A 57,671-nucleotide genomic window follows, 5' to 3' on the forward strand; every position below is an offset into this window, starting at 1 on the left:
TAAAATTGCATGGCGAAAAAGGGGGTGATCATCTGCCACATGAAAATGATACATGGAATTTACGTGCTCCTAAGATTATTACCGGCGTACCCCTTGCCAAAGGATTATTAAAGCTGTCTCTTCGTGTAACTGCAATTAGACCAAGGGCTAAATGTTATTCGACTTTAGTAGAACATAGACTAATCGCTAATTGCTTAACTTCATCATAGCGTTGACTCTCTGCAAGATAATAACAGGAGGGTCGATCTATGAAAGCAATAACGAAAGCTGTACTAACATCAGGTTTAGCCGCTGCTTCACTGTGTGCCGCCACTGGCACCCAGGCCATTGAGCTTGGCACCTACGATAATACAACCGTCAAACTCGGAGGCTATATCAAGCTGGACGCTATCAGTAGTACTTATAGTGATGGCACGTTGGCGGCCGGTAATCTGGGGCGCGATTTTTATGTCCCATCGCTCACACCCGTTGGCGGTGAAAGTGCAAATAGCACCATGGATATTCACGCTAAGCAATCTCGATTCAATATTGGCACAACAACATCACTGGATGGGCACACGCTGAAAACCTTCGTAGAGATGGATTTTCATGCCACACCGAACGGTAACGAGCGCGTATCCAATTCCTATACACCGCGCATGCGCCACGCCTTTTTAACCTACGACAACTGGCTGTTTGGGCAAACCTGGTCCACATTTCAGAACGTTGGTGCATTGCCAGAAACGGTGGATTTTATCGGAAATACCGATTTCGGTATTTTTGTACGTCAGGCTCAGGTTCGCTATACCGCAGGGAATTTCCAATTTTCCGTGGAAAACCCGGAAACGACGATAACCCCCTTTGGTGGCGGTACCCGTATAGTCACGGATCAAAACGCCCTGCCAGATTTTGTCGGTCGATATAATTATTCTTCTGACAACCTGGCGTTCTCAGCCGCCGTGCTCGCGCGTCAACTCGCCTACAATGATACCGTCAACGACAGTAGCACCAGCTCTCTCGGTTTAAGCCTTTCAGGTAAATATAAGATTGGTAAAGATGATATTCGCTTCGGGCTAAATAGCGGCTCCGGTATGGGTCGTTATATAGGTCTTAATGTTGCCAATGGCGCCGTTATGACGGCCAGCGGTGATTTAGAAACTATAGATTCAACAGCTTACTATCTTGCGTATCGTCACCTGTGGAACGAGAAATGGCGCAGTAATATCAGCTATTCTGCCATCACCGTGGATAACGATACCGACCTTACGGGCACCGCTGTTACCGATTCCACCGATAGTTTACGCGTAAACCTTTTTCACAGCCCAGTGCCGAACCTATCTCTGGGGGGCGAACTGGCCTTTGCCAATCGTGAACTTGAATCTGGTGTGGACGGAAGTATGACCCGGGTGCAGTTTTCCGCCAAATTAGCCTTTTAAGAGAACCAGGGCGCAGGCCTGCGGGCTGCGCCCTAATACGCTCGTTTTTTCTCCAGAAATACCCTCTGCGTCGGCAGTTGCTCTAGTATTTCGTTTTGTGGGTGTGGACGATCCGCCCGCAAGACGGTGACATGTTTTAGCTAAGCCTGCACCTTACTGACCGGCAAAAACACCTTCATAGCCTCGCCGCTGTAGATAACCTTCCGCAAACTACACCTTGTACTCTACGCGATTTCGCCCTTTTGCTTTGGCTCCATAAAGCGCTTCGTCCGCACGGTTAAATACATCATCAAAGTCTTCGTCAGAGTGCATAGAGCTCATTCCAATGCTTACGCTTATCTTCAAATCAAGATCCTCAGAAAAGCATGTTTGCGCAATGGTTTCTCTTAATTTCTCCGCCAAATTGAACAAAGCACTAATATTGTTGCTCTTACAAATCACGACAAATTCTTCTCCGCCCCAACGAGCAAAGAAGTCGTCTTGTCTAAGCGTATCGGCAATAACCGTGGCGAATACTTTTAGTACCGTATCGCCAACATCATGGCCGTAGGTATCATTCACATTTTTAAAGCGGTCCAGGTCTAACAACAACACGCCATATTCCGCCACACTGGCACGATCACAGAACAATCCCTTAACGTGGGACTCTAAGGCCTGGCGACTAAAAATGCCGGTTAAGGGATCATGATCAACAATATCTTTTAAGCTAACTTTTTCCTCTTCTAGATTTAACTGCTTAAGTTGAAGTTCAGTGATTAACCTGTTCTCATTAATCGATTTAATATACAGCTGGTAAAAGCGAACAACACCTTCCAAAAGAAAAACACTCATCCAAAAGGCCAAAACAAGTAGTATCAACGCCTCGGTTTTAATCCACTTACCCAATAGTACGATACTGTCTACACGGGTAAAGTGTGCCCCTTTCTCAACAAAGTCGACGCCTATCTTGGTGATATTTTCAAATTCCGGACGCGACCATTGCCGAGGAATCTCTCGCTCGCGCAGCCACCAGCTGGCGACATTGAATTCATTTAGATGGATAATGACGGGCTTATCTGCCTCGTCGGTACGAAAAGTCATAGACAGCATTTTATTCGATAGGCTGTCCTTTTCTTTGGCATAAGCACTATTATAGTTGCGCATATACACCCGAACACGGGAAGCGGAGCCTTCATAGTGGATGTTCAACTCAATCGATTCGTAAACGGAAAGATCAATGCCCTTAGTATAATTTTCATCCCAATATACATCCCAGCCACAGCCATAAACATGCTCTTGCTTATAGAGACAGGCCCATTCGTTGACGGACTCATTTACCCAATAAGCCGATTCACCGGATTGCGGATCTGCGTATCCATAAAGCTGCGGGTGGCTTGTTGCGAGAGGATGGATGGATACACGCTTCTGCGGCAAAAAGTAGTGCCCAACAAAGATCAGTATCGTCAATATCAATCCGATAATTCTCAGGTATTTGTAGTGTACCGTCGTCATACCGATCCGTTAAACCTCGAAGCCATCATCAAACGTAACACTATTACGTGTTTTCTTCGCTTGATAAAGCGCAATATCTGCTCGCTTGAATACTTCCTCGAATTTCTCATTTTTCGAAACGATGGAAACTCCAATACTGATGGTAACGTTAATTTCCTTGGCAGTACCAAAGCGATGATGCTCTACCTCTGCCCTCAGTTTCTCACCCAGTTCAATTAGATTGTTTGGTGGGGTATGGGGGCACACTAGAACAAATTCTTCGCCTCCCCAACGCCCAAAAATATCATCCTTGCGCGTACTACTGCTAATAAGTTTGGTAAAAGTTTTAAGTATTTGATCGCCAACGACATGGCCGTAGGTATCATTAATTTTTTTAAAATTATCTATATCCAATACCATAAGCCCAAAATCGATATGCGCTTCGCTATACAACCTCTGCTGCTGTTGAACCAGGCCTGCGCGATTAAAAATACCCGTTAAAGCATCCGTCACTGATCGCGTTGTTAATTCAAATTTTTCTGCTTCCAGCTGGGCAGCTCTGTTGGCCAAATGATAAATTTGTCGCTCCCGTATACGCGTTGAGGTATACAACTGGTAGTAACGAGTACTGGCCTCCATAAACAGGTAGGCGACCCAAAATAGGAGGAGCGCCATAAGGAAGCTTTCAGAGCTAATACGTGCACCCTCCAATTCAACTCTTTCGACTCGAACCTTATGGAGGCCCTCAACCATAACATCGACACCAATACCAATGACATTATCAAACTCCGGCGCTGCCAGTTCCCGCGACGCATTGATTCCTGTTACCCACCACTCGGCCACACTGAATTCCGAAAGACTGACAAATACTGATCCCGAATTCAAATCGTTGGTACGCACATACGCAGACATAAACTTAGAGGCATAGACGTCACTCTTCTGAGAATAGGAAGAGTTATGATTGCGTAAGTGTATGCGCAGATGCCGTGCAGGCCCCTCATAACGAATGCGGACTCTAAGCCCATCATACAATCCGAAATCCAGCCCTGATACGGCCTTATTTTCGATGGATTTATCCGATGTAGTTTTAACAATGAGACAGCTCTGGTTATTCTCCCAACCCCAACCGTCGCCATCCGGATCAGAGGCCGCACTCACGCAATAGGGTGGTTTTTCCTCATCCTTTGTCGAGGCAGCCACTTCTTTTGGCACGGTGCAACTTTGCTCATTCTCCCAGCCCCAACCATCACCATCGGGATCCGAAGCCGCGCTTTTACACAGCGGTGGCCCCTCGCGAATGCTGGTATTTGGGTCAGAAGGCTGAACCATCACTCTACAACTCTGGTCATTCTCCCAGCCCCAACCGTCACCATCGGAGTCAGAGTCATCCCGCTTGCATATCAGACTGTTTTCCTGGCTATCATCGCTATTATCCGTGACTGCATCCGCATCCCAGCTTAGGGTATAACCACAGGAGCCGGACCCAACAAGCCTGCTGAAATCACAACGCCATTCGTTATTAACCTGATTGATCCACGCCACAGAACTGCTACCATCTAGATGATTGGGCCCATAAATACCAGGAGAGGTCGCAATTTTGGGATGGATGAGTAGTGTCTTGGGCGGGATATAAGGATGCCAAGCAATAGCCAGTACCGTGAGTAATGCCGCGACAAACCGAACAACTGTAAATGGATTTGATTTCATATTCCGCGCCAAAACTGACGTTTTAATAATCTGGAAAGCTTTACGCGCATAGGTGCAGAGCTGCAGTGGTTGGGAAGTATTTACCTTATCTATACAAGTATAGAGCAAGATTAAAAGTCATCGCCAAAGAAGCGAGCAACCAACGCTACAATCCAATGGCGGGGCATTCACTCCTACAGATCCGAACGCTTACTGAAGGACTATCTTTTATACGCAATCTAAATCGTTAGCATTAACTATATCACTGAAAAATAAAGATATTTTTGATTTTATGGTGTTATGCATTAGACTTATGCAACCTCGTATCTGTATAGATTCAGATGCCTACCCATTCCATACATAGTGCAAAAGGTGAACAGGATGAAATCTAGCACTCAAGTGCTCTCCACATTGAACGATGTGCTGAGTACAGAACTGACCTCTATTAATCGTTATTTTTTACACGCGCGCATGTACAAAAACTGGGGCTTCGATAACCTCAATCAAATGAGCTATAAGAAGTCCATCAAGGATATGAAACAGTCCGACGAGCTTATAGAACGCATTCTGATGCTCGAAGGCTTACCCAATCTGCAAAAGCTGAAATCTTTACAGATAGGTGAACATACGGAAGAAATGCTCGCTTGTGATTTAAAATTTCAGCAGGGCGCTATTGAGCAATTGAAGCAAGCGATTGCTACCTGCGAGCAGGAACAGGATTACGTAAGTCGCAATATTCTGAACGATATTCTGGATGGAGAAGAAAGCCACTTGGACTGGCTGGAAACTCAACAGCATCAGATTGGCGCTATGGGCACAGAAAATTATCTGCAGGCACAACTGTAAAGAGGCAAACACATTATGAAAGGCAGCGAAAATATCATCAAAACCCTTAACGGTCTGCTCGCTTACGAACTGGCCGCAATGGATCAGTACTTTGTCCATTCAGAAATGTATGCCGACTGGGGTCTTACTAAATTACACGAGCGCATCGCTCATGAATTTGAAGACGAGAAAGGGCACGCGAAAAAATTGATCGAGCGTATTTTGTTTCTGGAAGGCACCCCTGACCTAGTCACACGTGACGGTTTAAATATCGGTACAGATGTTCCCTCCATGATCCAGGGCGATTTAAACGTGGAGTACGCCGTAGCCAAAGGCTTAAAACTCGCTATTAAATTGTGCGAAGATGAAGGTGATTATGTTACGCGTGAAATGCTGGAGGTATTGCTGGATGATACAGAACGCGATCACGCCTATTGGCTGGAGCAGCAGCTGGGCTTAATCAAGCGCATTGGCCTGGAAAATTATTTACAGTCTCAGATGTAAAAAACAGCAGCAGGTTGATTTTTCCTTCAAATCAATCTGCTGCTTGTACTCTCGCTTTTTTCATTTAGCTTTTGCCAAAGCGTTACCAGCCAATAAATAAGCTTATCTATGATATCGCCTTTTAATAGAAAACCGGCGGACTCATCAATATTCGCATTAAAGCAATAGCCGAGATAGCGCAGATCAAACTCAGGATGACCAAGTCCCGAGTATTCCCAGTCCAATAGAAATAGGCCATTGTCAGTTTCCAGAATATTTTCGGGAATTAGATCATGATGGCACAATACGGGCTGCCAGCTCCCTTCCATAAATTCTTCCAACTGCTGGAGAAACTCATTAAAGGCGAGCTGCTTTTCTTTGGCAAGCTGAATATGGCGCTTTTCCAACTCTAACGCATAACCCGTCAAATGCTTTAAATAGTTGAATCGAGACGCTTCAACACGAATATGTTGAATTCTATTAACAACTTCTTTCAGACGCTCACGCTGACTGAGGCGAGTCAGGTCGTGGCGACTCCATACCCGACCTTCCACATAACTAAAAACACAAAAATTTAGATTCCGATCATCGTGCAATAATTTTGGGCTGATATTCAGCGGTGCAAGAGCTCGCAACAATTCCAGCTCCCAGTCTCGATCTATCCCCAACTCCTTAGACTGGTTTGAATTTATTCGAACACCAAAACGTTCAACAGCAAGGCCGCAGGCTGAACGCTTTAACGAACGAGGGGATCTTACTTCTACAAGATAGCTGTTGTTGGTTGTCCCTTTGTTTAACGGCTTTACCAATTTAGGCGGGCCGACCAAATTAATCGGCCATTTTTGCCAGGTATCGAGCGCGTAGTCCAAGCGTTTACGTTCATCTGTCGCAAGCAGTGGACTCATACGTTTACGCCTTCTGGTAGGTTGTTTCTTGAGAGTTGTCTCGACCAGGCATAAATGCCTATGACGACTAAAACCAGGTACACCATCATTAACAGGGCTGTAGGATAAAGACCTCGGTCCCAATAGAGAAATAGGGCGACAGAATCAATCACTAGCCAGTAAATCCAGTTTTCAAATATCTTTCTCGCAACCATAAAGGTCGTTACCACTGCTCCCCAGGTCGTAAATGAATCCAGGTAAGGCCATGCCGCAGCCGTATGCCGGGACAGAAAATAACCAGAAACAAATGTCAGGCCGGCAACAATGGTAAGGGCATATAAATGCTGTGAGGAACTCCAAAAATTGATGGCTAAGGTTGTTTTATTTCCCTTACCCGTGCGCCAGCACCAATAGCCGTAAACCGCCATGAGCATATAGTACACATTCAACAGCGATTCCATTATCAATGATACGTCAAAAAACACCCAGGTAAAAATAGCCGTACTGATAAAAGCACAGGGCCAACACCAACTGTTTTGGCGCATAGCTAAAACTAAATACGCAATACCCAACGCTACAGCAAGTAACTCTAAAGCCGACTGCTGAAAAAATCCGGCCATACCTTGCTGAAAAACATCCAACATCTATCTTGCCTCGTAGCCGGGTAAAAATTTGGCCACAAATACGCACTTGCCAAAATTGTTAAAGCTCCAGGCTACCACCTCGTTTACCACAGCCATCACTTTATCGTAATCACCTATCAAAATCGTGGCGGTAGGAAAAGTTGAAATATCGATATCGGAGTAGGTGTTTAATTTATCGATAGTTTGTTTGATTATATTCAAGTATTCATCCTGAAGAGGGTACAGGGTTAATTCTACGCTAAGCTTCATAAAGACCTTCGATGCCTGTTAGCTACGTGGATTGGGGTTGCGCGGGTACCCCAGATTAATTAGAAACCGGCCTGCATTAATCTCGTTGCTGTTATTTCAGCATAGTCGCTCTGGGTTCCCGCGCCACCCCAGCCGTACTATTTAAAATGAATGGCTAACACTAACACCAAAGGTTAACGGTGTACCTTTTTGGCTATAGGGCTCTGGATCATAGAATTTACGTGGGTCATTGCCGAAGTCATGGCTAAAGTAAAACCCGCGCGTCTCAATTGTTTCATCCGTTAAATTTTTCGCCCAAAGGGCAAAAGAAGTACTGTTTAAATCATAACCCAAACGTGCATTTAGCAAACTATAACTTTCGCTTTTCTCATTATGGCTTTCGGAGAAATAGAAGCTATCTTTACCTTCCAGCTCAACACGCATATACAGGTTTGATTCAAAATCGTATTGTGCTGCAACAAAGTATTGATAACCCGGCGCATGAGCCTGCGCTCTGTCGCTCATATCGTAACCTTCACCGGTTACTTTGTCGCGGTCAACATGGCTGCGATTTTCAAAGTCTTCGTAGCCTGTTTCCAGAATCGCTATGGACGAGAATAACGTTAAGTTATCACTTACCCGCCAGTTTACCTCGGTTTCCAAGCCGTAGTTGTAACCTTCAGCAGCATTTGTAAGAAAATCGATAAATTCAAACCCTTCATCCAACGGGAGGGCGCGGGATTGCTTTGCCTGAATATCATTGCGCTGCTGGTAAAAGCCGGCGACCTGAAGATCTAGAGTATTATTGAGAAGAGAGCTCTTTAAGCCCAACTCGTAGTTAAGCATCGTTTCCGTGTCAAAGGTTTTCTGTTGCTCTGCCAACGATGGCTCCGGGTTAAAGCTACCAACCTTGTAACCACGGGAAATTAAGCCGTAAACAAGTGCATTGCTTTCCGTTTTGTATTCCAGTGAAATTTTTCCACCCCACAGGCTTTCGCTTGGCTCAAACTGCGAATTATTACTATCCGAATAATCCGCCTCAAAATCTTCAGCACGGAAACCAGTAACCAAATTGAGACGATCGCTCAACGCGATATCCAGCTGTCCGTATAGGGCAGCATTGCGAGTACCGAAGTCACTGTTATAGTCGGCATCATAAGTATAGGTACGTATCAGCTCTACATCTTGATCGCGATAATACGCACCAACCACCCAATTCACCGCTGTTTCCTGCGATTTTGAAGCCAGACGTAAGTCTACAGAAAAATTATTGTTATCCCTCTGATAGTTATCCGTCGAGGAATATTCCCAACCAGCGCACGCGGAATCAGCAGGGCAGATATCTAAAAAGGACCAGTCTTCATCGTAACCGTATTCCACCTCTGAATCAGCGTAACTTAAAACCACATTCAAATCGGCAAAGCCAAAACCAGTAAAACGGGTTTTTAATGCATGCGCAAACGTTTTTTGTCGGTCGTGGCCTGGCTCATCAGACAGGGTATGGCGGTTATTATCCAGGCTAAAAGCATCGTAGCCATTATCGACATCGACAAAATAGCTGATTAAATCAACGTGTAATTCCTTGGAAACGTCAAAAGACAAGTGGTTGCGTAGACTTAGTTCATCAATATTGTTGGTATCGTCGCGATCCAGATAATCATTTTTAATATAGCCGTCACTGACATTCTTTTGCATCGCCAGGCGCCAACCAACGGTTTCGGATAAAGGCGTGGTCACCGTGCCAGCCAAATCATAGCTACCATAGTTACCGATTCCCGCCGACACCTTACCGCCGGCAGCCTCTGCCGGCGCATTACCTACCACGTTAATCATTCCAGCCAACGCATTAGCGCCGTACAGCGTTCCTTGCGGGCCGCGAAAAACCTCCACCTGTGATGCATCCAAACCGCTGACACCTGTTGCCAGACCAGTGAAATCGATGCCATCGACAATCACGCCCACAGACGGGTTAATCGGTGCAACAAATTCGCTGCGTTCACCAATACCACGAATCTGAATAAAACGGCCGCGGGAAGCGCCCGCAGAAAAATTCACGTTGGGGATAAGGCCAAGTATATCCTCCAGGTTCTTAGCGTTGCGCGACTCGATAAGCTCTTCGCTAATCACAGAGACACTATTTGCCAAGTCCAACTGCTCGATGTTGCGTAGCTCACCGGTAACCACTATTTCTTCCTGCTCATTTTGGGCAAAAGCTGTGCTACTGATAGCAAAGGAAACCAGTGAATACAGTGCTAGGGGTGGGTAAAAACGTTTGGTCATATCAGGCCTTCTATGAATTAAATAGGAGACCCGGTGTGCAGGCTGGGAAAGGTGGAACGGGGACTTGCGCCCCCCTAGTTGTTCGAAAATTAAACGAACGTCCTATTCCTACGCCGGTACTAGCCGGATCAGGTTCAAAGGGACTATCTCAGGCTATACAAGCGTACAGCCACCCCTCAGGAGAGCGTGCATTCTAGCGCAGAAAGGAAGTGTTTTCAGTAGAAGGTAAGGATAACCGGGCTCCGTTAAGGTAACGGAGCCCGGATTTTAAGAAATGAAAACTTAATTACAGGAGTTGCTGATATCGTTCAAGAAGCCGCGATCCACACCTGAGCGAGCGGTAATCTCGGCAGGACAAGCCACCTCATGCCACTTCAGGCTGGGGTTATCAGCCGCTTCGAACCATTCGGCATACCAGTTACAACCCTGCTGCAGCTCGGTTAAACCACGAGTACCGAATACATTATCGCAACGCTGAGACAGGCAACTTTTGTACTGCTCTCTGCTTGCATTCCAACCCAGCTCATCTTTACACGCGGCCAGTAAACCACCGTATTGAGCACCCAACTCATCGTTAGACACTCCCCATTGATCGGAACAGGCGTTAAATGCGCCTACGCCACCACCGGGAACCAAAATGTCAAACTGACCACCGCCAACATCATAGCCGATGTTAGTGGCCTGAACGATCATACGCTTTCCAGCCAGAGCCGCAGAACCGGGATCGTCACCACCATTGTAAGAAGCGCCCGTGAACTGGATTTCATAACAACGACCACAAACATCACCACTAGAAGTTGCCGCATAACCATAAGACAACGTAGTGCTGACGGCCCAAGGCGTTAAGCTGTGACACATATGGGCGTCGCCGCCGTCACAGGCACTGGAAGCATCGACATCATTCAACGGAGAGTCATTGGTCGTACAGGCGCCCAGAGTTTCTACACCGCTGGGTACATTTCCGCTCCAGCTACAGTGAGCTTTACAGCAATCCCAATAGCGGGTGGCATAGCCATCACAACCCTGAGGGTTAACCACAGATGAGCTGGAAGAGCTGCTAGAGCTGCTGGAACTGCTAGAGCTACTAGAAGAACTGGAAGAGGAGGTGCTAGACGAAGAAGTACTGCAACTGCTAACAACGCCACCACTACCACTTTGGCTTTCACAGGTTGTGCGACCAATACAGCTTTGTGAGTTTTCCCAGCCCCAGCCAGAATCCTGATTCACACACAGCGGACGGGGATCATCCTGGTACCACTGACACATTTCCTGGCAGTCAGTGTTGTTACTGCTGGAACTGCTACTTGAAGAGACTACACTTGAGCTGCTGCTTGAAGAGGAAGAGCTGGAACTACTTGAGCTTGAAGAGCTGCTGGAAATGGAAGAACTGCTGCTTGAAGAGACAACACTCGAGCTACTGGAGCTACTGGTATTTCCACCACCAGAAACACTTAAGGTCGCGACACTGGGCGTACCCGAGCCGTTTGCACAAAAGCCAAAATTTACGCTGGAACCAGCAGCAATACTGCCGTTGTGAGCCGCAGGAGTCACAGTGCTACCGCTCACGCTTCCGTTCCACAAATTGCCGATACTCGTACCGGCCAAGTCTAAGCCAACAGCCCAGTCAGTAATACTGGAACTGCCATTATTGGAGATAGTAACATCGGCACAATAACCGCTACCCCAACTGTTTTGAATAGTAAGCACAGCTTCCCCCGCACCGGAAACCAGTGCATGAGATGCTTGTGCGAGCAGTATGGTACAACCTGCCAGCAATAGTTTAAATTTTGAGTGTTTCATGGCGCCCTCATAGATCATTAAAGTTATTTTGTAAATGAGACAGCTACGCTAACGGATCGACCCCAGGGGAGTGGATAAGCGAAATCATTACCTTGAAAAATGCAATTTGGCCTTTTTTATTGTTATAGCCAGAGCCCGTAAGCGGCTCGTGAAGACAGTTTAAAGCTTACCAGCACAATGCACAAAAATAGTTTTACAGTAAAAACAGCTTTGCAAAAAAGCTAACGAAATATCAAAATGCAAAGCATGTATAAATGCAAACGCTACTCATAGGGCTGTGAACTATTTCGTTACAAACTGTGCGCTCCCTCACAGGCCTCAGGAACCATTCATAGCAATAAATTTATCTGCACGGATCATATAGATAATCACTTGAGCTCAGCGCCACAAAATAGTAAAAGAGATCGGAAAATCGGGAACTCATCGTCACGAAAATCATCATAGAGTCGTGCAGTTACAAGGACATCAGTATGCGAAACGATATTGAAAAATTAGGTGACCTCAATCTCGAAGACACCAAAGAAACGCTGGTGCCTGCACCCGCCAAAGTAAAACCGCTTTTACTCGCGCTGCTGATCATTGCGTTAATACTAGGTGGCGGCCTTTATTATTTTTATGGCAATACCAAACCCCAACCACAAACCGCAACGGCAAGCAGCCCCCCTCAACCTGTCGCCACACCACACCCTTTACCAACACCAAGGCCCGAAGCTGACCCCCTGGCAAACCCGCCGGAACCCGTTGTCACAGAAAAGCCATTACCCCATTTGGACACCAGTGATGAACCGGTGTTAACTGAACTGAAAGAATCTCCTCAGCTCAGCCAATTGGCGGCACTATTGACGCCCGAAGATGTTCTGCGCAAGTCGGTACGCGCGGCTTACAACCTCAGCAAGGGCGCCGTTGTCCCCCAATACCGGCCACTTAAGGGCCCCGATAGCGCCTTTCGCGCACAGGCCATCGGCCGGATGGCAAAAGTACCGGCACCCACAACAAAAGAGGGCTATGTACAAACCGCTGTATTTAAAAACCCTCCGCAAAACCAGCAACGCTACGATCTATACGCGCAAATAGCGACTAGCCTCGACACGGAAACCCTTGTCTCCCTCTATCAACTTTACTACCCGCTATTGCAGCAAGCCTATGACGAATTGGGAGAAGGGCCAGACTCATTCCACTCCGTTGTACTGACTGCTGTGGAAAGCTTTTTGGCGACACCCGCAACCGACTCCGAACCGGAATTAATCCTTACCAGCGTGCAATATCAGTTTCTCGATCCGGCACTGGAATCCCTGCCGAATACGCAAAAATTGTTGCTCCGCATGGGCAACGAAAACAAACGCTCCATTATGGAGAAGCTCACTGAACTGGAAAGCGCGCTTGTTCGCCTCGATTTATAAGGCATTCAAACCATCAATATTGATTTATTTTCAATAGGTTATCGCGCTCCCACAAAACTTTAAACGCCAATCGACTAGTGCTGGACAAAAAGCCCTTGTAACTACGAGAGATCTCGTACACTCTTACCTACGAGATCTCTCGTACAACTAACAAGGATTAACGGTGCCGACACCCACGCAAGCTGAACTCGAAATTTTGAACATCCTCTGGGATGCTGGAGAGATGCGTGTTCAGGGCGTACACGAGCAGTTGAACAAAATTCGCGATATCGGCTACACCACCACCCTGAAAGCCATGCAGGTTATGGTTCAAAAGGGTTTACTGGATCGACGTTTAGAAGGCCGGAGCCATATTTATTTCCCGGTGATTCAAGAGAGTTCCACCAAAAACAAACTGCTGTCACGTTTTATCAACAGTACGTTTAGTGGCTCCAACAGCAGGTTAGTCATGCAACTCTTAGGCAACAACCAAGTTAGCAAAGAAGAAATTGAAGAGATTAAAGCTTTTTTAAAAGATCTCTAGCGGCTTGCTGTAAACGTAAGCGAGGTCGCCAGCGCAAGGTAGAAATGCGGGGTTTATAGCGAATAGCTAAGTATTTTGAACCCGTTTTAACACCGCGCAGACAACGCAGATAGCTTTTCTATAGCAAGCTAGACCCGGAGGAAGAGTAGCGGGCTGTAGATCATTCTCACTGAGGATAACTGACATGGACACTTTTGCATCAGTCTTAAATGGTAATACCGCATATGCGTTTACCTGGACCATAATACATTCCCTCTGGCAGTGCACGTTGATCGCACTAGTACTGGGAATATCGCTCGCCATCAATCGACACCAAAGTGCCAACGGGCGCTATCTTCAAGGCATTATCGCACTGATCATGTGTGTCACGGTGAGTGTCGCAACTTACGCGCACCTCTATCATAGCGTTACGAACGCAACCAATGTTATGCAAACACCCAATACGCTGCTCCAATACTCCGATAGTTTATGGCAGCAGATTTACAGTTTACTGAATAAGAATGTCCAATACATCCTGTTGGTTTGGCTCACCGGCTTTACCCTACAATTTATTCGCTACGCCCGCGATTTTTTTGAAGCCAGCATGCTGCGCTACCGTGGCTGCGAAAACGTTAATCCGGAATGGTTTGGTCGCTGCCAGCAGCTTGCCCACTACCTAAACCTATCAAAAGTGATCCAGGTTAAAAACTCCTGCCGCGTTTCCAGCATTTGTGTTCTAGGTCATTTTAAACCCGTTATTTTATTACCTATTGGCCTGCTAACATCGCTGACTACCGAGCAAGTTGAAGCGCTGCTGCTGCACGAGCTGGCTCATATTCAACGCAACGACTACGTAATTAATGCCATACAATCCTTTGTTCGCCTTCTCTATTTCTTTAACCCGGCTGTTATGTGGATTTCAACACGCATTGATCGCGAAAGAGAAAATTCCTGCGATGACATCGCGGTAAAATATTGCGGCTGCCCCACGCTCTACGCCAAAAGCTTAACCAGCATTTCAGAGTTGGAATCGCGGCTAGCAACCGTATTGGCTGCAAACAAAAACAAATACCAAATGCTTCCGCGCGTAAAACGTTTATTTTCTAACAACTCAGGAATTGCAAAAAGTATGGAACAACTTATCTCGGGTCTGTTCGCTTGCGGGTTGGTGCTTGCAATGAATGTAAGCGCCAATGAATTTAGTTTACCAACGATAAAAACGCCGGCTCCAACAGTTGACAACCTTTCGGTAGAAACGGAGCTCCCAGCTCTTAATCCACAGCCCGTAAAGCCTGCAGAATCACCGGCGAAAATTTCGGCCAAAGTGCAACAGCCACAATCAACTAGCACGACCGTAGAAAAAGTTAACGTAATCGCGGCCACCCAAAGCCTGGATTTTGCCAGCAAAAATTCAACGACCAGAAACACGCAACTCGCACAAGCGGCGGAAACACCTCCACCGAGAACACCAACAGCCGCCGACGGGGAAGGCAATATGGAGATTATGGATTCACCTGAATTTAATAGCCTCTATATTTCCTCAAAGTTCAGCCTGCCGCTATCACGGAAAATATACGTCGAAAAGGCCAGTGTACAATTTGCCGATATTTGGATGGATCGATTTCGTGCGTCTACATCCGCGAATTACCGCACACTGATCGAAGATGACTACGGTACATTACTGACGAAATCCATTAAAAAGCAACTCACCAAGACTGGTTGGCAGGTTGTTGATAAAAAAGATTCTGGCACAGTTATAGTCAAGCCAGAATTAATCGACCTTTATATTTATGCTCCGGAAACATCTGGAATCAAACAAACCATTATCGCAATGGCGGGGCAATCTGGAGTTAAGCTATTGTATTCCACTCCGCAGGGCCAGCCCATAATGAAAATAGTTGATTACCGCAACACCCCCCAATCTGCAGGTAGCCCATTTGTTGCAAATCGTGCGACAAATTTCCACTACTTTAAAAAGCTGATCGATAGTTGGTCGAAATCATCAACGCAGTATTTAAATGGTTTAATGGAGTTGGTTGAGCAACAAAAAAGTTAGTAAGGCATTGGTCAGCGCCAGTAAAGAGTTCGAGTATCCGGGTTGTAATTGAGTATTGAGTTTATTCACTACTACCCCACCTTTTTCGGCCCGGATACCCGATTTATACTGCCTATTTATACGCAATATCACAGTTTATCAAATACCACTTACGTCGCACTTAAACATGATGGATCATTCCCTGGTGCGACTTTTTTTCATCCGAATCAAAACAGAAAAAAACCGAAGCTAAAAAGCGCAACTCCGGATACACCCACCACAAGCATTAAAACCCACGCTTTGACAGCACTAGAAAAGTATCTTCATTTTGCATTACAAATACGCAAACTACCTGTATTATCGATTCTTTAAACAGAACTATCTGTACTCTGTCCAGGAATAAGTAATCCATACCAACCAAACAGGAGTTGCATCAAGATATGGATACCCGAAAATTACTGTCATTATTTATAGGGGCATTGGTTGCCAGCTCCGCAATCTCGTTTCAGCTCGGGAAAAATTCAGTGCCGCCTGCCGAAATACCCACTCAATTATCAAGCCGCTTAGATTCACCGTCCCTCGCCCCCTGCACGATTCCCCCATTCACAGGGGAAGATATAACGCTAGCAAAGAAAAGTTTCCCGGAAACAAAGCCAGCCTATACGGAAGCCTCTCATAAAGATGAAGAAAGCCCCGTAAACTCAAGGATGTATACTCAAGTAAGCGATGGTTCTCAGCAAATTGAAACGTTTTCCAGCTTTATTGAGAAAGCAGAAAAAGAAAATAAAGCCCCCATGCAACTGGCTAACGAGCGCTTCGAAGCCGAAGAAATAGATTACAACTGGGCAACAAGCCGGGAAGATGAACTTTTTTCGATGTTCGATAACCACGAAGCCCTGCAGGATATTGCACCGTTATCGGTAATCTGCAAAACAAAAAATTGCCAGGTGATACTCGCAACAGAAGGCGATCAACAAGCCAACATACTTTCAGTCAAATTTTCTAACGCAATATCTACCGGCACAGAAGAGACGACCAGCGCTACCGTTTCCTATTTTGTGAACCGAGGCACAGGTGAATTAATCTTTTACCTTTCCGAAGATTCCAGTTCGGCGCTGTTTCAGTAGAAAAAGCACAAACCTTACAAAAAAGCCCCATCAAGTAAATGATAGGGCTACACATAATGGGCTATTTACTTTTCGTAAACGCGCCAGTTATCACAGTTATTAAACGAAGTGTAATAGTTGCTATCCCTAGTTCCCATTGTACAGTTCTGATGATTGCCATTAGTCTCAAGCAACCTTGTTACGGTTACCGTGTGGCCTGGGCACTGCACTAAATATTCGTTATATAAATAGCTGTAACCATAACCGCCCCCACCCGTACCATAGGACTGAGTTGCCGAACACTCAGGAGGATAATTTCCCTGAACAGGGTCATTCCACTCAAAAATTTTCCCCGCATTTGCAGAAGCAGCAAAACTCATAGACAACACTAGTCCAGCCAATAATTTAAATTTCATATTTTTTCCTTGAATTTTATTAACCCGAATTATTATATTGGCATCTTGCCCCGAGCTTTTTCCAAACTACACTCCTCGCAGAAACGAGCACGGTACAGCTCCCTAAAATAGTTAACGTTTGAATAATATTGTTCAGAGGTACTATTTACAAATGATATGACTGTCTAGCTAAATATAAATTAGAATAATATTGCTTTCAATTTAAATGGCGACAAGAAGATAGAAGGGGCGCCAGAAGCCCAGGGATCACGTAGACGAGACACTCTTAATCCACAATCAACGCGAGCTAAAAAGTACAAGCCACCAGAAGTACACCTAAACGAGGTGGAAGCCCCTGTAATAATGCGGGACGATATAAGCCGAACAGACAGGAAATGTAGATGCGAGGATTTTTACGGATAAGGAAAAGGAGCAAAGGAGCAAAGGAGGGAGAAGGTTTACGAATATCGAAGAGTATCAATCTCATATTGAAAAACCTCTTCCAATACCACATTAGAACTATGGGCAATCCGAAAAGCGAGACCCAAAGAGGCGGAGTGTCTATTAGACTCCAATGCCGAAATAGTTTTGCGGGTAGCCCCCACAGCTTTCAACAATTTCTGCTGCGTCATTTCATTGTTGTCGAAACGTTGCTGACGAATTGTGTCGCGAATTTGTCTACCGGCCATATCAAATCTTCACGCCGATAATAAAAAATTTGTGCTGCAGCTTTTACACTGGTTGAAACAATAATAATCAACAAAAGTATATTTGCTGAGAGCATGGGTGATAAATCCAGCGCAATACCTATTTACTCAAACAAAAACATACCGCCGAGCCCCGCATTTACAATTAGCGGCATCACTAAAAATACCCCGAGACTCAAAACGCACATCACGCTCACCCCTGCCCTCAATGTTGTTGCTGCCAATGAATATCAAGCGCCCTGCGATCAATGCAACGATAGAAAATGTAATAATCTGCCCAATTACTGCTGCCAACTCCACCCATAAATTCCTTTCCCGATACGACAGACCATTAAAAGTCCATATAGAACGTACTGTCTATTTGTAATGTAAAAAATATATTACATTCATGGCTCGCTCTACTGCGACAATTCGCCACATCCCGATCATTCGCTTCGTTCTTTATCATTTACCCCTAACTTGGGAGAGCATCTAATGAAAATAAGAATATTGATCGCCGCCATGTCGGCAGTCGCCGTGCAGGCATTGGCTACCACCGACTTGCCTATCGAGGTTGTCGAAGTAATTGGCGACAACACGATGACCAAAGAACAACAGCTCGACAGCCAATCTACCCTGAGCAAGCCGGTACAGGATGCCGGCGAGCTATTGCGCTCTGTCAACGGTGTGGCCGCCACCCGGCGCGGCGGCAGGGGATTTGAACCCATAATTCGGGGGCAATCTCAAAATCAGCTGAACATAATGACCGATGGCGCCTATACCTTTGGCGCCTGCCCCGGTCGCATGGATCCGCCCACAGCCTATACCGCAATGGACAACTTCGACCAGCTCACCATTATAAAAGGCAATCGCTCGGTGATTTACGGGGCTGGCGGTAGTGGTGGAACGCTTTTGTTTGAACACAAGCGTCCGGAGTTTAAGGACAAAAACTATCTCGGCTCCATCGGCCTTGGCTATACCAGTAGTTCCGAATCTCAAGATGGCTCGGCCAACCTCGCGTTCGGCAATAAGCGCGCCTTTGGCCGTGTCTTTGGCGACGTGAAATCCTCCGATAACTACGAAGATGCCGACGGGAATGTCACCGCGTCTTCGTTTGATTCCTCAAGTTATGGCCTGATTGCTGGCAGCGACCTTAACAACCAACACTATCTGCAGCTCTCTTTTGAAGGGGTAAGCGAGGACGATGTGTGGTTCGCTGGCAACGGTATGGATTCTCCCTGGACCGACTCGGAAACGGCACGTCTTAAATGGGTCTATAGCGGCGGAACCCTGGTAGACAGCTTTGAGCTAAGCCTTTACCAGAGCAACGTCGATCACTTGATGGACAACTACAGCGTGCGCAACCGCATGCCCATGAATGAAAACGGTATGGCTGCACCCAGCAGCTCTGATACCCAGGGCGCCCGCTGGCTGGCCAATCTTCAAAACGGGAAAGCCGAATGGCGTTTTGGCCTAGATCATCGCGCTAATGACCGTAGCGCAGAGCTATATATGGATGCCGGTAAAGACGGCAACTACAACATGCTGGCCTCGATTATGTGGCCCGGCGTCGAGCAGCAGCAAACCGGCATTTTCGCCGAACTGGACTATCAACTGAACGATCAAGACCTACTACGTTTTGGCTCCCGTGTTGACCAGTTCGATGCCAATGCCACCCGCGCCGACGAACCTGCTGGCATGATGGGCAGCGCCACCCCCAACACGCTCTATCAAAACGCCTATGGTGTAACGGCCAGCGACCAAAGCGATACCGACCTAGGACTGGTGCTGGGTTGGGATCACAAACTGTCCAGCAAAACTGTGTTCAGTACCAATGTCAGTCGCAGCGTACGTGCCGCCGATGCTACCGAGCAGTTTATTGCCCGCAGCGCCATGGGCAGCAGTTGGGTAGGAAACCCCGATATTGCCGCCGAAAAACATCAGCAATTGGATATTACCGTGGTCTCGCGTGGTGAGACCCAACGCTGGTCCGCCACGGTATTCTGGGACAAAGTTAACGACTACATTGAGCGCTACAACTTGGAAACCGCCACCCTCTACCGCAATACCGATGCAAAACTTTACGGGATTGAAGTGGACGGCAGTCGCCATCTTAGCGATACACTCTCAGCAACCGCCGCCCTCAGCTACACTCGCGGCGAAAGCGACAATGGCGACCTGGGCCAGATCGCGCCACTGGAAGCGCGCTTTAACCTAGACTACCAACGCGATCAATGGGCTGCAGGCGCAGAGTTGGTCGCCACCACCAAGCAGGATAAGGTGAACCCTGTGATTGATGCTGGCGAAACCGATGGCTTTACGGTTCTAAACTTCTACAGTAGCTGGGAACCGCTAAAATCCCTGCGTCTGCAGGCGGGAATCGAAAATTTGCTAGATGAAATGTACGCCTACCATGTTAACGCCGCCAACTCTGATCCCTTCAATCCTGACCCAGTTCGGGTTAACGAACCTGGTCGTCGCATCTGGCTGAAGGTACGCTACGCGTTTTAACGTTACAATTGCGGGCCAGCAATTCCCTCGTAGTAACCGGATCAGATATGAGTCGTACTGAAAAGCCGTGCCCCCGTTGTGAAAAGCCCTTCCAATGCAACGCGGCCGATATCTCCAACTGCCAGTGCTTTAAGGTCCAGATTAGCCCCAAAGCACAGGCATTTATTGCCAAGCGCTGGCAGGAGTGCCTGTGCAACCAATGCCTGAAACGCGTCCAGTTCCAGCTTATCAGCGCTGATTATTAGCGCGCTTCCCCCAGCGACCGAGCCAGATCGGTCGGTCGCGCCTTAAAAACCCTAGAAAGCATCACACTTTTGTCATATTCAAATGATATGCTGTATCATATCTAACTTGTCAGATTTTAGGAGCATCATTTTGAAACATGTGGCTGTAGGCGCATCACTTCTCTTCTCTTCACTCGTAGCGAACGCCTTCGATGGCATCGTAACCGATGACAAGGGTCAACCCATTAGCAACGCCAGCGTCGAAGTGGTCGGTAGTAAAAGCGCTGCCAGAACCAACGCACAAGGTAAATTTCATCTTGACGAGATCGATATTGACGAGCTACATGTCCAGGCCGAGGGTTATAGCCACAGGGTACTGCACCTGCACGGCGAAGCCATCGAACCACTGAACATTGTACTTAGCACCTCTATTGTTGAGCAGGTGGATGTAATCGGCCTACCCATTCACGCATCCATCATGGAATCGGTACAGCCCATTAGCGTCGTCAGCGGCGACGAGTTGCGCAACAAGCAGGCGGGTACTCTGGGCGAAACCCTAAAATACGAAATCGGTGTACACAGCAGCTATTTTGGCCCCAATACCAGCAGCCCGATTATTCGTGGACTCGATGGCCCGCGTGTGCTGATCACCCAAAACGGCCTTGACGTCAGCGATGCCTCTCGCGTTGGCCCCGACCACGCTGTTGCCAGTGAAGCAACAACGGCCGAACAAATTGAAATACTTCGTGGCCCGGCAACCTTGTTTTATGGCTCCGGCGCCATTGGCGGTGTCGTCAACGTAGTGGATGACCGCGTACCCAGCGATAGCGAGAGCCGTGCGGCATTCAACATCAGCCACGATACGGTTAATAGTGAAGACTCACTCTCCGCCGCCTACACCGGTGGCAGCGACATCCTCGCCGTTCATCTCGACGGCTTTTGGCGCGACAGTGAGAACATCAAGCTTCCGGATGATCTGCATCAGGAGCACGACTCAGACGAGGAAGAAGAGCACCACAGCGACACCCTTGCCAACAGCGCCTCCGAAGGCCAGGGCTATAACCTTGGCGCCAGCTGGTTGGTGGATAATGGCTATATCGGACTGTCGTACGGGTATCTCGACCGCTTAAGTGGTGTACCCGGGCACGGTGCGCATGGTGAAGAAGATGGCGATGACATACATTCGGGTGAAAAAGTACTCTCGGATTTAGAGCAAGAGCGCTGGCAGTTGCTCAGCGACATAGCACTAGACCATCCACTAATCTCCGGCATTAACACCCGCATCGGTTATACCGATTACCAACACGCGGAGATACATGCGGGTGAGGATGAGGATGAGGACGCCGCGGTGGAAGGCGACGAACATCACGAAGACGGAACCGTTTTTACCAATAAAACGCTGCAATTGCGCACGGATATCGTTCATCAGGAACTGCAGGGCTGGCGTGGAGCCTTCTCTCTGGAAGCCAAAACCGTTGATTTTAAAGCGGTGGGCGAAGAAGCCTTCACCTCCCCCTCAAAAACCGACAGCCTTGCGCTCGCGCTGGTGGAAGAAAAACATCTTGGAGCCATGCTCTGGCAACTGGGCGCGCGCATTGAGCAGGTTTCCCTGAGCGCAGACGATTTGGAACTCGAGGTACACGATCACGAAGCTGATGGCGACGAGGCCCATCTCGACCTCACCTTCGATGAACTTAGCTTCCATCCCTACAGTCTGTCTGCCGGTGCCGTGTGGGAGTTCACCGAGGGCTATAACGTAAGTGCGGCCCTTACCCACGCCCAGCGCGCACCCGCCGCCGCCGAACTCTACTCAGTTGGCCCGCATATCGGAACCGGCTCTTACGAAATTGGCGCACTATTTGAGCTGCACCCAGAAGCCGATGCATTGCACCTGGACTATCACGGCCAAGCGAGTGAGGAAAAATCCAATAACCTGGATCTGAGCCTACGCAAATTTAGCGGGGATCTAAGCCTCGTTCTTAACGCATTCTATAACCAGGTGGACGATTTCTACAGCTCCATCAACACCGGCTACACCAGCGAAGACCTGTTTGGCCACGAAGAAGAGGTCGAAGCTGAGGACGGACACGACCACGACGCACTGCCTATTTATATCTACCAGCAACAGGATACGCGCTTCTACGGGCTGGAAGCCGAGCTGACCTGGCAACTGGCGGCCCCCCTAAAGTGGACAATTTGGGGGGATAGTATTCGCGGCAAGCTGAAAGAGGGCGGAAATCTGCCACGTATTCCGCCCAAGCGTTTGGGTAATCAACTCGTCCTGGAACAGGGTAACTGGCAAGCGGAGCTAAATCTGGTGCATAACTTCGCCCAAAACCAAACCGCCGTCAACGAGAGCACAACCGGAAACTCCACTTTGCTGGACGCGCAAATTTCCTACCGTGTTAACAGGCAAAATGGCGATATAACCCTCTACGCCAAAGGCCAGAACCTAACAGATACCGAAGCACGTATACATTCGTCCTTCCTGAAAGACTTCTCGCCACTGCCCGGGCGCGGATTTATTTTGGGCATTCGCGGGAGTTTTTAAGTACTATCGTCAGTAGTCGAGCCCTCGGCTACTGACAATGTCCACACTGGGTTTTTATGAATATAAAAAAAATTCTGTCTACTGCGGAACAAACCTGCAACGATTCCGGCACCCGTTTTACCGATAAACGCAAGCATGTGCTGAGCTGTTTACTGGAATCGCAAAAACCTCTTTCGGCTTACGATTTGGTCGACGACATGCGTGAGCGTTATGACGAAAGCCTGCCACCCATGTCTATCTACCGCATATTGGAATTTTTGGAAAGTGAAAACCTAGTCCACAAACTCAGCTCTACCAATAAATTTATCGCCTGCTCCCATATTGCCTGTGAGCACTCCCACCAAGTACCCCAGTTTTTAATTTGCGACCGATGCGGAATTGTAAAGGAGATTGGCATACACAAAGACGTCGCTACCTCATTGCAAAACAGCGTAACCGCGGCGGGATTTTTCCTGCAAAGCCCGCAGCTGGAATTACACTGCCTCTGCAGTAGCTGCTCAACCGCCGGTAAGTAAGTATACCTCTGTCTATCTACAGGCATAGACCGCCAGAGCAGGGGTACGGTCGTTTCAATGCCTCATTGCTGACCTCGACGAAAGAGCACCGATTCAAGCCCGAAGCGCCACGAATAAGCCTCCCCCCATCAGGGCTGAAGCAGCGCCATACTTAATAAATTTTTGAGATACCGTGTACTTCATTACCGAGTGGGCTTTATATACAACAAATGAGTAGAGCAGCATTACACCTCCAACAGCAACGGTCGTAACCAAAAGAATAACAACAAGATCACCACTGCTTAAATTGGCCAAATCCACAAAAGCTGGGAAAAAACTAAAATAGAAAAGTACCGCTTTCGGATTTCCCAGGGTTGTCATTAAGCCCGGAAAATAGCTCTGAGAGTAGTCAACAGCCTTGCCACTACTTAATCTCCCAAAGCGGGATTTGGATCGTAAGATCTGAAAACCCAGCCAGAGCAGATAGACCGCCCCCAGGTATTTCACAACAATAAACAAGTTGCCCAACACATCTGCTAGCGCAACCAAACCAAATACTGCCAAAAAACATAGATATAGCCGCCCATCACAATACCGACGCTAGTGCTTATGCCATGCCGAAAACCGCCGCTAAGCGTGCGAGAAACTACTATAAGAATACCCGGCCCTGGTATGGCGGCTAATATCACCATGGAAAAAATAGTGCAATAATTGCCGTCCCAGAGAGGCTAAGCTCTATATTCATGAAAATACTCAGTAGGGTCGTTTAATCTGGTTCAGCAGCAACACTGTCCACCGCGCGATAGACGTTGCTAGCTTTAATGAAAAGAATAATAAACGACAGGAAAAAGGTGACTATATTCGCCACAATAATCGCCGAATCGTTACGCACTACACCATAGGCAAGCCACAAGAGAATACCAATGGTAAATACCGCGTACATCCAGAGTGAAAGGGCTTTTGTATCCCGTGTGCGAATAACTTTAATCGCCTGAGGTAGAAAGGAAAAGGTAGTAAAACATGCGGCAATATAGCCAAGCATCTCGATATTAGACATCTGTATTTCCCAACATAGCGTATAGACGGCTGCATATTACACCATCCGCTGCTATGTCGATGTGCGCAGCCGATAGGTCTGCTCTATACTCAGTTAAACATCTGGTATTGATCTGAATGGAAAACCCGATAACTGATTCAAAACTCAGGTTACTTTTCCTGTCACTAACATTTAGCGTGGCCTATGTTTTGCTATACGACCACCTACCTCAACGCACTCTGCAGCTTATACCCAGCCTACGGGAGATCAGCGTTTATTCCGACACCACCGGTAGTAGTATCGCGACCTGGTTAAACAAGGAAGAACACACTTTTCGCTGCACCTATAACGACTCCCCCTCCAATTACAAGTATTGCGGTATGAATATCCAATTGGGCGATGGTCTGTCAAAGGGGGTAGACCTAACAGCCTACGATACTATCCATCTGCGAATGCACTACAGCGGTACTGCGGTACTGCGGTACTGCGGTACTGCGAACATTCTCCGATTATTTATACGCAACTTTAGCCCACTATTTTCTGAAGTAGGCACAAGCCGAAATTCCGCAAAATACAACAGCATGCTGTTGCCCGTTAAAGATCTCAGTAGCGATTTAGATATTTATTTCACTGAATTCGCGGTAGCCGAATGGTGGATTCGCTCGTCCGGTCTACCCCGGGCAATGTCCAGCCCTGAATTCAACAATGTTATTGCGCTTGGTATTGATCCCCCCTTTCCAGCTCCGTTTGGCGATCACGATTTCGAAATCGAAATGATGAGCCTCAGCGGGCCACTAATCTCTCGAGCAAACTGGTATCTGACTCTGCTTAGCTTCTGGTTTGTCGGCTTGATCGGCGCAGGTATTACCAGACACTACAAGCTCCGTTTGGACTATACAAGGAACCGGCGTCTGCTCAAGGAAGAAAAAGACAAAAGCGAACGCATTACACAGGAGTCCCAAAAATACAAGGAGATGGCAGTAGTCGATCCACTCACGGGCACCCTGAATAGAAGAGGTTTTAATGGCGTTATTGATCAAATGCTTAACGCCTCTGATATCAACCGCGCATCGATCATTATGTTGGATATCGACTGGTTTAAAGCCATTAACGATACCTACGGCCACCTGCTCGGCGACAGAGTACTGTCTATGCTCGGCAATCTACTCAACAACAAGGTACGTGAGCATGATGAAGTGGACCGCTGGGGGGGGGAAGAGTTTATTATTTTCTGCCCAAACACCTCTAGTGAAGGCGCCATGAAACTTGCTGAAAACCTGCGAAAATCCATGACGGTCATTAAGCTTGACGACAAAACACCACCCATCACCGTTAGCTTTGGTGTTGCCTCAATTGACAACCATAGTTGGGAAGTGGCTCTCGAGCACGCCGATATCGCGCTTTATAATGCCAAGAGTGATGGACGAAACTGTGTACGCATCTACCAAAATATTCAGGGGGAAAATAACGTGAAATAGACCCCAACCTCGCGTACCCACTGCAATGTGTTACCGTTAATAAATGTAATTAAGAGAAAAGCCGTTCGTCATATCGCTGCTATTTCAATATCGAAACCGTTATTGCGAAAAATAATGGTCCGACACAGGTAACGCCCGCCAGATAAATAAAATTTTTCTGATTAGTTTTTGAGAATCAAACGTTGAACGGCCTTACCTCCACAGGCTAAACGTCACTTACTCCCTGTAACGTCATACAAAACCTTCGAGACCGTATTTTAAATTTTCGCTGCGAGAAACTTCAGCTGTACTAACGCACCCCCCAGCTTTTCTGAATCGTGAATACTCAACTCGGCTCCATGCCACTCGGCAATACGGGAGACAATGGCCAAACCCATACCATGGCCTTTTTTATTTTGTCCCTTCTCCCCACGCCAAAAAGGCTTTATAACGTGCTCGCGTTCACTCCTCGGAATACCTTCTCCATCATCTTCCAGGCTCAGTAGCAGGTGATCTTTTTCTAGCGTTAGAGACACCAATACTTGCGTCTTGGCGTAACGGGCGGCATTACTGAGTAAATTATTTATCAACAATGCTAAGTAACGCTTATCGGCTAAGATTGAGCTATTTACCGCCCTGCACCGAAAGGTGATCGCTATATTGTCTGTGTCATAATTATTAATCGCGGATTGCGTAAAACTGGCCAGATCAACATCTTCCTCACTCTTGTGAATACGGCTTTCATCTAGCCGCGCATACTGCAGAAGCGTATCGATCAGTGATTCCATTTCCTCCATATCCCGATTAACTCGCTCGGCATATTTGTTCCTTTGATTCTTATCCTCTGTTTCAGCAATGGCATCCAAGCCGAATCTAAGCCGGGCGAGCGGTGTTTTTAGATCGTGTGACACTGCTCGGCTTAGCAATTTATTATCTTCAATTAGAGACTGTATGCGATCAGCCATACGATTGAATTCAAGTTCAATTTCACGAATATAGGAAAAGCGTAGTATTTTTACGCGCTTACTCAGATCGCCTCTACCAAATAAACGAGCGGTATCGCGCAAGGCCATTAGCCGATGTATCAGCGGCCAAATCCAGATCAGGATAATAGTTGTAACACCTGCGTAAAAACTTAATGTAAGTGTTAACTCCAGTTGCCGACTATCTTTTTGATAGTCCGCTACCGGGAGAGCGATAGCAAGCACGTCTACACCACCTTCTAATACATAGTGGGCAACAACGCCTTCGGTAGATTCCAAAATCAGACGTTCTCCCAGAGCAAACGTTTCGTATAATGGCTCTGGCAGGGGAAAATCGTCCAACGGGATCAATTCAAGCTTTAAATCACTACGACTATTCCAACTTTCAATAAATTCCCGTTTATAATTGCTGGCGCTATACACAGCGAAAAGATCGTCGGCAAAACGAAGGTGGGGGTTCGATTCAGGTTGACCCTGATGCTGGGTGGAATGGAGATAAACCTGATTTAAAATCCAACCCAGACCAACAATTGAAGCAATAACCACAACAATAAGAGACAAACTTAACTTACGCATTTCCCCATGCATCCTCTGCAAACAAATAGCCTTTTCCGCGTATCGTTTTTATTTTCCTGGGATTATGAGGGTCATCAAGAAGTTTCTTGCGAAGGCGACATATTCGCACATCAACGGAACGATCAAATCCATCATATTCAATGCCGCGCAACTGGCTGATCAGTTGAGTGCGGCTGATCACCTGGCCTGCATTAGAAGCCAATAGCCACAACACTTCAAATTCGTTCGAGCTCAGCGCAATGGGCTGAGTTTTATAGCTTACGGTTTTTGAGTTTGCATCGAGTCTAAGCGCACCAAACACGCGAGAATAGGAGCCCGGACTACTGTTGTCTGTTCTGCGTAACAGCGCTTTTATTCTTGCTAATAAAATTCGAGGTTTTACCGGCTTATTAATATAGTCGTTGGCGCCCAGCTCTAGGCCTAAAACCTCATCGGCTTCTTCACTGCAGGCGGTCATCATCAAAATGGGATTGGTGTAAAACTGCCGAACTTCCCGACACACTTCAAAACCGTCTTTTTTAGGAAGCATAATATCCAGCAGTACAAGATCGGGGTTATCAGACTCAATCAGCTCAACGGCAATATCACCACGATTAGCCTGGGTAACCTGATAGTCATGATCAGTTAAATAGTCGCATATCCAATCGGCAAGAGAGGCGTCATCTTCAACAACTAATATATTTTCCTGCATTAGAATAGTCTCCAGCCTGTGGATACTTTTTTGCTGCTTTTGTATACCCAGGCCACATCCACCTTAACCTCATCTACCATCTGGTTTGTGGATTCATCCCGAATAAAAAAGCTTTCATCCTGCATCGATTTAAATTCAAAACGGAAGCTCTGTAACCTTTGCCCATCCCAGCAGGCCAGAGGCTCATCGAAGCTTTTCATATAAAGACAATAGCGGCTTGGATTCGCCATTACCCAGGAAAACTTTAACGTTTGGTAGCAATACTGCCCCTGATGCAATGCAATGCAACGCTCGGGCTTGACCTTAAGAGGTTTAACCGTCAAAGGCTCCGCTACAGCGGAAGACGTACTCAATAGCAGTACAATAAAAATTAAAGCGAAACACATTCCCTTTTCTTCCATGCTGCTCTAGCTTCCCCAGCTAAAAACTCTGTTAATGGTCAGCAGCGCATAGGTGCCATCACTATCATCGATCAGCGGACTATGTCTCGCCTCCTTCGGAAGCTGCACCCATCCTGCGTAGGCTCGAAACACCCATTTTTCAGAGAGAGGGCGTACAACGCCTAGCAGCATACTGTAAGACAAGGTGCTGTTGGGTTTATAGGCGGGGTAACGGCTGGTCGCTTCGTTTTCAGTCACACCAAACCACATATGATTCGTTTTCGCCGAATTATACTGCGCGCTGGCAATACCATAAAAATTCCAATTGCGGTATTGCCAGCCACGACCTACCCGCAAGGTGCTGGACACTCCGTTATTGTCCAGCGTATCGGTTAACAAGCGATACTGCACGACATACTTATCCACATAGCGGGTCACCCGAATGCCTGTACCCAAATAGAAGGTATTGCGTTCATAAATCTTTTTATTACGTTCAGCCTCATCATCATCTTCGTTTACCTGATCATCTAATTCCGACTCGTAGAAGCCATTCATACTTCCCGCCAGAAAATCAACCTGCCAAGTGTTTGGTTGCCAAAAGGTATAGCCGAGGTTTAACCCATCTTGCGTGCCTTGCGTCGCCTCTACAAAAAAGCCGTTTTTCCTATATTCGCCAGAGCCATCGATATCAAAAACCGTACCACTGCCTTCCTCCGCCTGTTTCCAGCGCAGGGGGCTGCCCTCGTAGCCGGCAACTAGGCCCAGCTCGAACGACCCTCCATCTTCTGTTTCACGCGCACCGCCATTGCGAACATCGCTAGCGATATCTGCTGCAAAGAGGGGTAACGCTGCACACTGGACAGCAAAGGTAATTAGCCAAAGGCAATAAGGTTTCATGACATACAAATTCTAGTTTGAGTTTCGTTTATGTATTCTAAAGGGCTTTCCGCTAATTCTTGTAACAGAATGTTTCCATTTTCACACCCTTAAGCCCTCCTGCAACACCTTGTAACAATCCCGAACAAACGGATACAGCAACCATCAGCGATCTCCCCAACAATGCCCGTATTCAGCATATCGCTAACTAAAAAAAGGAGGATCATTGTGAAACAAAGACGGTTTAGCCAAGGCGTATTACTCTCTTGCGCTGCACTCAGCCAGAACCTGTTTGCTGGCGAAGACGAGCCCCCCAATGAGAACGCACCGCTCGAAGAGCTGTTAGTTCTGGGCTCAAAACGCCAGGGGGACTATACCCTAATTACCCAGGATACCGAAAAGCTGGTGGATACCGCCGGAGCAATGGGCGACCCACTCTCTGCCATCTTTGCACTCCCTGGTGTTATCTATTCCGATGGTCAGAAGCCCGCGGTGAGGGGCTCAAGCCCCAGCGATAACCAGTTTGAAGTGGATTTTTTACCGGCGAGCTATATCTTCCACGAGTTTGGCGTTTCAATCTTCAGCGAATATATCCTTCACGATTTCCAAATGTATTCTGCGGGCTTCGGCCCCGAATATAACAACGCCACTGGCGCCGTATTCGACGTTAGACTTCGCCAGCCGGAAAACAAACCGCTTTCGGCAATTCTCGACTTATCCATGCTGCGTACTGGCGTTTTCCTAGAAGGCGGCGTAACCGACAGCTCGGCGTTTTACCTCTCCTACCGGCAGAGTATGCTGGACCTTTTTGTCAGTGAAGAGGATATCTCTGACGACGGTATAAACTTTACCAGAGTACCGAAAGACCGTGATTACCAAGCCAAATACAGCTGGGAAATAAATGACAACAACCGCCTGACCTTATCCGCAAACGGTGCCGGCGACGATGCCGAAGCGGAGATCACCGATGAAGTGGATTTTGTTGCCAGCAACCCCGACTTTGCTGGTGATGCCAAAGTGGAGGAGAAATATTCAGGTCAAAGTGTGTTGTGGGAATACGCAAATGACAAAGGCACTGAATTTACCCTCGGTTACGGGCTATTAGATGATGAGTCCAACCTATATTGGGGCGATAGCTACGTAAACGAAATCCGCGCGAAGCAATCAACCTTAAAAGCCCGCTACAGTACCGCGCTAAGTGAAAGCTTCCGCCTTAACCTCGGCAGCCAGGTGGCCAACATCGAACACAACTATTTTTTCGATGCCATGCTATTTGTCTGCACCGAATTCCAGGCAAATTGCGACGAAAACCGAACCGGCGAACGCGTGACGGTTAGAAACGAACAAGAGCGGCAGGAAGTAAGTCACTACCTCAACGGGATCTGGTCTCCATCCGACGCCTGGCAGTTTGATGTAGGCGTGCAGTACCAAACAAATGACTTCACCGAAGAAGAGTTTTACCACCCCCGTATCGCAGCCGCCTGGAATCTAAAACCAGGCACAACGCTAACGGCCAAGGCCGGTCGCTACAACCGGTTTCCCGATCTGGAAACCATTCTGCCTGAAACCGGCAACCCGCTTCTAAAATCCCCCACAGCAAAGCACTACACGCTGGGCATCGAACAGGAGCTTGACGGCGGCTGGAGCGTTTCAGTGGAAGCTTACTATAAAACCCTGGAGAACCTACCCCGCGCCATACCCACCGACGATCTACGCTATGTGAACGAAACGGAAGGTAAAGCTCAAGGGCTTGATCTAATGCTCAATAAAAATCGCAGCGATAAGTGGTGGGGCTGGATAGCTTTAAGTTACGGTAAAAGTGAGCGCACCGATTTAAGCACCGGAGAAACAAAAGATTACAATCTGGATACGCCGTTTATTGCCAACTGGGTAATGAATTACCAATTCCGACCGCGCTTTAATATCGGTTGGCGCTGGTCCATTCGCAGCGGGCAGGCCGACACCCCGATTGTAGGTATACAGGAAAACCCTTGGTTTGAAGACAGCGTATTACCCGTTTACGGCGATCCATTTTCTGAACGCTTACCCTATTACAACCGATTGGATATTCGCTTTCAGTGGGATACCACCGTATTTGGTAAGGACGCAGAATTGATAGTCGATATTCTAAATGCCCTCAACTACGCCAACGTCAGTGAGCGCAACCTCGATTACGAAAAAGTGAAGAGCGTTGATGACAATGTCTATATTGAAGAAACTCAGGATATGGGCATTCAGCCCGCGCTCAGCTTCCGCATGAGATTTTAACAAAAGAAAACCCCACTCGCTAAAGTCGGAGAGTAGCTGATGGTCTAATCCCTCAGGTCTCTCCAACGTTCATTTAAAGGCGATTACCGTCTGTCCCTCTTGTTCCCGCAACGCTTACGCGGGATTTTTTCATAAGCTGCGCGACGCGTTTAGCTTCGTCCTCTATTTAAAAACATTTCATGGTGTGGAGATCCCTCGCGAAGCATTTTACCGCCGCACACGGGGCACTTTTCAGCTTGGCAGCGTACACCCGACTTATGCGAAATTTTGGTGTTACACTTCGGGCAAATACAGTTCCCTCCCTCACCCAGTTGATTGGAACACTCCTTTTTCATTTAGCTTCGCTTTCAGCCTCCAATTGATCAAAAGCGCGCAACGCATCAGCCGCATGCATTAAGGCAGGGCCACCGCCCATATAAACATTCATACCCAGTACTTCGCCCACTTCTTCACGCGTAGCACCGAGATCTTTCAAATTTTTGACATGGAACGCAATACAGCCCTCACACTGTTTACTTACACCAATCGCCAGCGCGATAAATTCCTTCACCTTCTCACTTAAAGCACCGTCTTTTAATGCCGCCTTGGACATGGAAAAAAAAGCGCCCATCGTATCGGGCTCCATCTTCGCCAGCTCACGGCTATAGCCTCGAATATCACTGCGAACTTTCTCATAATCGGTAGTCATAATTTACGTCTCTTTTGTTTACGTCCAAAAATTGTTAATTTTTCCTGTGTGGTTCACTGTGTAGGTCAATCGTCTTGTCGCAACTAAACCCTGAGGGTTGCTGATGCGAAGCGATGCAGATAATTTTGTTTGCCGCTGCTTGAAAAATACTCTGTGAAATCGCCTTTTTTGTTTGCTTATCCAAGCCTTCAAACGGCTCATCAAGCAACCACATATCAGCTTTCGAAAGATAGGCGCGAGCAATTGCCAGCCGTTTTCGTTCTCCCCCCGATAACAGCCGCCCCTGTTCTCCCAACCACTCGTCTAATTTGGGTTTTAAATACGAAAGGCAGGCAAAATCCAGTGCTTGTAGCAACTCGTCTTCACCCGCGTCGGGATCGGCTACGCGCAAATTGTGCGCCAGGCTTGCCGCCAACACACTGGGTTGCTGTTCGCTGTAAAATATTTTCCCCTGCGCTTCATCAATAGTGATCGAGTTACCCTCACCTCCGTAGAACGCCAAGTCACCGAGCGCCGGGATCTGGCCGCAGAGTGCCAATAGGAGAGAACTTTTACCATTGCCGGAATCGCCATTAATATGAATAATTTGCCCCGTGGAAAATTGAACACTAAGCGCAAGTCCATGTATCTTTTCGCGCTGCCATGCGAAATCGCTGAGCCTCGCCCTCGCGATGGCCGGCAAGCGCTTATTGTCGCTCTCCGTTTTTGGTTCCAGCGCTTGCGCGTCGAACCGATATTGTTGCAGATCTTTTTTTGCGAGCAGCGCATCTGCAGCCGGTTTGCTTGTACGCAAAACCGGCCCCAACCACTCCGGCGCGGCGAGCAAGACCAAAGGCAATAAAACGAACAGGGGTGACCCTAATAGTTCATTCGGAGCAGCCACTAACACCAGCAGCAGTACGCTCAAACACGTGGCCAACAAAAGCCATTCACCAGCCATCTCAAGCCGTTTTATTCTCAGGCCCTCGCGGCTCCAAGCTGCCTGTTGTTTTTTTAAGTGGCGAAAAGGATTAGACAAGCTCCACAGGGGAGATGCCTCCAGCGTATAAGCCAATACAGCGCGGTACTGTGCCGTCAGCGCGCGATAATGTAGCAGCTCGCGCAACAACAAATAGAACAGTAATAAGCAGAGAAGAACAAATGCAATACCGGTCAAGATCATGTATTGCGCTTGGGCAGCAACCCAAAATACAAGCCCAGTACAAATCAGTGAAAACACGACAACACCCGAGACCACGGGATTAAAAACAGCCAACTGACTATTGGCCAGTGCATTCGTACCGTTTTCGATACGCTCCATTTCCATCGCACGCGGATTGCCGGTACCGCTATGCATCACGACCCGAAAAACTTTTTCCCGCAAGCGGTTTAAATCACTTAACAGCTGATCGTGTCCAAAATATTTTTCGCCATAACCGGCCAATATGCGCAAAAAGGCCAATAAGCGTATTGCCGCCGATGGCAGTAGGTAATTAAAGGTCAGCGCTGTACCGCCTACAGCGGCCAACGCCGTTGCAGAAATAAACCAACCGGAGAGCAGCAAAAGCGCGATTGCACAAAGCGCGCTGAGCGCAGACAGCAAAGTAGCGACGCTTAACATTCCTCTCAAGCGCACAGCTGACCTCCGCATTCGGTTTCCACCAGCGTATTGTCTTCCGCAATCCACCATCGTCTATTAAAAAACGGGCTTTCAGCTAAGTCGTGGGAAACCCAGACAATCGTTTTGTCGACAAATACTGTTTCCAGGATTGAATGTATATGGTTCGCCTGCGCATCACTCAGATGTGCGCCCGGCTCGTCCAGAAATACAATAGGCTTATCGAACAACAGCAGGCGCGCAATGGCTAGGCGTTGTTTTTGTCCGCCGGAAAGCGGAGGGTAGTCACCCATCAGCGTATCCAAACCGTTCTCCTGCTGTGCCAGCCAGGAATTTAACGCAACCGTTTCCAGCGCCTTTAAAATACGCCGCTCGGAAAAAACTTTGCCGAGACAGAGATTCTCGCGAATGCTCCCCGGCAGTACGATAGGTTTTTGTGGCAACCAGCCAATATTCCGTCGGTCGAGTAAACGCAGTTCACTGTTCGCCTTTACCTGCCGCAAACCAATCAGACCTTCCAGAAAAATAGATTTACCGGCCCCGGAAGGCCCCTGTAAAAGCACTCGATCTCCCGGCTCCAGCCGTATGCTTTCTGCCCGAACCAGACTCTTTCCACTATTGGCCAACACCTCAAAGCCGCTTAAATTCAAACCACCATCTTCAGCAATTTGGAAACGCGGGCTCGGCGTTTCTATCACGGGTTTTAAACCATGGGCAGCGCCAACCGCTTCCGCACGCAGGTGGTAAAATCGACCCAGTGTTTTTAGCTCGCTGAAAAATAGCGGCGCCAGTAGCAATACAAACAGCCCATCATGTAAGGCAATACCCGTTTGCCAGTTGCCAAAACCAATAAGCCCAAGCAGGCTAAAGCCAACAAATACGGCAACCAGCGCCAGTGCCAGCGTGGAGAAAAAATCCAACACGCTAGACGATAGAAAAGCAACACGCACAACTTTAAGTGTGCGCGCTTTAAGATCGCCCGAGGCCTCGGTAAAGAGCCTTTCTTCCGCACCAACACGCCGATGCAGCTGCAGTAATTGTCGCGCTCGCAGGCGATCCAAAAACAAAGAGCTTAATCGCTCCAGCGCGTGGAAGTGCTGACGGTGTACCACCGCGGCCCCACTGCCCACGATCCACATAAACAGAGGAACAAGCGGAGCCGAGATTACCAGCAACAGCGTTACCAACCAGCTGATCGGGAAGCAAACGAGCAATACAACAAGAGGAATACCCACAGACAGCCGTCGCTGCGGAAGATAATCGCAAAAGTACTGCTGAACAGCCGGTAGCCGTTTAAGGAAAAACGATTGCCAACTTGCAACAGAGTAATCGCGAATCAACGCGAGGCTCTGGTTTTCCAATGCTTGATTGAGGCGCTGATGAAAATGCTCCAATACCTTTCGCGACAAGCGCAATTGCTGCCGGTAGCGCAGGGCGACCACCAACAACTGCACGCTAAAAACCACCGCCAGGATCCCGATCTCCTGTAGCGTTGGCTGCACTTTTAAGGTGATAAAACAGCTGACTATTCCCGCCAATAAGTAAAAGCCCAGCAGTTGCACCATAAACTGTACCGCGGCAAGAAAAGTAAGGCCGTTAAGTTCAGCAGAAAAGTGCTGCGACTGTTTCTCGAGCCAGACAAGCAGCGCTTTATCCGTTGCCTCGCCGCCAGGTTTTATTCCGTTCACGCAGATCTATTCCGCATCCCTGTCCATATCCTCGGTCGATTCCAGCCACATCGCATTGATAATCCCGAATGAGCAGGCCAGTAATACGCCGAGAATCCAAGTGAAATACCACATTATTCTATCCTCCAAAAATTAATACAGGGAATGGCTTTGCTCGATGATCTGGCTCTCTCTGACACGCCCGCGCATGGTGTAAAAGCTCCAGGCCGTGTAGGTCAGTACAATGGGTACGAACACCATGGCAACCCAGAACATAATGCTGAGGGTTAAATAGCTGGAGGTTGAATCCCAGATCGTGAGCGACGCGTTTATCAGGGTGCTGCTGGGCATAAGGAAGGGGAACATGGAAAAGCCCGCAGTAAGAATAATGCCGCCAAGGCTAAGCGCGCTGGCGACAAAGGCCCAGCCAGCCAGGCGCTTAAGCGACAGCAACGCCACAAATAAAGGCGAAACAACGCCCAGTGCCGGGGCCACCATCATCCAGGGATACTGACCGTAATTATGCAACCAGCCACCCGCGACTGTTTCCACGGTTTTCGTCAACGGGTTAGAGGGCGCGGCACCATCCACCAGTGAGGTAATGGTGTAGCCGTCCAGGCCAAAGCCCACCCAAAGGCCTGCAAGTGCAAACAGGGCGCTGGTCGCCAGCGCGAAAATCATGGCCACCTTTTCTGCCCGGCTGCGTAGTTGCGCGTCTGTTTTCATCTGCAGCCAAGTTGCGCCGTGCATCATTAACATTGCAACACTAACCGCACCGGATAGCAGGGCAAAAGGCGTCAGTAGACCGAAGAAGGATCCGGTATAGGTGGCCTTTAAGTGGTTGTCCATTTCAAAAGGCACCCCCAACAGCAAGTTGCCAAAGGCCACGCCAAAGATCAGTGCAGGTACTAAACCACCGACAAACAACAGCCAATCCCAGGTCTGTCGCCATTTCGCATTATCGATTTTGCTGCGGTAGTCAAAGCCCAGAGGGCGCATCCACAACGCCGCCAAAGTCAGCATTAACGCCAAATAAAACCCAGAAAAGGCGGTGGCATAAATAAGTGGCCACGCGGCAAAAATGGCGCCGCCTGCGGTAATAAACCACACCTGATTACCATCCCAGTGGGGGCCAATGGTGTTGATCAATACTCTGCGTTCGTTATCTGTTTTTCCCACCAGCGTTAACAGCGCGCCAACACCGAGATCAAAGCCATCGGTAATAGCAAAGCCGATCAACAGCACGCCCACCAGCAACCACCAGATAACACGAAGGGTTTCGTAATCCATCATAACTGTGCTCCTTGATCGCTAATAGATTCCACCGCTGGCCCCTTGCGGGCAAATTTCAGCATCAAATAAAACGCGACAATAAACATCGCGGTATAAAACACGACAATGGTCAGCAGCGAAGTCACAACATCGCTGACCGACAAATTGGATACGGCCGTATGCACCGGCAGAATTTCAGCAATGGCCCAAGGTTGGCGACCGTATTCCGCCACGAACCAGCCCGCTTCGCTGGCGATCCACGGCAGAGGAAGGCTATACAGCGCTAGGTTAAGCAACCATTTCGGCTTGGTGATGGAGTGCCGGGCGCTGTACCAAAAGGCCAAGGCAAAAACCAGCAGCATAAAAAAACCGCAGGCAACCATTATGCGAAACGCCCAAAACATGGGAGCCACCTTGGGCAGACTGTAGTCCACGGCCTGCTCAATCGCCGCATCGCTCGGCTGCGTCATATCCTCTGCAAACGGCTCCAGTAAAAGACCATAGCCGAGGTCGTTCTTTGCGTGTTCGAACTGCTTTTCTTCCGCCTCGCTTAAACCACTACTTTTCAATTTTTCCAACAGACGATTGGCTTCTGCACCGCGCACAATTCGCTCACGGTTCATCGCTTTTAAGTCGGCGAGCCCCAGTACCGGTTCATCGAACGACCGTGTAGCAATCAACCCCATTAAATAGGGGATTTTTATCGCGTAGTCTGTGTGCTGGGTTTCTTCGTTGGGAAAGCCGATTAAGGTAAAGGCTGCCGGTGGTTCGTGGGTACGCCATTCCGCCTCGATCGAAGCGAGCTTTACCTTTTGAACATCACCCAATTCGTAGCCACTTTCGTCTCCCAGCACAATTACCGAGAGAGCCGAAGCGAAGCCAAAGCTTGCTGCAATTGCAAACGATCGCCGCGCGAATGCAATATGCTGATTGCGCAGTAAGTAGTAGGATGAAATGGCCAACACAAACATCGCGCCGGTCAAATACCCTGCCGATACCGTGTGTACAAACTTAACCTGCGCCACGGGATTAAAAATAAGTTCCGCAAAGCTGCTCATTTCCATCCGCATGGTTTCGGGATTAAACTCGGCGCCCACGGGATTTTGCATCCAGCCGTTGGCAATTAGTATCCACAACGCCGAAAAGTTACTCGCGAGAGCTACGCACCAGGTAACCATTAAATGCTTCACTTTTGACAGGCGATCCCAGCCAAAGAAAAACAGACCAATAAAAGTCGATTCCAGAAAAAAGGCCATTAGCCCTTCAATCGCCAGCGGGGCACCAAAAATATCGCCGACATAGTGAGAGTAATACGACCAGTTCATACCGAACTGAAACTCCATGGTAATGCCGGTCGCAATTCCAATCGCGAAATTAATGCCGAACAACTTGCCCCAAAATTTGGTCATCTCCCGATAAATCGGTTTGCCGGTCATCACATACACCGACTCCATAATCGCCAGCATAAACGTCATACCAAGCGTTAACGGCACAAAAATAAAGTGATACATCGCTGTTATCGCAAATTGCCAGCGCGATAATTCAACCAGGGTTTCGTTCATAAACCAGTGCTCCGCTTAGCGTTAATCATTGGGTTTAAGGTTGTGAAGCTGTATTGATAGGGGCTTCCGGTACGCATATTTTATTGCATCGATAGGCTCTAAGCGTGTTAAGCGTCAGCCAGGCAATAATGCCCGTTGTGACCCCCAGTAAAAGAATGGCGATCCACCAGCAAAAAAGTATTCCGCTTAACTGCGCAAACTGAAAAAAAGCGATGGTCAAAGCCGCAAGCGGAAACGAATAGGCCCAGCTCGACAGCGAAAACGGCAAGCGGGCAAAACGAAAAGTTTGAACCGCCAATGCAAGAGCAATACAAACAGCGATGCTAAAAAGGCCCTTGGCGTAAATATCCAAAACGCCTGTGAGCGCGGTATAGGCCACAAAACCTATTGACGGCGGTGCCAGAAAAATCACAAGCGTAGGTACCAGGGGCGGGGGCAGCGGGGCGAAGTACAGTAGCCGAAACACCAGCATCACCGTGAGCAGAGCCCAGGAAATCAGACCGATAAAAAAGAACAGCCAGCTGACATCCGTATACCCCAAGAAGCTACCCGTAATGGGCGCAATAATGTTCCCTACCACTGGAATAAACCAAACGGGGTTACTGCTGGCCAAGGTAAAGACCGAGCGCGATAGCCATTGCACCACCACATAAAGCGTTAAACTCAATTGCATCACCGCGCCACCCAGCCACAAGGCAAGAGCCACCGACGTATTTTTCTGCCAGAAAACCGAAAGCAATAGCAGGGAAATGGAAACAGCGGGGAAAAAGTGCAGCAACACAGGGTGCTGGAACTCTGCGGCTGCCCTCTGGCGGTGAAGAACCCATTTGTACAAATAGCTGCCCAGCAAAAAAAGAAAAACCAAACTATTCAGCGAGCCTAACAACAAGCCTAGCGGAGCGGCAGCACGAGTCACCACCGCCAGTTTTTCCCAGGCGATGGACAAACCCCCAAGGCCCATGGTGATGGTAAAGAGGTTGATAGGAAAAAAGCCCAGGCGCTGCCGAAACATCATGGCAGATGGACATGCGGGTGTTGATAAAGCAGGGGATTGCTGTGGTTCTGTCATAGTCGATAAAACAAAGAGTGAATGGAAGAATCAGCCAAAGGCGACAGTGAGCATTTAATTAGATAATGCTTATATATTGAATGGAGCAATTTACAGGCCAGACACTCAAGTCGTATTTAGGGCGGCTAAACACGCGTTTACGCGCTAAAAAATTGTCTCTTCCTTAACCCAGCTGACAATTTTGACAACCAAGACTGCCAATTTCGGCAATTATTCCCACCACTAGGTGCTCTTCGCGCCCAAGCCGCCCGTATCAACCCGGCGGGTAAGTGCCACACCCGGGCGCCGGCGCTCTTTGGCACAATCTCTGCTGCACCACTAATGGCCAATATCGTCCAAAACGCACCGGGAGAAGCCCATGAGATACCCCTTATTGATGCTGACCATCGCGCTCACCGCCCTGCCATCGACCGCTGAAAAACTGGATTCCAAACGGCTGGAACAGTCCCGGGCAATCGTCGAAGAGTTTCATAAAACGCTGGGGGGAAAGTTAAAAGCGGCGATAAGCGAGGGTGGGTTCGTGAAGGCCATAGATGTCTGCAGTGAACAGGCTCCGGCGCTTGCCAGTGCCATTGGCAAGCGGCACGAGGTTTTAGTCAAACGTATATCCGATAAAGCACGCAACCCTTTAGCCGCTGCAGACAAAGAAGAAAGTAACATCCTGCGGCAACTGGCCAACATTCACGCCAGCGAGAAACCTACCCCTCTGGAGATCACCACCGACACCCGCTATTACAAAGGTATCGCCATTCAACCACTGTGCCTGGCTTGCCACGGCAATGCACTGGAGGAGGATGTTAAGGCGGCGCTGAGCAAACATTACCCTAGCGACAAGGCGGTGGGTTACAGCGCAGGCGATTTACGCGGCGCGTTTGTGGTGGAGTGGCCCTAAGCAACCGTCTTACAAGCGATAAAGCGACTAAAGACTCTGCCAGTCTTTCACGTCCTTCATTTTGCGGTATAGCGAGCGTTCACTAATACCGAGCGTTTGCGCCATTTTTTTGATATCCCCGTGAAACGCCTGGCGCATATGCACAAGGTATTGATACTCCTGCGTTTTCAGATCCGTCCACCCATCGCCTGCGCTCGCGACCTGAGGCAGCGCAGGCGTCACCGGGGCTTCCAGGCACTCCAGAATCAGTTCACGGCTGATAATATTGGTTTCTGCCAACACCACCGCGCGATTCAGTATATTGCGCAACTCGCGAATATTGCCGGGCATCGGCTGCTCCTGCAGCAACTGGATCGAAGAGTCTGTCAGGTAAAACGCCTGCTCTGGCTCCAACTGTACCAGCAGCGCTTTGGCGATCTGTGGCACGTCCTCCAGGCGCTCGCGCAGGGGCGGCAACGCTATGGGAAACACATTAATACGGTGATACAAATCCAGGCGAAAACGCTCCTGCGCAATCAACTGATGAATATTTTTATGGGTCGCACAGATCAGCCGAAAATCGCTGCTTTTCACCTCGGTACTGCCCAGTGAACGAAACGTACGGTTTTCCAACAAGCGAAGCAGCTTTACCTGCATACTAATAGGCACATCGGCAATTTCATCCAAAAACAACGTACCGCCGTGGGCAAGCTCTACCAGGCCTTTCTTATTACTGTTGGCGCCCGTAAAAGCGCCCTTGGTGTAACCGAAGAGTTCACTTTCAAACAGCGTATCGGTAAGCCCGGAACACTCCAAAGTAATTAACGGTTTATCCTTGCGCAGGCTGGACTGATGAATCGCTTTAGCCGCCAGCTCCTTACCCGTTCCCGTTTCGCCCAGCAGCAGTACCGCCGCAGACGACTTACCCACCTTAGCAATACGATCCAACATACGCACAAAGGCCGGGCTGCTACCCACCATCGACTGGCTCGCCCGCGCTCCGCTGGCCAAAGGAATGGGCTTCAACAGCTCGACAAAATAAACGACCGCCCCGGATTTATCCTCGATGGGCAGCATTTCAATTTCCACATGCTCATGCCCATTGTGGGTTTGGTGAATATGTAAAACCCGTTCTTTTTTCTGCGTTTCGCGCACCTTACTCAGAGGGCAATCCTCACCGGCCTGATCGCAAGGCTGCGTATAGCCGTGAGAAACCTCGTAACAACGGTGACCGCGCTCCCGCAGATCAATCTCACCGAAGGTCGTGAGGTAAAGCTGATTAAACGCGAGAATCTCATAATCGCCATTTAATAAAATGGCTGGATACTCAAAACCCTCCAGCATGCGCGCAAGCTCGATATGGCCGTCGTCTTTTGCAGTCGCTATTCGATTCATAATGAAAATGTTTGACAGAATTGGCAAAGAATGGGACAAAAATGGCAGTTAATGGTTTCCGTGTCAAGCGGGGGAAACCACTGCACCGCTTACAACAGCGGCATCTTGCGCGATTGGCACAGCTTCTGCGTTGAGGTAAAACGACATTTATTTTTTGAGCAGACAACCGGTTGCCGATAACACATTCAATGAGCCCTACACAGCACCCCTATCCCGACCAGCAGGCCGCAGCAAAAGACTGTGCCAGCCACCAACCCTATATTGCCCCGTTTTATTGTCTCGAATCGCAAAGCTTTTCTTACATAGTGTGCGACCCCTGCACGAAAGAATGCGCGCTTATCGACAGCGTAGCCAACTTCGATTTTTCCCGGGGTAAACTCAGCTATCAATTTGTGGAGACCATTATTCGCTTTATTGAAGCGAAAGAACTAAAGCTCAAATGGATACTCGAAACACAAATTCACACCGCACATATCAGTGCATCGTCCTACGTAAAAGCTCGGCTCGGCGGAAAAATCGGCATTAGCGCCGCCGTACAAAGCCTTATCGACTGGCTCGCCGACTACTCGGAAATCCATAAGCGCGTATCCACACCCGGCGATTATTTCGACCACCTGTTTAACGATGCAGAACACTACCAGCTCGGAGAACTTCAATGCCGGGCGATTGCAACCCCAGGACACAGTCCGGCGTGCATGGCCCACCTGATCGAAGACTGTTTATTTGTTGGGCCAACGCTACTCATGCCGGATATTGGCGTAGCGCGAACAAACCTGCCCAATGGCAATAGCGAGGCTCTCTATCACTCCATCAAAAAAATTCTCTCACTACCGGAAAATACCCGTTTGTTTGTCGGCCACGACTACAACCGTCAAGCGCGAGAACTGGAGTTCGAAACAACCATAGCCTTGCAACAACAAAACAATATCGAGCTCTTTAGCCCCTTCGAGGCAACAGAATTTGTCTATCGCAAACAGCAAAAAGAACCCGAAATAAAAACACCGAAGTTAATGTGGCATGCACTGCAATTAAACCTGCGCGCAGGGCAGCGACCAGATACACACGATGCAGACATTACCTACCTGCAAGTGCCGTTGAGGTAGAAAAAGGGAACTGCTCAATAACATCCCTTCGGGCCTATCATAGCCTGGCCAGAGCAGATAGAACCGCTGCCACAACAATAAACACCAAGCCATTGTCCTTGCCATAATTCGTCTTTAAGGTGTGCATAAATATTTTATTATTAAATAATTTAACCCTGTAACGGCGTCAATCGGCCGTTATGCATTGTACAAACATAGGACCTGACATGAGCTCTAACACAGTAGAATATGGCATAGGACAAACCTCATATAGAGCAGCGGGCGAGCTACCCGGCCTCACCAGGCTTGTCGATTCGTTCTATAGTTTTATGGAAACCCTTCCAGAAGCTAAAATCATTCTCAGTATGCACCCGAGTGATCTTACAGCCTCAAGAAAAAAGCTTACGTACTTTTTATCGGGCTGGTTGGGCGGGCCAAAATTATACTCCGAACATTTCGGTAGTATCATAATTCCCTCGGCCCACAGGCATCTGCCTATTGGAACCGCGGAAAGGGATGCCTGGATTTTATGCATGCAAAAGGCCGCAGAACAACAACCCTACAAAGAATCTTTTAAAGTCTATTTAATCGAGCAACTAAAGGTTCCAGCAGAAAGAATACGCGCCGTGTGTAGCGCCTGACAGAGCCAAGCGCGATATACCGGTTTGTATTTTGCGCCAACAATATCAAGCTCCATAGAACCCAATCTTGCAGAAACAATTTGTTGGTCTAGCGCCAACAATATCCCCATATAAAGCATGGCCATGTAGGGCTCCATTTTCTTAAAACCCCGGTCTTCGCTTAGGCGTGAATGATAAGCTGCAGCGACAAACCGCTGCTATTCCCTTTTCAGCTTACGCTCGATGTAAATTCTACTATCCTAAAGTGCAACGCTAATTTCTAAAGGATCGTTCTTTTGCAAAAGAATCATTTTATTTCGGGCCTTCCTCGCTCCGGGTCAACTTTGCTTGCGGGTTTACTCCGCCAAAACCCTTCTTTTTATGCGGGCATGAGCAGCCCTGTCAGTTCACTTATGAATGGCTGTTTAGAACAAATGGGGGCAGGTAGCGAGTTTTATTCTTTTTTTAATACCGAAAAACGCAAAACGATTTGTAGTGCAGTATTTAACGCCTACTACCAAGAGCAAATTGCCAATAACAAAACAGTCATATTCGATACTAGCCGAGTATGGACCGCGCGATTGCATCAATTAATTGAATTGTTTGACAATTTTAAAGTTATTTGTTGTGTAAGAAATCCTGCATGGATATTAGACAGTTTTGAAGCTATTTATCGTAAAAACCCTTTTGATTACAGCCGAATGTATTCCCCTCAAACACGTCAAACAGTGTATTCACGCTGTGATTCCTTAGCAAACCATCTTGGAACTTTTGGCAGTGCATGGACTTCTTTGAAAGAAGCTTATTACGGTGAGTACTCGGATCGCTTACTGCTGATTGATTACGATTTATTAACCCAATTTCCGGGACGAACTATGGAGCTTTTGTACCAGTTCATAGAGGAGCCAGCCTTCGATCACGATTTCAACAATGTTTCTTACGAAGTTGGTGAGTTTGATGAACGCATTGGTGCAAAAGGTTTACATACGGTAAGGAAAGAAGTTTCGTTTAAAGCTCGGCGCAGCATATTACCGCCAGAGCTTTTTCAAAAATATAGTGAAATGGCTTTTTGGCAAGACACTGCAGGCACCTCTGCTAGCTGCATCTCAGCAAAGAGCGAAGACTAATTTAATACGTATATCTTTCGTAAAAACTCATTCAAAGGTTTTCTAATGAATAAGAATGTAATGACCGGTATAGCTTCGGCGATGGTTTCGTTGGGCATATTTAACGCGCCCGTACCCGCATTCGCCTACAGCTCATACACCCGAACCTATGCTAGGCAAAACGATAACGTAGGTATTCATTCGGGGGACGTTGCGCTACCGTATGCGAGCACGGAAAAATTGAATCCAGGCGAGGTTGTTACGACGTTACCAACAACGCTGAAAACCCCTGCACTGTCTACAAACGCATTAAAGCAATCGATCATTAGCGATCAAGCGCTTATATTGTCTCGGCCCTCCGATCACAAAGGTGCCGTACCAGAAAATATTCCAGACAAAAACCTGACGCCAAATGTTGAGCTTAAAACGCATCACGCTGTTCGCGAACTGATTATTATTGATGCTGCAGTAGAAGATAAACATACATTTTATAGCGATCTAAAGCCGGGCGTAGATGTGCGCGAGATTAAATCCGGTGAAGATGGCTTAGCACAACTCCAAAACGCTTTGAAAAACTACTCGCTATTAGAGGCAGTCCATATTGTTTCACACGCGGCAGATGGAGAGATCTATCTAGGAAACACTCGTGTTACGGAAGATCTATTAAGAACCGAGATCAATACCTTGTCAGTCATAGACGACGTACTTAACGATGGCGCAGATATACATTTTTACGGCTGTAACCTGGCGAGAACCAAGCGTGGGGATGATCTTCTAGAACTGATTTCACAAAAAGCAAATGTCGATGTGGCAGCTTCAAATGATTTTACCGGTAGTGCTGCTCACGCTGGCGATTGGGATTTAGAAATCACGAAAGGTGATATTAGCAGCGAGCGTCCATTTAACAATATAGCGTTGTTAGATTACTCGCACGTACTATTTAGCGGCAATATTAATTTTAGCACGGTTACAAACCCTGGCTCGCTCTCTGGTGACAGTGCTGCTATAAATGCCCAGTTCGGTGGCGCCGGGGGCTATACGCTTACCCTTGATGGATCCGGTTTTAGTACTTATGGTGGTTTTGGTCGAGGGTACACAAGCTATGGCGAGAGTCAAATAACGTTGCATTTTTCTGGCGAGGAGAGTTTCACTCCCGGCTCAATCTACGTGTATAACGTTGCAGGGCTTGCCGATACCTTTATTGCGACGTCTGATGTTGGCGGTTATGTGAATAGCGGGTCTGTAGCCGATCTAAGGGGTGTAACCCTTAATCTTTCGAGTTTTGGCGCTGATGTAACAAAAGTGTACATCTCGGTTCAGGATGGCTCTGGATACTTCTCCGTAGATAACTTCAATATTTCAGATGTTGCGCCGGTGTCCGTAACCAATAGCGACGGCAACTTGACATCCTCCGCCACCGTATCGGAACCCGTTGGGGTCGATTCAACCGGAAATACCGTCGGCGAAGCGGTAAACGTATTCGATTTTACCGTGACAGATGGCGGCGGTGGTGACAGTTTAGCGTTAGCCGTATCGCAAATAGTCGTAAATGTTAGTGGTACTGCCTCAGAGACCGAGCTAGCGAACATTACTTGGCGATTAAATGGGCCGGATGTTAGTAACGTGACAGGAGTCTACAACGCCGGCGCGGATACGATAACGTTTTCGGGGCTATCGGTTTCTATTGCCGACAATACTAGCGAAGTATACACCGTAAACGCTTACTTCAATGATAACACCGGAATTACTGAGGGTGGGACCTTTGTACTAAGCGTCGATGGCGACTCCAACCTTACCGTGGACGGCTCAGGCACCCAAATGGCGGCAACCACTCCGGTCACGAATGGCGCCGGAGGCACCCTCGATATCGTAGCGACGGCATTGGCATTTACAACTCAACCCGCCGGCTCCGTTTCTGGCAGCACATTAAGCACTCAACCTGTCGTATTTGCTCAAGACGCGTTTGGCAATATCGACATCGATTTCACCGAAACGATTACCCTAACCGAAGGCAGTGCAGGCGCCCTGACTGGGGGCTCCGTTGCAGCGGTTTCTGGCGTCGCCACATTTCCTGCCGTGAATTACACAGCAACAGCTGATCAGCAGAGCTTTACGTTAACAGCAAACGATCAGGACGGTGTCGGTTCAAACCTCGCCACGGTTAATGCGAATGCGCTTACCTCAGACGTTGTCGCCACAACGCTTGCGTATACCACTCAACCGAACCCCCTATTGGTAAGCAACGCTGTCGCCACTTCGTTTACTACCGTGCCCGTCGTGGCTGCACATGATGCCAACGGGTTGGTGGATACTGGCTACACGACAGCCATTACGCTGGCTGAAGTGAATGGTGCCGGTTCCGCCCTTCTGTCTGCTACCGGCGATTCTGATGGCAATGCCAACACCGTCACACTAACGCCTACCGCTGGTGTTGCAACGTTTACGGGGCTGCAGATCACCTACACTGCTTCTGGAGCCGCCTCCGAAAACTTTAATTTGGCGGTTTCTTCCGGCGCACTGACGACTGCCAATAGCAGTCAATTAACCGGCCTAGTTCCCGACAATGACGGAACCTTGATTGCAGCAGGGGGAGTAAGCGAGCCCATCGGCTTAAGTTATTCCATCGATACGGTCGGCGAGGCCGTTGATTTATTTGACTTTACACTCGCTGACGCCGGTTCCAGTGATGGTTTATCCATGAACCTCTCGCAAATTGTGCTCAATGTAAGCGGTACGTCTACCGATGCAGAAAGAGCGAAAGTAGTGTGGCGATTAAATGGTAATGATGTTTCGAACGTGACCGGCAGCTATAACGCAGGCGCCGATACCATTACGTTTTCGGGCTTGAGTATATCGATAGCCGATGCTGCAAATGAAGTTTATACCGTTAATGGTTACTACAGTGATAACACCGGCTTAACGCACGGCAATACCATCATCCTGAGTGTTGACGGCGATACCGACCTAACACTTGGCAGCGGGACACAAATGGCTGCAACCAGCGCCATAACCAATGGCACAGGTACGGCTCTTACAGATAACATTGCCCCGGTCGTTACCTCGGTAAGCGTACCCGCAAATGCCACCTACACTTTCGCTAGCAACTTAAATTTTACGGTTAATTTTGATCAGAATGTCACCGTAAATACCGCTGGCGGCACCCCCAGGCTTACACTTACGCTGGGTGCAACAACGCGATACGCAAGCTATCTTTCCGGCTCGGGAAGCTCCGCTTTAACCTTCCGTTATAGCGTCCAAAGTGGCGATGAAGATTCCAACGGTATAGCCATTGCCAGCAGCGTAGATGCCAACTCCGGCACCCTGCGGGACGCTGCCGGCAACGATATTACGACCACGTTAAATTCAGTTGGCAGCCTCGCAAGTGTGCTTGTCGATGCGGTCGCTCCAAGCCTCTCCGAAGTGACGGCGGTGCCGTCACCAGATAACGATTCCACACCAAGCCTAACCTTCTCCACGTCTGAGGCAGGCACACTTGCGATCGGCGGCAGCTGTGGTAGCGCAGACGAAGGAGCCGTAAGCTCCGGCAGTAATACGATTACGCTCACTCAAACCGATAACAGCACAGCGCTGGCGGCGGGAACCTATGCCGACTGTACCGCTACAGTTACCGACACAGCAGGGAATACCAGCAGCGCACTCACCTTTACCGGCTTTACCATCGATTTAACGGCACCAACAGTGACAGAGGTAACGGCGGTAACCACCCCAGCTAACGACTCATCCCCCAATGTCACCATCTCCACTACCGAAGCCGGTACGCTGAGCGTTGGCGGCAGCTGTGGCAGTGCCAGCGAAGGTGCGATATCGTCGGGTAGCAACACCATCACCCTGACTCAAACCGATAACAGTACAGCCCTGGCAGCAGGGAGCTACGCGGATTGCACCATCACCGTTACCGATGCTTCTGGCAACGCCAATAGCCCGGTCACGCTCACCAGCTTTACCGTGGACTTAACCGCGCCTACCGTGGCGGAAGTCACCGCTGTGGCAACACCCGGCAACGATTCCACACCAAACCTAACCTTCTCCACTACCGAAGCCGGTACGCTAAGCGTTGGCGGCAGCTGTGGCAGTGCCAGCGAAGGTGCGATATCGTCGGGTAGCAACACCATCACCCTGACTCAAACCGATAACAGTACAGCCCTGGCAGCAGGGAGCTACGCGGATTGCACCATCACCATTACCGATGCTTCTGGCAACGCCAATAGCCCGGTCACGCTCACCAGCTTTACCGTGGATTTAACCGCGCCTACCTTGGCGGAAGTCGCCGCTGTGGCAACACCCGGCAACGATTCCACACCAAACCTAACCTTCTCCACTACCGAAGCCGGTGCGCTAAGCGTTGGCGGCAGCTGTGGTAGTGCCAGCGAAGGTGCGATATCGTCGGGTAGCAACACCATCACCCTGACTCAAACCGATAACAGCACAGCGCTGGCGGCGGGAACCTACGCAGATTGTACCGCTACAGTTACCGACACAGCAGGGAATACCAGCAGCGCACTCACCTTTACCGGCTTTACCATCGATTTAACGGCACCAACAGTGACAGAGGTAACGGCGGTAACCACCCCAGCTAACGACTCATCCCCCAATGTCACCATCTCCACTACCGAAGCCGGTACGCTGAGCGTTGGCGGCAGCTGTGGCAGTGCCAGCGAAGGTGCAATTGGCACTGGCAATACCACCATTACACTGACCCAAACCGATAACAGTACAGCCCTGGCAGCAGGGAGCTACGCGGATTGCACCATCACCGTTACCGATGCTTCTGGCAACGCCAATAGCCCGGTCACGCTCACCAGCTTTACCGTGGACTTAACCGCGCCTACCGTTGCAGAAATAACGGCAGTCGTCAGCCCGGGGAATGATCCAACCCCCGATGTCACCTTCTCCAGTAGTGAGGCAGGCGCATTAGCGGTCGGCGGCAGCTGTGGCAGTGCCAGCGAAGGCGCGATTAGCGCTGGCAACACCACCATTGCACTCACTCAGCCGGATAACAGCACAGCCCTGACAGCAGGCAGCTACGCCGACTGTACCCTTACGATTACCGATGCCTCGGGCAACGCCAACAGCCCCATCACACTCACCAGTTTTACCATCGATTTAACCGCGCCTACCGTGGCGGAAGTCGCCGCTGTAGTGACACCCGGCAACGACGCAACGCCAGACGTCACAATTTCCACCACAGAGGCGGGAACGCTGTCGATTGGCGGCAGCTGTGGCAGTGCCAGCGAAGGTGCGATCTCGTCGGGTAGTAACATAATCACCCTTACCCAGGCAGATAACAGCACAGCGCTGGCGGCGGGAACCTACGCAGATTGTAGTGTTAGCGTTGTCGATGCCTCTGGCAATACCAGCACACCCATTACCCTAACCAGCTTCCAGGTGGATATATCGGGGCCAACCGTCGCAGAAGTAACGGCGGTTACCACACCCACAAGCGATACCACGCCAGAGGTCACCATCTCTACCACCGAATCCGGTACGCTGGTGGTGGGCGGTAGTTGTGGCAGTGCTTCCGAAGGTGCGATTAGCAGTGGCAACACAACCCTTACTCTCACCCAGGCGGACAACAGCACGGCGCTCGCGGGCGGCAGCTACAGCGATTGTACTGTGTCGATAACAGACGATTCCGGTAACGCCAGCAACCTGCTGACCTTAGCGACATTTACCGTCGATGCGGATTCACCCACCTTGGCGGAGGTAACCGCAGCGCCATCTCCGGGCAACGATGGCACGCCCAGCGTGACATTCTCCTCGACCGAAGCGGGTACGCTTAGCGTAGGCGGAAGTTGTGGCAGTGCTAGCGAGGGAGCCATCGGCGCGGGCAGCCAAACCATTAGTTTGACCCAAGCTGACAACAGCAGCGAGCTGACCAGCGGCAGCTACAGTGACTGTACGCTCACCGTGGTGGACTCCGCCGCAAACAGCAGTGCAGTGCTTAGTTTAAGTGCCTTTATTGTCGATGTTTCTGGCCCCAGCTTAGACACCAACGCAGGAACCACGTTGAACGAAGGCGATGCCGATGTGGTCATCACCGCCGCAGCACTTACTGCCAGCGACAATATCAGCGCAGCCGCAAACGTAACCTACACCGTGGTCAGCGCACCGGCCAACGGCACCTTAAGGTTGAATGGTTCGGCTCTGGCCACCGCCAGCGCCTTTACCCAGGATGATATTGCCAATAACCGCCTCAGCTACGATCACGATGGCGGTGAAAGCACCGGCGATAGCATCGTCTTTACACTCGCAGATGCGCTGGGCAATATCAACGACAACAGCGGCAGCAATCACAGCTTTGCGATTACCGTCACCGCGCAAAACGATGCACCGCAAACCACGGTAGATACGGCCACCATCAACGAAGATAACGCGGTAATGGTGAACGTACTGGCGAACGATGCCGACTCCGACGATACCATTAACGCGGCCAGTGTTACCGTAGTCAGCGCTGCAACCGACGGGGCAACCAGTGTGAATACCGCGACGGGTGTGATCACTTACACGCCCAATGCAAACTTCAACGGCTCCGACAGCTTTAGCTACACCGTGCAAGATGCCACGGGGGCAACCTCAGCCATTACGCCAGTCACCATAACGGTCAACACCGTCAACGATGCACCAGTGGCGCTAAGCGATGTGGTCTCCACCAATATCAACACCGCCGTTACACTGAATGTGGTCGCCAACGATACCGATGTCGACAGTGGCGATGCGCCAGACGCATCCAGCCTCGCAATCGTCTCGGCGGCAACGAGTGGTAGCGCGGTTATTGTCACGGGCGAGGTTAAGTACACACCCAACAGCGGGTTTACCGGAAGCGACTCCTATACCTATACGGTAGACGACAGCTATGGCCTGGTTTCCAATGTCGCCACGGTAACCATCACTGTTATCGACCCTAACGTGGTGCCCGTTGCCAGCAACGACAGCACAACAACCAATGAGGACACCGCCATCGCGGTGGATGTACTCGCCAACGACAGCGACGGCGACGGCAGCCTGGTTGCCAGCTCGGTAACGGTGGCCACAGCACCTGGCAACGGTACCACCGAGGTCAGCACCACAACCGGCGCCATTACCTATACGCCCTCCGCTAACTTTAATGGCAGTGACTCTTTCACCTATACCGTAGAAGATGATCTGGGTGCTACCTCGGCCGCAGCCACGGTAACCGTAACGGTCGCTAGCGTGAACGACGCACCGGTCGCCCAGGATGACACCGTAAGCTTGCTGGAAGACGCGACCCTTATGATTAACGTCTTAGGTAACGACAGCGATATAGACGGCAGCCTGGCCCCGGCATCGGTGATGCTAGTCAGTGATCCTGCTTCCGGCGTTGTCGCCGTCGACCCCGCAAATGGCAGCGTAACCTACACGCCGCTTGACGACTTCGCGGGTAACGACAGCTTTAGCTACCAGGTCAATGACAGTGATGGAGCAAGCTCCAACACCGCCACGGTATCGCTCACCGTCGACCCGGTTAACGATGCGCCTTTGGCCAACGCGGATACCGCAACGGTGGTTATCGCTGTAGCAGAATCCATTGACCTGCTGGCCAACGACAGCGATATCGATGGCACCTTAGACCCTACTGCTATCACCATTACGGTTCAGCCCACCCAGGGCACACTCGTTAATCATAACGATGGCACCGTTACCTACACATCCAATGCAAATGCCGATGTCACCACAGGCGATAGCTTTAGCTACACCGTCGATGATAATAGCGAAGCAAGCTCTAACGCAGCCAACGTGCAGATACAATTTGTACCGGCCGCCGCACCCGTTGTAACAGGTACGCCCGCTGCGGATGTAGAAGAAGAGGGTGACTACAGCTTTACCCCCGAGGTCACACCTGGAGACAGTCATTTTGACCTTAGCTACAGCGTAAGCGGGGCGCCAAGCTGGCTAGATTTTGATACCACCACCGGTACCCTGAGCGGTGAACCGGGCGCCGACGACGTGGGTGTCGCCAGCGGTATTCAAATCAGCGTGAGCGATGGCGTGAATACCGTCGCGCTAACGCCCTTCGATCTAACCGTGGTTGCGCGCGAAGATACCGACAGCGATACCATTACCAATTATCAAGAGGGCAAAGATGGAACCGACCCCAATAATGGAACAGATTATATCGATACCACGCCCCCGGAAATTACCGCACCTGCCGATATCATCTTAGATGCGGTCGCGCTCTATACCGACGTCACCACGGCGCAGCTCTTAGGTTTGGCCGCCAACGCCGACACCTCAGCCGTTGATACTGCCATGGCGGCATTAGTGAGCGATAACGTCGATGGTAACGGTTGCTGTAACCTGTTTCCCTTAGGTGCGGTAATCGATAAATACAAACTGGCGCCGGGGGTCAACAATATTGTTTGGCAGGCTTCCGATAATAAAAACAACATCAGCGAGGTCACGCAAAAAGTCTACGTGCGGCCCTTGGTGTCGGTCAGTAAAGACAGCACCAATGTTGAAGGTGGCGTTGCTCGAATCACACTGCTGCTGAACGGTAAAGCGCCTTTCTACCCGTTTCAGATTCCCTACCTGATCGATTCTGCCAGCACAGCATCCTCGGCAGATCACGATTTAGTCGCGGGTGTGGCCACACTTAATTCCGGTGAAACCAGTGTGCAGCTAAGCGTTAATATTGTCTCGGATAGCGTCGCCGAAAACGACGAACAGCTGATCGTTCGCCTGGATGATAGAACCACTAACGCGCAAGATCTGGCGGACGGCTTCGAGGCCGACCTTTACGATATTAACGCCGGTGCGCGAACAGTGAATCGCCTGACGATTGTCGAGCGCAATATCGCACCTCAAGTCGCGCTTGAAGCAAGACAAAATGGTGTGGTCACACTGCTGGTAACAGCCGATGCCGGCCCCGTAACCCTTAGCTCGGCTATTAGCGATCCAAACAGCGCCGACACCCACACCTACAGCTGGTCTTCCCGCAGGGGCAACCTAAGCGATACCGACGGCAATAGCACTGATGGCTCCTTCGTGTTTAGCCCCAGCAGCCTCGCCAACGGTGTTTACAAAATAGCGCTAACGGTCACCGATAACGAAGGCGCCACCGATACCGAAACAATCAATGTCGTAATCGTATCATCGGCACCCACACTCGCTGCCTCCACGGATAGCGACGGTGACGGGATCGACGATCAAACAGAAGGCACGGCGGATACCGATCGCGATGGTATTCCCGACTACCTGGACAATATCACCGCCAACAATGTGGTGCCCGAAGCGGCCGCCGTCACCGATGCCTTCCTACTCGAATGTGATCCGGGCGTTCAGTGTCGTTTAGGCCGGTTTGCGCAGGCGGGGCGTTCCGGTGGCGCTCGCTTAAACCAGCAGGACATAGCAGAGCAAGAAGAGCTGATAGACGATACCGACTTCACCCTTGCCGGTGATCTGTTCGACTTTGAAATTGCAGACCTGCCTATCGGAGGCCAATCGGTAAGCGTTGTCATTCCATTGCAAGAACCCATTCCCGAGAATGGCGTTTATCGGAAATTGAGTGACAGTGGCTGGTCGACCTTTGTTGAAGACGCGTCAAACAGTTTGCACTCCAGCTCTGGCGAATTGGGCTTCTGTCCACCTCCGGGTGCAACGGAATGGCAACCTGGATTAGTGCCTGGCCACTTGTGCTTGCAGCTCACCATCGAAGATGGCGGCCCTAACGATGCCGACGGTATAGCAAATGCGAACGTGGAAGACCCCGGTGGCATCGCCGTGCAAAACACACAAACTGTAAATACCCGCGGCGGCGGCGGAAGTGTCGGTCCGCTACTGGTATTACTGCTGGGTGGACTGGCGTGGGCCAACAGAAAAAAACGCCAGCTAAAATTACCAGGCCACAAAAGCAGTTTGGCGGCGTGCATCGCCGGGCTAACCGCCTTCAGCCTGCCCAGTGAAAAAACATACGCGCTAAACTGGAAGGAAATATCGCAAAATAGTTTTGCCGAGGTAAGCGTGGCCCGAGCCACCAGCTCACAAAACGAGCGCGATTTTACCCGCGCAATGGCGTCCGATGGCGTAGCGGTAAACACCACCCAATACGACACATCCAGCACCGCTTTACACGTTTTATGGGGCTACAACTATAACCAGCACCTGGCCGCAACCATGGGTTATCTCGATTTAGGCAGCGTCACGGTAGACTTCGAAGTACCCGCCGGTAGCGGCACGCTACCGGCAGCATTAAAAAATAATTACCCGCTTACTGGCTCGGGCTTAACACTGGGGGCAAGATACAACGCCGAACTATTCGAAGCCCTTCTCGCCTTTGCCGAAGTGGGCGCTTTTGTCTGGCAGGGCGATGTAGTGTCGGCGGAAGGTAGTGCCAATACCAAGCTCGACGGCAGCGTAGACCCATACTTTTCCGTGGGCGCGATGTTGCCATTGAACGAAGACATCATGCTTGGCCTTCGGCACCAGCGCCTCTACCTCGACGGCCAAACAAGATCCAATAGCGGCCTGGTCATTCAAATACATTTCTAATTAAAAAATGCCACGCTCACCACACCGTTCAGTGTAAAAACGCCATTGAACGGAGTGGTGACACGCGCTTTTCCAAATATATAAATACCACGGACTAATTGTCATAAAACGAATTTATGATCTAAAAAAACCGCGAAACAAGCAAAAACGCGTTACGATAAACACCTTTAAAAGACTTATTACTTGCCGAAAACCGAATGTTCTCAACCGCTGTTTTCGCTGTTCAGTTTAATACCAACAATAAATGTCTAAGGAAGGTTGTTAACAATATGGAAACCTATAGCCACCATTGATTTTGATTTTCACCTCTTTATTACCCAAATAAGTACACTCAGTTTCAATATCCAGGCTCTTTCTGGGGCGTTTATTATCTGGGTCTCTAGTTGGCTGTGGCATGACTTTATTATTGTTAAGCCTTGGCTGAAGTGGACCAACATGACACTCGACGAGGCTAGGCTAGAGCGCGTCACGAAGGAAAGTTAAATCAAGATCTTGGTTTATATCTCATCAGTAAAATCATACTGTCTTACCTCTGTATGTTGCCCTGAATATCAGCACTTTCCCCCAGGTTATCCTGTTAGCTTCAATTATATCTTTCGGTATTGTTTTCAGCTCTGGAGTTGGCCCGGTAATATTTGAAAACCGTCACGTAGGGCTATGGCTGCTTTCCAGTACGCTTATATCAATATCGGTTTTTACTGTGTTAATACTGCAATTCCTTGTATTCATGTTCCTCGGCTAATCGCGATATTGGGGCCTAGACACCACAAAGCCTAAATCTGTACTGATCCCTGTCGAAAACGTCAGAGGGCAATCCGGCAGCGCCCACCCAAACCTCTCTATCGGTTCCTCTGTTATGTATCGCGCCACCGCTATAAACCCGAGACTATTGTGCTTGCCATAAATCATCCTTAAGGTGTATTTGCGCCCACTTGAACAAGTGGGCCAACATAACGATAAAACCAAGGCGATATTCCGTGTTTATCCGGCGCTTCACGTAAACACAAAACAACCCATTTCTCGACTTGCCCGAGCCTGGCATTATGGGTATGCGCCACAGAGCATATAGAGAGGTAGACACATGAGAAAATTTTCTGTCGGCGTAACGCATTACTGGTCGAAAACGATTAATGCAAAATACGGAGGAGAAGCACAGCTACTCATCGTCGAGCTGCTAATTACATCACTAATGCTCGCCATTACCCTTTACTGCTACGTTATACCCGAACTAGGCATCTTCTTCGCCGGATTTATAATTCCAACCATAATATTTTGTATCGGCACCCTAACGACCATCTACCATATGATCGCATACCGTTTTGAGCAGCGAACAAAGAGAAAGAATAAATCCTGATGGCTTATTCGCTTTTTGAACTTTTTTATTCAAACAGGGCGGGGGAAGAGTTTGAGAAGGATCGATGAAGCGTTGAATTCAATGACAGAATTATCCGAAGTTCTAGATAATACTGTAAGTGGTGGTCAGTTGTTAGCGCAACGGTATAAGTCTGAGCGTGTTGAATTTTTTTATTGGTGTTCATCTAGGTAGGTATTGATAGATTAGGCCGATGAGAGTTTTTTGCTAATTAACATCATTGTTCGTCGGTAGAGTAATGCGGTTATTCGATCGATCCAGGAGAATGGATTTTACTGGTGAAATTAGGCGCAATATTTTTATGCGAATAACTACTATACCCATAATGAGTAAGTAATATCGAAAAATGTTATCACAAATTGATTTTAGAAAGGACCATCCTTTTCCTCATCAGGCAGGAGTCAAACATCTATACAAATTTTTTAAATACAACGAAGATCACCCTGAGTACTTAGCCACTCTTTTTTGTGAAGCGAAATTGTACCACTCTTTGCCGATATCTTTGAATGACCCTTTTGAATGCAGACCGCATTTTAAGTATCCAACCAAATGTGGTGATGCATACAAAATGAGAAAATATTTAAATAGGTTGGGCAAAGAGCAGGGGCTAAGTACAAAAAAGGCAAAACAAATGGTTTCAATTAATATGTCGCGCCCAGAGAAGCTTCAAAGCGGCCTGACAGAATCAGTATTAAAAGCGTATAACGAAATTAGAATTTGTTGTTTCACAAAGAGTAACCGAAACTTACTATTATGGTCTCACTATGCAAATTCACACCAAGGAATATGCGTACAATTCGACGCATCTCAATTGCCGTTGAGCGCTACTTTTAAAGTAAAATATCAAAAAGAATACCCAACTATAGATTTTCCTCAACCTAAAGATATAAGGGCTTTACGACCATTATTGATTAAATCCCGAATTTGGGATTACGAAGAGGAATACAGGTCTATCTT

General features: G+C 48.9%; 43 protein-coding genes, 1 pseudogene and 1 riboswitch (2 of these 45 running past the window's edge). Of the genes and pseudogenes, 20 read left to right on the forward strand and 24 right to left on the reverse strand.

What is annotated here, in order from left to right; genetic code table 11:
* On the reverse strand, positions 1 to 54 hold the start of the coding sequence (locus tag H5715_RS15420) for a response regulator (protein WP_075187086.1). 573 nt of this gene lie to the left of the window's left edge; only the first 54 of its 627 coding nucleotides appear in the window; its start codon is at positions 52 to 54; its stop codon lies beyond the left edge, outside the window.
* Positions 55 to 248: 194 nt separating this feature from the next.
* On the opposite strand from H5715_RS15420, the gene H5715_RS15425 reads away from it, so the two are divergent.
* Entirely contained in the window at positions 249 to 1,415 is a 1,167-nt protein-coding gene (locus H5715_RS15425) for a DcaP family trimeric outer membrane transporter (protein WP_075187085.1), read from the forward strand.
* 210 nt (positions 1,416 to 1,625) lie between these two features.
* Here H5715_RS15425 and H5715_RS15430 read toward each other — a convergent pair whose 3' ends face one another.
* Both H5715_RS15430 and H5715_RS15435 read right to left on the reverse strand, forming a co-directional pair.
* Positions 1,626 to 2,906, reverse strand: coding sequence for a GGDEF domain-containing protein (locus tag H5715_RS15430; protein ID WP_075187084.1), 1,281 nt, complete (start codon positions 2,904 to 2,906; stop codon positions 1,626 to 1,628).
* A 9-nt stretch (positions 2,907 to 2,915) separates the two neighbouring features.
* A complete protein-coding gene (locus H5715_RS15435; protein WP_075187083.1) occupies positions 2,916 to 4,592 on the reverse strand; it encodes a diguanylate cyclase in 1,677 nt (558 codons plus the stop codon).
* Between the two features lie 360 nt (positions 4,593 to 4,952).
* Between H5715_RS15435 and bfr (H5715_RS15440) the strand changes: the two genes are divergently transcribed.
* The gene (bfr, locus tag H5715_RS15440) at positions 4,953 to 5,417 is read left to right on the forward strand and encodes a bacterioferritin (protein WP_075187082.1); all 465 of its coding nucleotides are present in this window, start codon (positions 4,953 to 4,955) and stop codon (positions 5,415 to 5,417) included.
* Positions 5,418 to 5,432: 15 nt separating this feature from the next.
* Positions 5,433 to 5,900 carry a bacterioferritin gene (gene bfr / locus H5715_RS15445; RefSeq protein WP_075187081.1) on the forward strand — a complete coding sequence of 156 codons (468 nt, stop codon included), beginning with the start codon at positions 5,433 to 5,435 and terminating at the stop codon, positions 5,898 to 5,900.
* A 26-nt stretch (positions 5,901 to 5,926) separates the two neighbouring features.
* On the opposite strand, the gene H5715_RS15450 is transcribed toward bfr (H5715_RS15445), so the two are convergent.
* The 5 genes from H5715_RS15450 to H5715_RS15470 form a co-directional block, all read right to left on the reverse strand.
* Complete coding sequence (locus tag H5715_RS15450; RefSeq protein WP_075187080.1) at positions 5,927 to 6,784, reverse strand: phosphotransferase; 858 nt, start codon at positions 6,782 to 6,784, stop codon at positions 5,927 to 5,929.
* Positions 6,781 to 7,407 (reverse strand): nicotinamide riboside transporter PnuC, encoded by a 627-nt coding sequence (pnuC, locus tag H5715_RS15455; RefSeq protein ID WP_075187079.1) that lies wholly within the window; start codon positions 7,405 to 7,407, stop codon positions 6,781 to 6,783. Before pnuC ends, H5715_RS15450 begins: the two co-directional genes overlap by 4 nt.
* Positions 7,408 to 7,656, reverse strand: a complete 249-nt coding sequence (locus H5715_RS15460) for a YkoF family thiamine/hydroxymethylpyrimidine-binding protein (RefSeq protein WP_075187078.1) — start codon at positions 7,654 to 7,656, stop codon at positions 7,408 to 7,410.
* A gap of 141 nt (positions 7,657 to 7,797) precedes the next feature.
* Positions 7,798 to 9,915, reverse strand: a complete 2,118-nt coding sequence (locus H5715_RS15465; protein ID WP_185906552.1) for a TonB-dependent receptor — start codon at positions 9,913 to 9,915, stop codon at positions 7,798 to 7,800.
* Between the two features lie 88 nt (positions 9,916 to 10,003).
* Positions 10,004 to 10,102, reverse strand: a riboswitch (TPP riboswitch).
* A gap of 95 nt (positions 10,103 to 10,197) precedes the next feature.
* Positions 10,198 to 11,715 (reverse strand): cellulose binding domain-containing protein, encoded by a 1,518-nt coding sequence (locus H5715_RS15470; RefSeq protein WP_075187191.1) that lies wholly within the window; start codon positions 11,713 to 11,715, stop codon positions 10,198 to 10,200.
* Positions 11,716 to 12,185: 470 nt separating this feature from the next.
* Between H5715_RS15470 and H5715_RS15475 the strand changes: the two genes are divergently transcribed.
* The 4 genes from H5715_RS15475 (at position 12,186) to H5715_RS15490 (ending at position 16,779) form a co-directional block, all read left to right on the forward strand.
* Positions 12,186 to 13,115 (forward strand): DUF3014 domain-containing protein, encoded by a 930-nt coding sequence (locus tag H5715_RS15475; protein ID WP_075187077.1) that lies wholly within the window; start codon positions 12,186 to 12,188, stop codon positions 13,113 to 13,115.
* 163 nt (positions 13,116 to 13,278) lie between these two features.
* Positions 13,279 to 13,638 carry a BlaI/MecI/CopY family transcriptional regulator gene (locus tag H5715_RS15480; protein ID WP_075187076.1) on the forward strand — a complete coding sequence of 120 codons (360 nt, stop codon included), beginning with the start codon at positions 13,279 to 13,281 and terminating at the stop codon, positions 13,636 to 13,638.
* A gap of 184 nt (positions 13,639 to 13,822) precedes the next feature.
* Positions 13,823 to 15,673 carry a M56 family metallopeptidase gene (locus tag H5715_RS15485; RefSeq protein ID WP_075187075.1) on the forward strand — a complete coding sequence of 617 codons (1,851 nt, stop codon included), beginning with the start codon at positions 13,823 to 13,825 and terminating at the stop codon, positions 15,671 to 15,673.
* A 419-nt stretch (positions 15,674 to 16,092) separates the two neighbouring features.
* Complete coding sequence (locus tag H5715_RS15490) at positions 16,093 to 16,779, forward strand: hypothetical protein (RefSeq protein WP_075187074.1); 687 nt, start codon at positions 16,093 to 16,095, stop codon at positions 16,777 to 16,779.
* 65 nt (positions 16,780 to 16,844) lie between these two features.
* Here the strand turns inward: H5715_RS15490 and H5715_RS15495 are convergent, their stop codons facing one another.
* On the reverse strand, positions 16,845 to 17,174 hold the full coding sequence (locus H5715_RS15495) for a hypothetical protein (protein ID WP_075187073.1): 330 nt from the start codon (positions 17,172 to 17,174) through the stop codon (positions 16,845 to 16,847).
* A 437-nt stretch (positions 17,175 to 17,611) separates the two neighbouring features.
* Entirely contained in the window at positions 17,612 to 17,842 is a 231-nt protein-coding gene (locus H5715_RS15500; RefSeq protein ID WP_075187072.1) for a helix-turn-helix transcriptional regulator, read from the reverse strand.
* 492 nt (positions 17,843 to 18,334) lie between these two features.
* On the opposite strand from H5715_RS15500, the gene H5715_RS15505 reads away from it, so the two are divergent.
* From H5715_RS15505 to H5715_RS15520, 4 genes are all read left to right on the forward strand, one after another.
* Positions 18,335 to 20,350, forward strand: a complete 2,016-nt coding sequence (locus H5715_RS15505; RefSeq protein ID WP_075187070.1) for a TonB-dependent receptor domain-containing protein — start codon at positions 18,335 to 18,337, stop codon at positions 20,348 to 20,350.
* Between the two features lie 47 nt (positions 20,351 to 20,397).
* The gene (locus H5715_RS15510) at positions 20,398 to 20,595 is read left to right on the forward strand and encodes a cysteine-rich CWC family protein (RefSeq protein WP_075187069.1); all 198 of its coding nucleotides are present in this window, start codon (positions 20,398 to 20,400) and stop codon (positions 20,593 to 20,595) included.
* 139 nt (positions 20,596 to 20,734) lie between these two features.
* Positions 20,735 to 23,125, forward strand: a complete 2,391-nt coding sequence (locus tag H5715_RS15515; RefSeq protein WP_246434792.1) for a TonB-dependent receptor — start codon at positions 20,735 to 20,737, stop codon at positions 23,123 to 23,125.
* A 56-nt stretch (positions 23,126 to 23,181) separates the two neighbouring features.
* Positions 23,182 to 23,640, forward strand: coding sequence for a transcriptional repressor (locus H5715_RS15520; protein ID WP_075187067.1), 459 nt, complete (start codon positions 23,182 to 23,184; stop codon positions 23,638 to 23,640).
* Positions 23,641 to 23,733: 93 nt separating this feature from the next.
* Here H5715_RS15520 and H5715_RS15525 read toward each other — a convergent pair.
* Positions 23,734 to 24,186, reverse strand: a pseudogene (locus H5715_RS15525) (LysE family translocator); the annotation flags it as partial.
* Between the two features lie 199 nt (positions 24,187 to 24,385).
* Complete coding sequence (locus tag H5715_RS15530) at positions 24,386 to 24,676, reverse strand: SemiSWEET transporter (RefSeq protein WP_075187066.1); 291 nt, start codon at positions 24,674 to 24,676, stop codon at positions 24,386 to 24,388.
* Positions 24,677 to 24,792: 116 nt separating this feature from the next.
* On the opposite strand from H5715_RS15530, the gene H5715_RS15535 reads away from it, so the two are divergent.
* Positions 24,793 to 26,133: a GGDEF domain-containing protein gene (locus H5715_RS15535; protein WP_075187065.1), complete on the forward strand. Its 1,341-nt coding sequence runs from the start codon at positions 24,793 to 24,795 to the stop codon at positions 26,131 to 26,133.
* A gap of 257 nt (positions 26,134 to 26,390) precedes the next feature.
* Here H5715_RS15535 and H5715_RS15540 read toward each other — a convergent pair whose 3' ends face one another.
* From H5715_RS15540 to H5715_RS15555, 4 genes are read right to left on the reverse strand one after another with little or no spacing between them, the layout of a single operon-like run.
* Positions 26,391 to 27,671 (reverse strand): ATP-binding protein, encoded by a 1,281-nt coding sequence (locus tag H5715_RS15540; RefSeq protein WP_075187064.1) that lies wholly within the window; start codon positions 27,669 to 27,671, stop codon positions 26,391 to 26,393.
* Positions 27,664 to 28,362 (reverse strand): response regulator, encoded by a 699-nt coding sequence (locus H5715_RS15545; protein ID WP_075187063.1) that lies wholly within the window; start codon positions 28,360 to 28,362, stop codon positions 27,664 to 27,666. The genes H5715_RS15540 and H5715_RS15545 overlap by 8 nt, the downstream gene beginning before the upstream one ends.
* Positions 28,362 to 28,763 (reverse strand): DUF3019 domain-containing protein, encoded by a 402-nt coding sequence (locus H5715_RS15550; protein WP_075187062.1) that lies wholly within the window; start codon positions 28,761 to 28,763, stop codon positions 28,362 to 28,364. The genes H5715_RS15545 and H5715_RS15550 overlap by 1 nt, the downstream gene beginning before the upstream one ends.
* Positions 28,764 to 28,769: 6 nt before the next feature.
* Positions 28,770 to 29,639: a MipA/OmpV family protein gene (locus H5715_RS15555; protein WP_075187061.1), complete on the reverse strand. Its 870-nt coding sequence runs from the start codon at positions 29,637 to 29,639 to the stop codon at positions 28,770 to 28,772.
* A 207-nt stretch (positions 29,640 to 29,846) separates the two neighbouring features.
* On the opposite strand from H5715_RS15555, the gene H5715_RS15560 reads away from it, so the two are divergent.
* Positions 29,847 to 31,886 carry a TonB-dependent receptor plug domain-containing protein gene (locus tag H5715_RS15560; protein ID WP_083608162.1) on the forward strand — a complete coding sequence of 680 codons (2,040 nt, stop codon included), beginning with the start codon at positions 29,847 to 29,849 and terminating at the stop codon, positions 31,884 to 31,886.
* Between the two features lie 331 nt (positions 31,887 to 32,217).
* Here H5715_RS15560 and H5715_RS15565 read toward each other — a convergent pair whose 3' ends face one another.
* The 7 genes from H5715_RS15565 to H5715_RS15595 are packed head-to-tail and all read right to left on the reverse strand — an operon-like array spanning position 32,218 to position 39,741.
* Complete coding sequence (locus H5715_RS15565; protein ID WP_075187058.1) at positions 32,218 to 32,574, reverse strand: carboxymuconolactone decarboxylase family protein; 357 nt, start codon at positions 32,572 to 32,574, stop codon at positions 32,218 to 32,220.
* 34 nt (positions 32,575 to 32,608) lie between these two features.
* Positions 32,609 to 34,204, reverse strand: a complete 1,596-nt coding sequence (locus tag H5715_RS15570; protein ID WP_175574311.1) for an ATP-binding cassette domain-containing protein — start codon at positions 34,202 to 34,204, stop codon at positions 32,609 to 32,611.
* Positions 34,180 to 35,859 carry an ABC transporter ATP-binding protein/permease gene (locus tag H5715_RS15575; protein WP_083608160.1) on the reverse strand — a complete coding sequence of 560 codons (1,680 nt, stop codon included), beginning with the start codon at positions 35,857 to 35,859 and terminating at the stop codon, positions 34,180 to 34,182. Before H5715_RS15575 ends, H5715_RS15570 begins: the two co-directional genes overlap by 25 nt.
* A gap of 6 nt (positions 35,860 to 35,865) precedes the next feature.
* Positions 35,866 to 35,973, reverse strand: a complete 108-nt coding sequence (cydX, locus tag H5715_RS15580; RefSeq protein WP_075187056.1) for a cytochrome bd-I oxidase subunit CydX — start codon at positions 35,971 to 35,973, stop codon at positions 35,866 to 35,868.
* 18 nt (positions 35,974 to 35,991) lie between these two features.
* On the reverse strand, positions 35,992 to 37,131 hold the full coding sequence (gene cydB / locus H5715_RS15585) for a cytochrome d ubiquinol oxidase subunit II (protein WP_075187055.1): 1,140 nt from the start codon (positions 37,129 to 37,131) through the stop codon (positions 35,992 to 35,994).
* On the reverse strand, positions 37,128 to 38,672 hold the full coding sequence (locus H5715_RS15590; RefSeq protein ID WP_075187054.1) for a cytochrome ubiquinol oxidase subunit I: 1,545 nt from the start codon (positions 38,670 to 38,672) through the stop codon (positions 37,128 to 37,130). The genes cydB and H5715_RS15590 overlap by 4 nt, the downstream gene beginning before the upstream one ends.
* 34 nt (positions 38,673 to 38,706) lie before the next feature.
* The gene (locus H5715_RS15595; RefSeq protein ID WP_083608159.1) at positions 38,707 to 39,741 is read right to left on the reverse strand and encodes an SLAC1 anion channel family protein; all 1,035 of its coding nucleotides are present in this window, start codon (positions 39,739 to 39,741) and stop codon (positions 38,707 to 38,709) included.
* 358 nt (positions 39,742 to 40,099) lie between these two features.
* On the opposite strand from H5715_RS15595, the gene H5715_RS15600 reads away from it, so the two are divergent.
* The gene (locus H5715_RS15600; RefSeq protein ID WP_083608158.1) at positions 40,100 to 40,633 is read left to right on the forward strand and encodes a Tll0287-like domain-containing protein; all 534 of its coding nucleotides are present in this window, start codon (positions 40,100 to 40,102) and stop codon (positions 40,631 to 40,633) included.
* A 27-nt stretch (positions 40,634 to 40,660) separates the two neighbouring features.
* On the opposite strand, the gene H5715_RS15605 is transcribed toward H5715_RS15600, so the two are convergent.
* Positions 40,661 to 42,007, reverse strand: coding sequence for a sigma-54 interaction domain-containing protein (locus tag H5715_RS15605; protein WP_075187189.1), 1,347 nt, complete (start codon positions 42,005 to 42,007; stop codon positions 40,661 to 40,663).
* Between the two features lie 188 nt (positions 42,008 to 42,195).
* Between H5715_RS15605 and H5715_RS15610 the strand changes: the two genes are divergently transcribed.
* The 6 genes from H5715_RS15610 to H5715_RS15635 form a co-directional block, all read left to right on the forward strand.
* Complete coding sequence (locus H5715_RS15610; protein WP_083608157.1) at positions 42,196 to 43,110, forward strand: MBL fold metallo-hydrolase; 915 nt, start codon at positions 42,196 to 42,198, stop codon at positions 43,108 to 43,110.
* A 206-nt stretch (positions 43,111 to 43,316) separates the two neighbouring features.
* Positions 43,317 to 43,730: a group II truncated hemoglobin gene (locus tag H5715_RS15615; RefSeq protein ID WP_185906553.1), complete on the forward strand. Its 414-nt coding sequence runs from the start codon at positions 43,317 to 43,319 to the stop codon at positions 43,728 to 43,730.
* Positions 43,731 to 44,005: 275 nt separating this feature from the next.
* The gene (locus H5715_RS15620) at positions 44,006 to 44,836 is read left to right on the forward strand and encodes a sulfotransferase (RefSeq protein ID WP_083607938.1); all 831 of its coding nucleotides are present in this window, start codon (positions 44,006 to 44,008) and stop codon (positions 44,834 to 44,836) included.
* A 45-nt stretch (positions 44,837 to 44,881) separates the two neighbouring features.
* A complete protein-coding gene (locus H5715_RS15625) occupies positions 44,882 to 55,342 on the forward strand; it encodes a tandem-95 repeat protein (protein WP_185906554.1) in 10,461 nt (3,486 codons plus the stop codon).
* Between the two features lie 1,081 nt (positions 55,343 to 56,423).
* Positions 56,424 to 56,696: a hypothetical protein gene (locus H5715_RS15630; RefSeq protein ID WP_075188170.1), complete on the forward strand. Its 273-nt coding sequence runs from the start codon at positions 56,424 to 56,426 to the stop codon at positions 56,694 to 56,696.
* A 364-nt stretch (positions 56,697 to 57,060) separates the two neighbouring features.
* Positions 57,061 to 57,671: the 5' portion of a DUF2971 domain-containing protein gene (locus H5715_RS15635; RefSeq protein WP_075188169.1), read on the forward strand. It continues 223 nt past the right edge of the window; only the first 611 of its 834 coding nucleotides appear in the window; the start codon lies at positions 57,061 to 57,063; its stop codon lies beyond the right edge, outside the window.

It is taken from the genome of Teredinibacter haidensis, assembly GCF_014211975.1.
GTDB classification, from domain to species: Bacteria; Pseudomonadota; Gammaproteobacteria; order Pseudomonadales; family Cellvibrionaceae; genus Teredinibacter; species Teredinibacter haidensis.

Excerpts from the sequence above, each read along its gene's own strand:
- bfr (WP_075187081.1), top strand. The coding sequence starts at position 5,433 with ATGAAAGGCAGCGAAAATATCATCAAAACCCTTAACGGTCTGCTCGCT.
- H5715_RS15540 (WP_075187064.1), bottom strand. The coding sequence starts at position 27,671 with ATGCGTAAGTTAAGTTTGTCTCTTATTGTTGTGGTTATTGCTTCAATT.
- H5715_RS15590 (WP_075187054.1), bottom strand. The coding sequence starts at position 38,672 with ATGAACGAAACCCTGGTTGAATTATCGCGCTGGCAATTTGCGATAACA.
- H5715_RS15610 (WP_083608157.1), top strand. The coding sequence starts at position 42,196 with ATGAGCCCTACACAGCACCCCTATCCCGACCAGCAGGCCGCAGCAAAA.
- H5715_RS15565 (WP_075187058.1), bottom strand. The coding sequence starts at position 32,574 with ATGACTACCGATTATGAGAAAGTTCGCAGTGATATTCGAGGCTATAGC.
- H5715_RS15510 (WP_075187069.1), top strand. The coding sequence starts at position 20,398 with ATGAGTCGTACTGAAAAGCCGTGCCCCCGTTGTGAAAAGCCCTTCCAA.
- H5715_RS15625 (WP_185906554.1), top strand. The coding sequence starts at position 44,882 with ATGAATAAGAATGTAATGACCGGTATAGCTTCGGCGATGGTTTCGTTG.
- bfr (WP_075187082.1), top strand. The coding sequence starts at position 4,953 with ATGAAATCTAGCACTCAAGTGCTCTCCACATTGAACGATGTGCTGAGT.
- H5715_RS15505 (WP_075187070.1), top strand. The coding sequence starts at position 18,335 with ATGAAAATAAGAATATTGATCGCCGCCATGTCGGCAGTCGCCGTGCAG.
- H5715_RS15425 (WP_075187085.1), top strand. The coding sequence starts at position 249 with ATGAAAGCAATAACGAAAGCTGTACTAACATCAGGTTTAGCCGCTGCT.
- pnuC (WP_075187079.1), bottom strand. The coding sequence starts at position 7,407 with ATGTTGGATGTTTTTCAGCAAGGTATGGCCGGATTTTTTCAGCAGTCG.
- cydB (WP_075187055.1), bottom strand. The coding sequence starts at position 37,131 with ATGATGGATTACGAAACCCTTCGTGTTATCTGGTGGTTGCTGGTGGGC.
- cydX (WP_075187056.1), bottom strand. The coding sequence starts at position 35,973 with ATGTGGTATTTCACTTGGATTCTCGGCGTATTACTGGCCTGCTCATTC.
- H5715_RS15430 (WP_075187084.1), bottom strand. The coding sequence starts at position 2,906 with ATGACGACGGTACACTACAAATACCTGAGAATTATCGGATTGATATTG.
- H5715_RS15570 (WP_175574311.1), bottom strand. The coding sequence starts at position 34,204 with ATGCGGAGGTCAGCTGTGCGCTTGAGAGGAATGTTAAGCGTCGCTACT.
- H5715_RS15465 (WP_185906552.1), bottom strand. The coding sequence starts at position 9,915 with ATGACCAAACGTTTTTACCCACCCCTAGCACTGTATTCACTGGTTTCC.
- H5715_RS15490 (WP_075187074.1), top strand. The coding sequence starts at position 16,093 with ATGGATACCCGAAAATTACTGTCATTATTTATAGGGGCATTGGTTGCC.
- H5715_RS15615 (WP_185906553.1), top strand. The coding sequence starts at position 43,317 with ATGAGCTCTAACACAGTAGAATATGGCATAGGACAAACCTCATATAGA.
- H5715_RS15500 (WP_075187072.1), bottom strand. The coding sequence starts at position 17,842 with ATGGCCGGTAGACAAATTCGCGACACAATTCGTCAGCAACGTTTCGAC.
- H5715_RS15605 (WP_075187189.1), bottom strand. The coding sequence starts at position 42,007 with ATGAATCGAATAGCGACTGCAAAAGACGACGGCCATATCGAGCTTGCG.
- H5715_RS15530 (WP_075187066.1), bottom strand. The coding sequence starts at position 24,676 with ATGTCTAATATCGAGATGCTTGGCTATATTGCCGCATGTTTTACTACC.
- H5715_RS15555 (WP_075187061.1), bottom strand. The coding sequence starts at position 29,639 with ATGAAACCTTATTGCCTTTGGCTAATTACCTTTGCTGTCCAGTGTGCA.
- H5715_RS15550 (WP_075187062.1), bottom strand. The coding sequence starts at position 28,763 with ATGGAAGAAAAGGGAATGTGTTTCGCTTTAATTTTTATTGTACTGCTA.
- H5715_RS15630 (WP_075188170.1), top strand. The coding sequence starts at position 56,424 with ATGAGAAAATTTTCTGTCGGCGTAACGCATTACTGGTCGAAAACGATT.
- H5715_RS15595 (WP_083608159.1), bottom strand. The coding sequence starts at position 39,741 with ATGACAGAACCACAGCAATCCCCTGCTTTATCAACACCCGCATGTCCA.
- H5715_RS15600 (WP_083608158.1), top strand. The coding sequence starts at position 40,100 with ATGAGATACCCCTTATTGATGCTGACCATCGCGCTCACCGCCCTGCCA.
- H5715_RS15470 (WP_075187191.1), bottom strand. The coding sequence starts at position 11,715 with ATGAAACACTCAAAATTTAAACTATTGCTGGCAGGTTGTACCATACTG.
- H5715_RS15450 (WP_075187080.1), bottom strand. The coding sequence starts at position 6,784 with ATGAGTCCACTGCTTGCGACAGATGAACGTAAACGCTTGGACTACGCG.
- H5715_RS15545 (WP_075187063.1), bottom strand. The coding sequence starts at position 28,362 with ATGCAGGAAAATATATTAGTTGTTGAAGATGACGCCTCTCTTGCCGAT.
- H5715_RS15495 (WP_075187073.1), bottom strand. The coding sequence starts at position 17,174 with ATGAAATTTAAATTATTGGCTGGACTAGTGTTGTCTATGAGTTTTGCT.
- H5715_RS15485 (WP_075187075.1), top strand. The coding sequence starts at position 13,823 with ATGGACACTTTTGCATCAGTCTTAAATGGTAATACCGCATATGCGTTT.
- H5715_RS15520 (WP_075187067.1), top strand. The coding sequence starts at position 23,182 with ATGAATATAAAAAAAATTCTGTCTACTGCGGAACAAACCTGCAACGAT.
- H5715_RS15435 (WP_075187083.1), bottom strand. The coding sequence starts at position 4,592 with ATGAAATCAAATCCATTTACAGTTGTTCGGTTTGTCGCGGCATTACTC.
- H5715_RS15475 (WP_075187077.1), top strand. The coding sequence starts at position 12,186 with ATGCGAAACGATATTGAAAAATTAGGTGACCTCAATCTCGAAGACACC.
- H5715_RS15460 (WP_075187078.1), bottom strand. The coding sequence starts at position 7,656 with ATGAAGCTTAGCGTAGAATTAACCCTGTACCCTCTTCAGGATGAATAC.
- H5715_RS15535 (WP_075187065.1), top strand. The coding sequence starts at position 24,793 with ATGGAAAACCCGATAACTGATTCAAAACTCAGGTTACTTTTCCTGTCA.